Genomic DNA, 56,388 nt, shown 5'->3' with positions numbered 1-56,388 from the left:
CCACGCGCTGGTCGGCGAACCAGTTCTCCATGCGCCGCCGGTACGAGCAGGTATCGCGGAAGGCGAACACCGTCTCCCCCGCCACGTCCCGCGCATCGCGCACCGGCACGTGCGCGACCGTGCTCATCAGCACCAGCTCTTCCTGGAACACCGGGCGCCCCTCCAGTTGCGGGTGGTTAGCCGGGCCGTCGGAGAAGGCCGCGCTGAAGCGTCCGGACAGCACGCCATCGATCATCTCCCCGGACGGGCCGGTCGATAGGTCCAGCTGCACCTTGGGATAGCGCTGGTGGTACAGCGCCAGCAGCGCCGGGATGCGCACCGCCGCTGTGCTTTCCAGCGAGCCGAGGGAGAAGCTGCCGTGCGGCTCGGCGCCGCTGGCGACCTGCCGCGCCTCGTCCACCAGGGCGAGGATGCGCTCGGCGTAGTCGAGGAAGCTGCGCCCGGTGGCGGACAGGCGCAGGCGCAGTTTCTCGCGGATGAACAGCTCGGTGCCCAGTTCCGCCTCCAGCTGCTTGATGCGCGTGGTCAGGTTCGACGGCACGCGGTGCATCAGCCCGGCGGCGGCGGTGATGCTGCCGCTCTGGGCGACGGCGCGGAAGATTTCCAGTTGGGTCAGGTCCACGTTGTTTCTCCAGGAGCATTCTCTCTCAAAGAAAGAGTCTTTCTTGATTATTCATTTTACATGAACTATCGCACAGATTAATTTTTGCTCAACGACAACAACACCACCTGCGTCCCGCGAGGAACTTCATGAACCAGATCGCCGCCCTCCCCGCCGCCATCTCCCGCAGCCCCGCCACCGGCGAGGAACTGGCCCGCTACCCGTTCCAGTCGGCCGACGACCTCGAAACCGTGCTGCAGTCCACCGACAACGCCTTCCGCCAGTGGCGCGACACGCCGGTCGAGGCGCGGGTGGAAATCCTGCGCAGGATGGCGACCGTCATGCGCGCCAACGTCGAAGCCATGGCCCGCATGGAAGCCCGCGAGATGGGCATGCCGGTCAGCCAGGCGCGCGGCGAGATCAACAAGTGCGCGAACCTCTGCGAGTGGTACGCCGAGCACGGCCCGGCCATGCTGCAGGACGAGCCGACCAGCATCGAGGGCGACAAGGCGTACGTCTCCTACCTGCCGCTCGGCCCGGTGCTGGCGGTGATGCCGTGGAACTTCCCGACCTGGCAGGTGATGCGCGGCGCGGTGGCGATCATCCTCGGCGGCAACACCTACGTGCTCAAGCACGCGCCGAACGTCATGGGCTGCGCCTACCAGCTGCAGCAGGCCTGGCGTGACGCCGGTCTGCCGGAAGGCGTGTTCGAGGTGCTGAACGTCGAGCCGCCGCTGGTTTCCAGGGCCATCGCCGATGACCGCATCGCCTCCATCGCCGTCACCGGCAGCGTCGGCGCGGGCGCCGCGATCGCCTCCCAGGCCGGCGCCGCGCTGAAGAAGTGCGTGCTGGAGCTGGGCGGTTCGGACGCCTTCATCGTGCTGGCCGATGCCGACATCGACGCCGCGGTGAAAGCCGCCGTCGCCAGCCGCTTCGGCAACTGCGGCCAGGTGTGCATCGCCGCCAAGCGCATCATCCTGGAAGAATCCATCGCCGCGGCCTTCACCGAACGCTTCGTCGAGGCGGTCAAGGCGCTGCAGATCGGCGACCCGCTGGAAGACGCCACCTTCCTCGGCCCGATGGCCCGCGCCGACCTGCGCGAGGAACTGGACCAGCAGGTCCGGGCCAGCATCGCCGACGGCGCCACCCTGCTGCTGGGCGGCCACAAGCTGGAAGGCGCCGGCAACTACTACGCGCCGACCATTCTCGCTGACGTGAAGCCGGGAATGACCTCGTTCCGCCAGGAGATCTTCGGCCCGGTAGCCTCGCTGATCGTCGCCCGCGACGCCGAGCACGCCATCGAGCTGGCCAACGACAGCGAGTTCGGCCTGTCCGGCGCGCTGTGGAGCGCCGACGTCGCCAACGCCAGGCGCCTGGCCCGGCGCATCGTCAGCGGCGCGGTGTTCATCAACGGCTTCTCCGCCTCCGACCCGCGCGTACCGATCGGCGGCGTGAAGAAGAGCGGCTACGGCCGCGAGCTGTCCCACTTCGGCCTGCGCGAGTTCCTCAACCCGCAGACCGTGTGGGTTGATCGCCGCTGAGTTGCTCCTGTGTAAATGCAAAGGCCCCACCATTTGGCGGGGCCTTTTGCGTTTCATCGATGGGTATCGCTGCGCTCCACCCATCCTACAAGAGCGGCAACCGTGGGATATAGAGCGTAGGGCGGGTGAAACCCGCCACCTGGCCGCCACGAGAATTGGCGGGTTGCACCCGCCCTACGGGCTGTTTTCTGGATTCCCGCGTTCGCGGGAAAGACGGAGAGGAATGAAGCCTCGCCTCACAACCGTCGTCCTCGCGAACGCGGGGATCCAATAAACAGCATCCGGCTATTCGGGACAACCACAAACAAAAGGCCCCGCTTCGCAGCGGGGCCTTTTGGCATTCCGAAGCTACCCGATCAAACCGCCGAATCCGCATCCGCCTTCGAACGGCGCGGCTTCTTCTTGTTCGCCAGCAGGTGCGAGAACACCGCGTGCAGGTCGCCGGAAGCGCCGTCGATCTCGAGGTTGAGCTTGTCGTCGATGTGCGCCATGTGGTGCATCATCAGGGTCACGGCCTTTTCCTTGTCGCCCTTCTCGATGGCGTCGAGGATTTCATTGTGCTCGTCGAACGAGCAGTGCGAGCGGCTGCCGCTTTCGTACTGGGCGATGATCAGCGAGGTCTGCGACACCAGGCTGCGCTGGAAGCTCACCAGCGGCGCGTTCTTCGCCATCTCGGCGAGCTTCAGGTGGAATTCCCCGGACAGGCGGATACCGGCACCACGGTCGCCGCGGGCGAAGCTGGCTTCCTCTTCCTTGACCATCTCGCGCAGTTCGGCCATCGGCTCGGAACTGGCGTTTTCCACCGCCAGTTCGGTGATGGCGCGCTCCACGGTGCGGCGGGCGAAGAGGATCTGCCGCGCTTCGTCGATGCTCGGGCTGGCCACCACGGCGCCGCGGTTCGGCCGCAGCAGGACCACCTGTTCGTGGGCCAGGCGCGACAGGGCGCGGCGGATGATGGTGCGACTGACGCCGAAGATTTCCCCCAGCGCTTCCTCGCTCAGCTTGGTGCCGGGCGCCAGGCGCTGTTCGAGGATGGCGTCGAAGATGTGCGCGTAGACGATCTCATCCTGCGTGCCGCTGCGGCTCTTGCCATTGCGCGGCTGCTTCCTGATCTGTTGCAACTGGTCGGTCATCGCTTTCGAACCCTGTTCTATCCGTGGCCCCGGCATTCCGGCGGCGAAATGCTGGCACACACATGCGTTCCGGCAAGTGTACACAAAGTACCCAGCTCCGCGCAGCAGTCCCGTGCCATGCCAGGTTACGGAATTCGCCCCTGTCGCTGAACAATTTTTGAACAATCCGGCACGGGCTACCTGTGTTTTCCTTTGTAAGAAGCCAGGAAATACGTGCGAAACATTATTTGATCTTTTTGTATACAAATGCATAATCGGCGGCGTGACATCCTGACTCAAAAGTCAGAAACCACACCCTCACAGCCTCCCGACGAGCCAGGGACCAGGTGAACCAGCCGTCGATGAGGACCAACAACAAGAGCGTTGAGGAGTACCCGCTGTGGAACAAGAACAACAAGCCATCTATTCAGCTTCAGCCCGACCCGCCGCCGGCGGCCTGCTCGAACGCCTGTTCAAGCTCAGCCAGCACGGCACCACGGTGAAGACGGAACTGGCCGCCGGCCTGACCACCTTCATCACCATGGCCTACATCATCTTCGTCAACCCCAACATCATGGCCGACGCCGGCATCGACCACGGCGCCGCCTTCGTCGCCACCTGCCTGGCCGCGGCGCTGGGCTGCTTCCTCATGGGGCTGTACGCCAACTGGCCGGTGGGGCTTGCACCGGGCATGGGCCTCAACGCCTTCTTCACCTACACCGTGGTCAAGACCATGAACTACAGCTGGGAAATCGCGCTGGGCGCGGTGTTCATCTCCGGCATCGCCTTCATGATCCTGACCTTCTCGCGGGTGCGCGAATGGCTGCTCAACAGCATTCCGGTGAGCCTGCGCTTCGCCATGGGCGCCGGGGTCGGGCTGTTCCTCGGGCTGATCGGCCTGAAGACCGCCGGCATCGTGGTCGCCAGTCCCGCCACCCTGGTGCACCTGGGCGACCTCACCAGCCCCGGCCCGCTGCTCGCCGCCATCTGCTTCCTGATGATCGCGGTGCTGGAATACCGCCGCGTGTTCGGCGGCATCCTGATCAGCATCCTCACCGTCACCCTGGCCGGCGTCGCCCTGGGCATCGTCCAGTTCGGCGGGGTGTTCTCCATGCCGCCGAGCCTGGCGCCGACCTTCATGGCGATGGACATCGCCGGCGCCTTCAACGTGACCATGATCAGCGTGATCCTGGCCTTCCTCTTCGTGCACATGTTCGACACCGCCGGCACCCTGATGGGCGTGGCCCAGCGCGCGCACCTGGTGCGCGAGGACGGCCGCATCGAGAACCTGTCCAAGGCGATGAAGGCCGACAGCACCTCCAGCGCCTTCGGTGCGGTGCTCGGCGTGCCGCCGGTGACCAGCTACGTGGAAAGCGCCGCGGGCGTTGCCGCCGGCGGCCGCACCGGCCTGACCGCGGTAGTGGTCGGCCTGCTGTTCATCGCCGCGATGTTCTTCGCCCCGCTGGCCGGCATGATCCCCGCCTACGCCACCGCCGGCGCGCTGATCTACGTCGCCATGCTGATGATGGGCGGCATGGCCCACATCGACTGGAAGGAACACACCGAGACCATCCCGGCCATCGTCACGGTGATCATGATGCCGCTGACCTTCTCGGTCGCCGACGGCATCGCGATGGGCTTCGTGACCTACGTGGCGATGAAGGTGTTCACCGGCAGGCACAAGGACGTGACCGCAAGCTTGTATGCACTTTGCGCAATCTTTGTAGCCAAGTTCATCTTCCTGTAAACTGGGCTCACGCCACCTGAACGACCCCGGTGCGCTCGCGCCGGGGTTTTCACTTTCTGCGAGACGCCTTCGATGAGCCTGGAAACCTGGCTGCTCTACAGCAGCGCCGCCCTGATCGTGATCCTGATCCCAGGTCCGCTGTCGCTGCTGATGGTCAGCAACAGCCTGAACTACGGCCTGCGCCGCTCGCTGCCGGCGTTCCTCGGCGGGGTCAGCGCGTCGATCTGCCTGCTCAGCGCCTCGGCCCTCGGCCTCGGCGCCCTGCTGCTGGCCTCGGAGAAGCTGTTCAGCGTGCTCAAGGTGGTCGGTGCGCTCTACCTGTTCTATCTCGCCTGGCAGAGCTGGCAGCAGTCGTGCATCGCCAGCAAGCCGCAGGCGGCGGAGGAACAGCCGGTCAACCCGAGCTTCCGCGCCATGTTCTGGAAGGCCTTCGGCCTCGGCGCGAGCAATCCCAAGGACATCCTGTTCTTCGCCGCCTTCCTGCCGCAGTTCCTCAGCGCCGAACGGCCGCTGTGGCTGCAGCTGCTGGTGATGATCGCCACCTGGGCGGTGCTGGATTTCGCCTGCAAGCTGTTCTACGGCCTCAGCGCCCGCGGCGCCGCGCGCTTCCTGCGCTCGGGCAAGGGCAACGCCTGGTTCAACCGTGGCAGCGCCGCGCTGTTCGCCACGGCCGGCGGCGCCTCGCTGCTGAGCCGCTGAGGCTCATTCGCCAGCCAGCGGCAGCGGCAGGCGCACCAGTACCCGGGTGCCGACGCCCCGCCGGCTGGCAAGCTCGATCGAGCCGCCCATCAGCTTCACCAGCCGCTCGCACAGCGCCAGCCCCAACCCCGTGCCGCCGCGCGCCAGGCGCTGCGGGTCGGGCAACTGGCGGAATGGCTCGAACAGCTGCGCCTGTTCCTCCTCGGCGACGCCCACGCCGCTGTCCTCCACCTCCAGCACCAGCTCGGCCTGGTCCATGCCCTGAGCGGTAGTGAGTGCACGGAGCACCACTTCGCCCCGGTCGGTGAACGCCAGGGCGTTGCTCATCAGGTTGTCCAGCACCTGGCGCAGGCGCGGACCGTCGACCCACGCGCGCGTCTCGCCCATCCGCTCCATCCGCACCTTGAGCTCCAGTCCCTTCGCAGCGGCAACGGGCCGATGCGCCGACAGACAGGCGTCGAGCAGCTCGCGCAGGCCGTGGGGCCGGACATCGAGGACCAGCCTGCCGACTTCCAGCTGGATGAAATCGTCCACGTCGGAGAACAGGCGCTGCAGGTTTTCCGCGATCGCCCCGACGGCCTTCAGCGCATCGCGCTGCCCCTCGCCGATCACCGGCCCGGCCAGCACCTGCTCCAGGGTTCCCAGGATGCCGTCCAGCGCCACCCCGATCTCCCGCGTCACGGCGTCGCCGAAGGTATCCCGCACGCGCCGCATGGCCTGCGCGCGCATGTTGGAGTCGCGCAGCTGGCGCAGCAGTTCCTCCCGCTCGGTGTGGTCCTCGGAGCCGCAGAACATGCCGATCAGCGCGCCGCTGGCGTCGTGCAGCGGCTTGGCCCAGGTGGCGAGCGTGCGCCGGCCGGCGCTGGTGCTCACCACGCGGTCGAAGGCCGCTGGCTTCCGCTCGGCCACCGCCTGCAGGTAGGCGTCCTCGATGACCCGCGCATCCTCCGGATCGGTGAAGCGGGAAAGCTCGGTGAAGTGCTTGCCTTGCGCCTCCTCGCGGCTCACGCCGAGGGAGTCCAGGTAGACCTGGTTGCACAGCAGCAGCCGCCCTTCGGGGTCGCGCAGGGTCAGCGGGTTCGGCATCGCATCGATCAGCTTCTGCAGCAGGTCCAGCCTTTCCCGCTGTTCCGGCCCCATGCCGGCGGCCGGCGCCTCGGGTTCGCTCCCGCCCGCCTCGACCAGCCCGCTGCGCCGGGCGATGTCGACCAGCTCCACCAGGGACGCGGCACGCAACTTCTGCATCAGGCGCACCTTGTAGGTGCTGACGGTCTTGTCGCTGATGGCCAGCTGCTCGCTGATGGCGGTATTGCTGAAACCCTGCGCCAGCAGCTGCAGCACCGTCAGCTCGCGGACCGACAGCTCGCGCAATGCCTCGCTTTCCTGGCCGATGCCGATCAGCGCGTGGCTGGGGAAATAGCTTTGCCCGGCAAGAACCGCATGTACCGCGGCCTTCAGCTCGCCGGGCGGCTGCTGCTTGCTGACGAAACCCTGGGCGCCGGCCTGCAGGCAGCGCCCGGCGAAATACTTCGAGTCCTGGGTGGTCAGCACCAGGATCCGGCACTTCAGCTCCAGCGCCACCAGCCGCTGGATCACCTCCAGCCCACCCAGCCCGTGGATCGACAGTTCCATGACCAGCAGATCGGGGCGCAGGCTGCGCGCCAGTTGCAGCGCCTGCGATCCGTTGTCGGTCTCGCCCACCACCTCGTGACCTTCCGCCTCCATCAGCAGGCGGACCGCGTGCCGGGTCACCGGCTGCGCGTCGACGATCAGTATCCTGCCCATCTCAGCGCCCCCCGAGGCCGCTTCCGACCTCCGCCACCGGCAGCGTCAGCCGCACCCGGGCGCAGGTGCCGAGGCCCGGCTGGCTGTCCAGCCCGATGCTGCCGCCCATCAGTTCCAGCAGCATGCGGCACAATGTCAGGCCGAGGCCCGAACCGCCGCGCAGGATGCGCTGCCGGTCGGGAACCTGGCGGTAGGGTTCGAACAGCCGCTGCAGTTCTCCCCCGGCGATGCCGATGCCGCTGTCCTCCACGTCGAGCATGACCTCGACCTGCCCCCCGGCGCCCCCCAGCGCGCTCAGGCGCACCTGCACGCCGCCCTGGTCGGTGAACTTGAGTGCGTTGCTCAGCAGATTGTCCAGGACCTGGCCCAGGCGCTCGCCATCCACCCATGCATGGGTTTCCTGCAGCCTCCCGACCTGCAGTTGCAGCGCCAGCCCCCTGTCCCGCGCCTGTTCCCGGTAGCCGGCGATACGCGCCTCGACCAGCTTGCGCAGGTCATGGGGTTGCGGGTCCAGGATCAACCGTCCCGTCTGCAGGCGGTTGTAGTCCTTCAGGTCGGAGAACAGGCCGCGCAGCCCGGCCGCCATGTCATGGGCCACCTTCAAGGGTTCGCGCTGGGCATCGCCGAGCTGCGGCCGGGCCAGCGCCAGGTCGATCATCGCCGAGACGCCACGGAAACCCGCCACCACCTCCCGGCTCACCGTCTGCGCGAAACTCGTCCTGACGCGGGTCTCCGTCTCCATGCGGCGGGCGGCCTCGCGCAGTTCGCAGAGCAGTTCGTCGCGCTCGGTCTGGTTCTGCGAGCCGCACAGCATGCCGATCAGCCGGCCCTCCGCATCCTCCAGCGGCTTGGCCCATAGCGTCAGCACGCGGCGACCGTGGCGCTTGTCGGCGATGACCCGGTCGACGCTGGCCGAAGCCCGCCGCGCCACCGCCCGCAGGTAGTAGTCCTGGATCGCCCGGGTGTCCTCTTCCGAGTAGTTTTCGATATCGAGATACAGGCTGCCGATCACTTCCTCCTGGCTCATTCCGGACACATCGAGGAAGGCCTTGTTGCAGAGCATCACCCGCCCCTCGATGTCGCGCACCGCGAGAGTTCCCGGCACCGCGTCGATCATCTTCTGCAGCAGTTCGAGGCGTTCCCGCTGCCCGGGTTCGAGTTCCGCCGCAGCCACCGAATCCGCGTCGCCCGCCGATTCCAGCAGGCCGGCGCGACGGGCGATGTCGATCAGCTCCACCAGCGAGGACGCCTGCAGCTTCTGCAACAGGCGCGTCTTGTAGGTGCTCACCGTCTTGTCGCTGATCGCCAGCTGCCCGGCGATGGCGATGTTGCTGAAGCCGCGCGCCAGCAGCTGCAGCACGCTCAGCTCGCGCACCGACAGGGGTTGCAGCGTGCCGGCCGGCTGCTTCTGGCCGGGAGTGGCGCAGATATCGCCGGGAAAATGCTGGTAGCCATTGAGCAGCGTCTTCACCGCGGCCTTCAGCTCGTGGGGGTCTTCCTGCTTGCTGACGAAGCCGCTGGCGCCCGCCTCCCGGCAGCGTGCGGCGAAGTAGCGGGAGTCCTGGGTGGTCAGCACCAGGATTCGGCAAGGCAGGCCCAGGCCGGCCACGCGCTGGATGACTTCCAGTCCGCCGAGGCCGGGTATCGATAGTTCGAGGATCATCAGGTTCGGCGACAGCTCGCGCGCCAGTTGCAGGGCCCGTGGCCCGTTGTCCGCCTCACCGACCACCTCGTGGCCTTCCGACTCCATTAGCAGGCGCAGCGCATGGCGCGTCACCGGCTGTTCGTCGACCACCAGGATCCGGCCCATTCACCGCCCCCCTCGAATTCAGCCCAAACCCTTATCCTAGACCGCAATGCGCCGATGGGTGAGCAGCCGCCGGAGGGGACTGGCCTTGGACGCCAGCCTGGCCCATGCTAGATGGATTCGATTTCGGAGAGCCCCTGCCATGAGCAAGACCGTCACCCTGGACTTCGTTTCCGACGTGGTCTGCCCCTGGTGCGCCATCGGCCTGAACGGTCTGCTCGCGGCCATCCGCCGGCTCGATGACGAAGTGAACGTGGAGCTGCACATCAAGCCATTCGAGCTGAACGCCGACATGCCGGCCGAGGGCGAGGACCTGATCGAGCACCTGCAGCGCAAGTACGGCATCGACACCGACGAGATCGCCCGCAACCACGAGAACGTCCAGGCGCTCGGCGCCGAGGTGGACTTCCACTTCGACCTGCACAAGCGCACCCGCATCTACAACACCTTCGACGCCCACCGCCTGCTGCACTGGGCCGCCGAGGTCCAGCGCGACCTGGCGCTCAAGCAGACGCTGCTGCACGCCTACTTCGGCCAGGGGCGGGACATCAGCGATCCGGAGGTGCTGCTGGGACTGGCGGTGGAGGTCGGGCTGGACGCGGTGCGCGCGCGGGAGATCCTCGACAGCGATACCTATTCCCGGGAAGTGGTGGCGGACGAGGACTACTACACCAGCCACGGCATCCACGCCGTGCCGGCGGTGATCATCGACGGCCGCCAGCTGATTTCCGGCGCGCAGTCCACCGAGTATTACGAACAGGCGCTGAGGCAGATCGCCCGCAGCTGACGGAAGCGGCCGGCGTTCCCCGGCTGCAGGGAAGCACCATGAAAAAGGGCGGATGGCCGCAACGGCCATCCGCCCTTTTCGTCATCCCGCCGGGATCAGAGCGCGGACCAGCCGTCGGTCCTGCCGCCCAGCGGCTCGCTGTGTTCGGCCAGCAGGCTTTCGTAGCCGCTGATGTTCTCGTGGCTGGGCTCCATCACCGGATACGCCAGCACCTGCCAGGGCAGCTCGTCGTTGCCGTCGTACTCCGAGTAGGCCACCTTCTGCCCGTTCTGCAGCAGCATGATGGCGAAATCCAGGGCCGCCTGTTCGTCCGGGAAGATCACGGCGAACTCCACTTCGCGTTCGAACGACAGGTCCTCTCCCTCCTCCTGCAGGGTCCAGAGCGCATCGCCGATTTCGTCGGCCGGGAAAAGCTGCATGTCACGAGTCATGAGGTAGCTCCAATTACGGGGAATGGCCCCCAGTACGGGGGCCGTCCTCACAGCATACCCGTACCTGTTCCGGCGCGTGGAAAAATCCCGCGCGAGCCGCATTGCGCGCATGTTTCGAGTCATTGCCAACCCGGTTTTCGCGATATCCGGAAAACCGGCACGATTTCTGCCCCGGGTTACCTGCCAATCCCTGGGGAGGCTTCGGAGATGCTCAGCCACAAAGCTGCGACACTGGCCTACCGCATTACCTACATCACGGTGGAAGACCAGGATCTGCAGTTCGAAACGCAGATCGCCATCCACAACGATGGGCGGCTGCTCTCGCTGTGCGCGGCACCCACCTTGCCCTCGGAGCGCAAGGAGCTGCGCGAACTGATCGATGGCCTGAAGAAGGCCTGAGCGGGATGGACCGGACGAGGAACGTCAGCGCCGGCAGGAAGCAGGACGAGCCGGCACCGCGGAGCCCATGGACAGGCGCATCCGCAGTGCCGGCAGGCGCCGGCGGGGTGTCACGGAGTGGTCACGGCGGTCATCGCCGGTCCCTGCAATACCGCCACCGGCTGTTCCGGTTCCGGCGCTCCGCCACCGCCGATCTGGCGGATCCTCCTGATCTGCTCGACCCGGTTCAGGTTGTCCCACGCGGTGGCGTAGTGCCCCGGAGCCTGGTCGATGGCGCTGCGGAAGAACTGCTCGGCTTCATCCAGCCGGCCCGCCACCAGGCAGACATAGCCGACGTCGTTGCTCGCCTCCGCCCTCGGCTCGACCTGCTCGAAGGCTGAAACCGCCTCCTCGTAGCGCTCCATGCGCGCCAGCAGCAGCCCGTAGTTGCGCCACAGCGGCTTGTACGAAGGGTCGTAGCTTATGCCGCGCTGGTACATGCGCTCGGCTTCCGGCCACTGCCCGGCGAGGTAGTAGGAATAGCCCTGGCTGTTGTGCACCAGCGCCGAGCGCGGCTCGATGCGCATGGCCAGCCGGTAGTAGGCCTCCGCCTGCGCGAAGTCGTCGCCCAGATCGGCGAGGACCCCCAGCGCGTTGTAGACCTTCAGCGGCGACTGGCCATCCACTTCCAGCTGGTCGACGGCGAGCGCGTCGGCGGACCTGCCGAGGCGTTTCTGGTCGACCGCCAGGGCCCGGGAAAACATCTCCCGGGCCTTGGCGTGGTTGCGCCCGGCGAGATAGAGCAGCCCCAGCTCGGAGAGCGCTTCGGGGTTGTCCGGATCGCTGGCCAGCACATCGCCGAAGGCCATCTCCGCCAGCTGCGCATTGCCGCGCTCGCGATGGATGCGCCCGACCCAGACCATCGCCGAATGGCGCTTCGGGTCCAGCTCGACGACCCGCAGGTACTGGAACAGCGCCATGTCGAGGTTGCCGGCCTGGTAGGCCCTGGCCGCCAGTTGCATGGCCTGCAGCGGGGAGTCCGCCTGTTTCTGCACCTGATAGAGCACCGAGCTGTCGCCGGAATAGACCGAGCGAAACTCCCCGCCCTGTTCGGGAGCGTTGGACTGACATCCCGCGAGAACGGCCGATACGGCCAACAGCAGCAGCTTCCTGTTCATGTCACAGTCTCCCGAATGCCTTGAGTGCACCAATGATCGCCGGCCCGATGGCCACCAGGAAAAAGCTCGGCCACAGGCAGAGGATCAGCGGAAACACCAGCTTGGTGCCGACCTTCGCCGCCTGTTCCTCGGCCGCCTGGGTACGCCGGTCGCGGAACTCCTCGGCATAGATGCGCAAGGTATCGGCGACACTGGTACCGAAACGGATGCTCTGCGCCAGCAGGCTGACCAATCCCTGGATGTCTTCCAGGCCGGTGCGCTCGGCCAGCCCGCGCAGCGCCTGGGTGCTGGGTATGCCGGCGCGGATTTCCGCGTTGACCAGCGCCAGTTCCTCGGCCAGCTCCACCTGGCTGACCGACATTTCCTCGGCGACCCGCTCCATGGCCTGGGGCAATGCCAGCCCCGACTCGACGCAGACCACCATCAGGTCCAGCGCATCGGGGAATGCGGCCCGAAGGCGGCCGATCCGTTTCGTCCTGCGCTTGTCCACGTAGATCGCCGGCGCCAGCCAGCCGCAACCGGCCGAGCCCGCCACCAGCAGGAGCGCCATGCCCAGCGACAGCTCCGGCAGCAGCGGCAGCACCGGCAGCGCCGCGGCGGACAGCGACAGCGGCAGCACCAGGCGGATCGCCCAGTACAGCTGCACCGCCGAAGCCGAGCGGTAGCCGGCATGCACCAGCCGCATCCGGGTGGAGGACGCCAGGCTGCGATCCTCGCCGGCGAAGCGCTGGCCGACCTGCTCCAGCAGCAGCTGCAGGTTGCCCGGCGCACGCTGCCCCGGCGGCAGCTCGGCGTGGCCGCGCTTGATCAGCAGCAGCCGGCGCCGCAACGGGTCGCGCAGGCCGGTGACCAGCAGCATCACGGTCACCCCGGCCAGCGCCGTGCTCAGCCCCACGGTGCCGAGGAACAGCAGCCGCGCCACCTGTTCGTTACCCACCGCACCACTGATCAACGCCAGCAGATAGTCCATGCTCCCTCCTCCCTACACCTGGATGCGGATCACCCGGCGTATCCAGAAGATGCCCACCAGCATCGCCACGAAGGCGCCCATCACCAGCTTCTGCCCCAGCGGGTCGCCGGTCAGCATCGGCAGGTACTTCGGCGTGGTCAGCATGATCACGCCGGCCAGCACGAAGGGCACCGAGATCAGCACCCAGGCCGACATCCGTCCTTCGGCGGAGAGGGTCCTGACCTTGCGCTGGAAGCGGAAGCGCCCGCGGATGAGGCTGCTCAGGCGTTCGAGGATCTCGGTCAGGTTGCCGCCGGTGTCGCGGTGGATGAGGATCGAGGTCACCAGCATCATCACCGTCATGCTCGGCATCCGCTCCAGCAGGCCGATCATGGCCCGGCGCACGTCGTTGCCGTAGTTGATGTCGGCGAAGGTCAGGCCGAACTCCTCGGCGACCGGCCCCTTGTGCTCGTCGGCGACCAGGCGCAGCGTCTCGTTGAACGGATGGCCGGCGCGCAGGGCGCGGCACATGGCGTCCAGGGCGTCCGGCAGGCCCTCCTCGAAGAGCGCGAAGCGCCGGCTGCGGTCGCCGGCGATCTTCATGACCGGCAGCCAGAACACCACCAGCGCGACGACCAGCGCCAGCCACCAGACCGGCAGCAGCAGCCACAGCGCGCAACCGACCCACAGCGCCAGCGCCAGCCCCAGCATCACCACGCGGTAGGCGCGGTACTGGTGGCCGGACTGTTCGATCAGCACGGCCAGCCGTTCCATCAGCGGCCACTGTTCCAGCCGCGCCTCCAGCGGCGACAGGCGCGTCAGGTATTTCTGCCGCAGTACCATCTGCATGTTCGGCAGGTTGGCGGCGCGCTCCATCACGTCGAGCCGCGCGCGGATGCGCTTGTGCACCTTGCCGGCCTCGCCGAACACCGGCACCACCAGCCCCTGGCTGAGCAGGAACACGGCGACGAAGACCATGCCGAGGAAGGCCAGGATGAACTCCGGGGGCAACTGGCTCATGGCTGCAGTCCCTCCATCCATTCGGGACGGAACAGGTTCAGCGGCAGCTCGATGCCGCGCTTGGCCAGCACGTCGCGGAAACCCGGGATCATCCCGGTGGGGCGGAAGTCGCCGAGCACCTCGCCCTGCTCGCCGATGCCGCGCCGCTCGAAGGCGAAGATCTCGGTCATGGTGATGATGTCGCCTTCCATGCCGTTGATCTCCTGCACGCTGACCAGGCGCCGGCGGCCATCCTCCTGGCGCTCCAGCTGCACCACCACGTCGATGGCCGAGGCGATCTGCTGGCGCAGCGCCTTGATCGGGAAGGTCGCGCCGGTCATCGAGACCATGTTCTCGATCCGCCCCAGGGCGTCGCGCGCGGTATTGGCGTGGACGGTGGTCAGCGAGCCGTCGTGCCCGGTGTTCATCGCCGCCAGCATGTCCAGCGCCTCGCCGCCGCGCACCTCGCCGATGACGATGCGGTCGGGGCGCATGCGCAGGCTGTTGCGCACCAGCTCGCGCTGGTTCACCTCGCCGCGCCCCTCGATGTTCGACGGCCGGGTTTCCAGGCGCACCACGTGCGGCTGCTGCAGCTGCAGCTCGGCGGAATCCTCGATGGTGACGATCCGCTCGTTGTGCGGGATGAAGCTGGACAGCACGTTGAGCATGGTGGTCTTGCCGGTGCCGGTGCCGCCGGAGACCAGCACGTTCAGGCGGCCGCGGACGATGGCCTTGAGCATCAGCGCGATGGCCGGGGTCAGGGTGCCCATCTGCACCAGGCTCTCGCTGTTCAGCAGGTCCACGGCGAAGCGGCGGATCGACATGCTCGGCCCGTCTATGGCCAGCGGCGGAATGATGGCGTTGACCCGCGAACCGTCCTTCAGCCGCGCGTCCACCAGCGGCGAGGACTCGTCGATGCGCCGCCCGAGGCTGGAGACGATGCGGTCGATGATGTTCAGCAGGTGCTGGTCGTCGCGGAAGCGCACATCGGTGCGCTGCAACTTGCCGTGGCGCTCGACGTAGACCGAGGCGTGGCCGTTGACCAGGATGTCCGACACGCTGCGGTCGGCCAGCAGCGGCTCCAGCGGCCCGAGGCCGAGCACCTCGTCGGTGATCTGCTTGATGATCAGCTGGCGGCAACCGGCGCTGACCGGCGCCGAATGCTCGTCGAGCAGGCGCTGGCAGATCTCGCGGATCTGCCGCCCCGCCTCGGCAGGTTCGAGGCTGTCGAGCAGCGACAGGTCCATGACCTTGAGCAGCTGCTGGTAGATCTTCTCGCGCCACTCGGTCTCCACCGCGTTGAGCTGGGTGCGGGTTTCGTAGAGCACGTCCGGGGCGCTGGCTTCCCAGGCCATGGGCGCTAGCGCCGCTGCCGGTTCGGACGGCGCATCGGCCGGGGCGGTTCTGGCGCTCTGCTGGCGCAGACGATTGCGTAGTTCGCTGAGCATGGTCTATCCCCTGAAGAGACGTCCGAAGGTGCGTTTCAGCAGGCCCTGCCCGCCGGCCTGGACGCCGAGCAGGTCCTGGCAGAGCGTGCGCACCGCCGCCGTCAGGGGCGCGCGGGGCGCATGGATGGCCAGCGGCACGCCGGTGTTCTGGCTCTGGCTGACCGCCGCGTAGTCGTTGGGCAGCGTGCGCAGGTCGGTGCAGCGCAGGGCTTCGTCGATATCCTTGAGGCTGATCGGCGCCGACTTGTCGAAGCGGTTGACCACCACCTGCAGGTTCTGCCCGGGCACGCCGAGGTCGTCGCGCAGGATGCGCATCAGCCGGCCGGCGTCCTTCAGGTGGCTGAGGCTCTGCTGCATGACGATGCAGATGCGGTCAGCCTGCTCCAGGGTGATGCCGGTGAGATGGTCGATCTGCCGCGGCACATCCACCACCACCCAGTCGTAGCTGCTGCGGGCCAGGCGCAGCAGGGCCTCCAGCTGCTCGTGGCGCACGTCCTGGGCCAGGCAGAGTTCGCCCGGGCGGCCGCCGAGCACGTGCAGCTCGGGGCTGAAGTGCGCGCAGAAACCACGCAGCGCCACGCTGTCCAGCTCGTCGATCTGCTGCAGCACCTGCAGGTGGCTGTGGGTCGGCTGCACGTCCAGATAGTGGGCAACGCTGCCGAACTGCAGGTCCATGTCCAGCAGCAGCGTGCTGGCGCCGCTGGCGCTGATCTGCTGGGCCAGGCTGCAGGCCAGCAGGGTGGCGCCGGAGCCGCCCTTGGAATTCATCACCGCGACCAGCTTGCCGCCTTCGGCGCTGTTGCCGCGATGCTCGCTGAGCACCCGGCCGATCGCCGCCAGCAGTTCCTCGGCGCACACCGGCTCGGGCAGGAAGTCGCGGGCGCCGGCCTGCATCGCCAGGCGCATGCCCTCGCGCTCCTCCAGCGGGCCGCAGACCAGCAGCGGCGGCCGCTCCTGCGGCGGGCGCTGCAGCAGCGCGGCCAGTTCCTCGCGCCACAGATGGCTGAGACGCAGCAGCAGCAGGTCGGGCATCTGCTCCAGGCCGTAGAGCGGATCGGCATGACCGTTGCTCACCAGCCGGGCGCTCACCTGCAGGCCCGGCATGCCCTGGCTGAGACTCTGCAGGTGGCGCAGCATCGCCGCATCGCGACTGCTGATGAGCATGCGCATCCCCGGCCGGGAGGCGACCCTGGCAGTGGCTGTATCCCGATTGCTCAGCATGGCGTGATCCCCGGTATGACGCCCGCCTCGGGATGCCGGCCAAGGCTCTCGCGGGGCAGGATCGACTGGAACATGGGCAGCGTGATCGTCCCGAAGCCGGGGATCAGCAAAGTGAAGGTGAAGTTCTGCACCCGCAGGCGCACGTAGCGGATCGCGCGGAATCCGCCGGTGCCGCTGGTATCGCCGGGGCTGGCAACGAGCGCGCCGTTCTCGTCCAGGTAGTCCAGGGACAGGTCGGCGGTGTCCAGGTTGGCGATCAGGCTGCTGGCGCCGGCGTCGTCCGCCGCGTTGTAGATGGCCCGGCGCAGGATGCGCGGTTCGCTGATGTCGCACACCGCCGCCAGCCGCGCGCCCCGGCGCACCGTTTCATTGAGGGCGTTGACGGTGAAGAACAGCCGCCCCATCTCCAGCACGCCGAACAGCAGGGTGAACAGCAGCACGCCGATCACGGCGAACTCCACCACGTACACGCCACGCTGGCGGTTCATCACAGCGCCCTCATCACGGTGGTGGCGACCAGCGGGAAGTTCAGCGCCATGGCTCCGCCGATGAATGCCGGCAATCCGCTGCCGATCAGCGGGCGGAAGCTGTAGCTGATGGTCACCCGCACATGCTGCGTGCCCTCGGCGGCCACGGTCACGTCGGCCGGGCAGAACACCGGCCGCAGCGTGACGCCGGTGCTCGCGGTGCAGTTCGAGTCCGCCGCGGAAGCCACGCCGCCGGCCGCCAGGTTGCGGGTGCGGGTCTGCAGGTCCGTAGTCAGCACGACCTGTCCCAGGGTGGCGTTCATGGCCTGGCCCGAGACATAGCGCCCGGCGTCGCGGCTGGCCTGCAGCAGGCTGTTGTACTGGAACAGCATGCGCCCCAGCTCGGCGATGGCGAACAGCAGCAGGAGCAGCAGCGGCAGGACGATGGCGAATTCCACCATGGCCACTCCACCCTGGCCCCGGCGTCGCGCGAATGCGGGTCTGTCCATGGCGCCTCCTACGAATCGCTGCTCGGCGTGCGGGCGTTGTCGATATAGGTCTTGTACAGCTGGATGATCCGCGGACCGCTGTCGTTCGACGGATTCGGCCCGGCCACGTTGTCGCCTTCGCACTCCTTCACGAACTGGCCGAAGATCTGCGCCTCGTTGCCCTTGTGCTCGGCCGGCTGCAGGACGAAGAAGCAGCCGAACCCCAGCACCGGTATCGGCGTCTTGCCGCCATCGGTGCCGTTGCACTGGCCGACCACGATCTTCAGCATGCGCCGCTCGAACACCCCGCCGGACTGGCAGCCGGCGCCGGTGCCGGCGATGCACGCGGCGGTCGCCGCCGCCCAGTCGTGATAGTCGAACAGGTCGGGCGTGCCGGCGGTGGACAGGTGGCCGTCGCTGGACGTGACCGCCTCGTTGCGGTACTCGATGCGCGGCGGCGACTCCTTGTCGTCATAGGCCAGCGCCGGCGAATTGCTGGTGATCACCAGGTCCGGCGGGTAATCCGCTTTCTTCATGCCGCCCTGGTAGTCGCCGAAGCGGGTGTTCAATCCCTGGACCGACGGTCCCACGGTGTTGCCCGGCTTGGTCAGGACCTCGTCGCCGACGCTGTTGCACTGCTCGACGCCGCCGGCCAGGGAATCGCGGATCACGTTGCCGCCGTTGCCGTTCAGGTTGAGCAGCTGGAAGTTTCCGGGGCCGATCGGCGAATTGTCGTTGGCGGCGGTCTTCAGCAGCTGCAGGTCGCCGAAGCGGTAGCCCCAGAACATCCCGGCGGCCGGGTCGTACTGCGCCGGGTCGCCGCAGACCATCAACGGCGCCACATCGCAGGGGCTGCTCGGACTGGGCCCGGCGGTGGCGATGGCCGCCACCCTCTTCGCCGGGTCGGCCCCCGGGATCGCCGCCAGCACATCCCAGAAGAAGCGGCTGAGGCTGTAGTCCGGAACCGATACGCGCACGTAGCTGGGGTCGGTCACGGCCGGCGGATTGGCGAACGGGCCGTAGACGCTGTCGGAGAACTCGATCACCACGAAGCCGGCGATTCCGCCGGCCCCGGCGATGGCCGCGGCCAGCTCGCCATTGCCGTTGCCCGCGCTGGCATTCAGGGTCAGGGTGTTGCGCGCGGCGGTGATCGCCGTGAGGTAGCCGCTGGGGTCGCCGCTGACCTGGCTCAGCGTCTTCGCTCCGCTGAGCGCCGCCGCATCCACGGCGTTCTGCAGGCGGGTCTTGTTCACCAGCATGTGCCCGCCGTCCAGCGCCAGCGCCGCCATGGCCAGGATCGCCAGCAGTGCGACCACCATCAGCACTATGACCGCGCCGCGCTGGCGTCGGGGCTGCCCCTGCATTCGCGCGTTCATTGCCCGGCCCTCAGTTGCCGATGTTGATCTGGATCGGCTGGACGACCCGCTCGGCATCGCCGACCCGGCCGCGATAGCCGTCCATGATCCGCTCGGTCAGCGGGCCGTCGGTGCCGCTGGTGGGCACCTCGGTGCCGGGGTTGGCCGCGACCTCCTTGTCGGCGATCTGCTGGTACAGCGTGTGGTTGACGCTGTCGCCCAGCGGGCCGACCCGGCCCTCCTCGTAGCTCATCACGCAGCCGCACAGGCCGGCGGCCAGCAATCCCAGACAAACCATGCGTTTCATCCTGGTGTGCTCCCGATTCAGTTGAGGTCGTGGCCGAACGCGCCTTCGCTCACGCCAAGGCTTACCGGCACCCGGCGGCCGGGCTCGCGGCCCTTGGTCTTGCCGAGCAGGTAGAAGTCCAGATCGCTGGGTTCGACGAATTTCTCGGTGGGCAGGCGCACCGTGCGGGCGTCCACCGGCTTGGCGAGGTGCGGCGTGACCAGGATCACCAGCTCGGTTTCGCCATTGATGAACTGCTGGCTGCGGAACAGGTGGCCCAGCACCGGCAGGTCGCCGAGGCCGGGGAAGCGGCTGACGAAGTCGCGGGTGTTCTCGCTGATCAGGCCGGCGATGGCTATGGTCTGGCCATTGCCCAGCTCGACGGTGGACTGCGCGCTGCGCTTGGTCAGCGACGGGATCACCTGGGTCACGCCGTCGCCGAGGATGCTCTGCAGGCCGGTGTCCAGCACCAGCGAATTGGCATTGGAAAGCTCGCTGACCGAGACGTTGAGGTTGAGGTTGATGCGTCCGGAATCCAGCACCACCGGAAGGAATTTCACGCCGACGCCGAACTCCTTGAACTCCACGGTGATGCCGTCGTCCTCGGTGATCGGCACCGGGAACTCGCCGCCGGAGATGAACTCGGCCTGCTGCCCGGTCAGGGTGGTCAGGGTCGGCTCGGCGAGGACCTTGGCCGAGCCGTTGTCCTTGGCCGCTTCCAGCACCACGTTGAAGAGGAACTCATCGGAAAGGAACTGCCCGAAGAAGCCCTTGCCGCTGCCGATCAGGCTGGTCGGATTGACGTTGCCGTTGGCGTCGAAGCCCAGCCCCTGGCCGTTGTTGAAGCCGCCGGTGGACCAGCGGCTGGAGGAGCCGAAGTCCAGGGCGTTGAAGCGCACGCTGAGGGTCTTGAACAGGTTGCGCTGCATCTCCGCGACCTTCACTTCCAGCATCACCTGCTGGCTGCTGCCGACGCTGAGCAGGTTGATGACATCCAGCGCCTGGTCCGCCGCCGCTCCGCCAGCGGCGCCCTGCCCCTGCCCCTGGCCCTTGCCGCCCGACTGCGCGGCGTAGCTCTTCGCCAGCTTGACCGCGGTATCCATCGCCAGCGCGCTGCTCACGTGGCCGCGCAGCACCAGCGAGCCCTGGGCGCTGTAGACCTCGATGTCTTCCTTGGGCAACACCTGGTGCAGCTTGCTCTTCAGCCCGCCGAGGTCATGCCCCACTTCCAGCTCCAGGTTGTCGATCAGCCGGTTGCCGCCGTCCCACAGCATCACGTTGGTGCTGCCGAGCGAACGGCCCAGCAGGTACACCTGGGTCGGGCTGGTGATGAGGATGTCGGCGATTTCCGGGTTGCCCACCGAGACCCGTTTCACCGGCGCGCGGGTGGTGAACATCCGCGAGTTGTAGATGGGCACCTGGATGCGGCTGCTGTTGGCCGCCGGCAGCGCGCGCACCGCCATGGGTTCGGCGGCCTGCACCGCGGCGACCAGCAGCAGCCATGCGCCGAGGGTATGCAACGCGTATGTCCCGATTCGTTGGAGGATGTCCATGTGCGACTCCTTTGCGTGGTATGCCGGCTGCCGTCCGCCTGGGGACCGGAGCGTCGATTACAGCTGCGCCTTCGTCACATTCACCTGGATGCCGCGGATCACCGTGATGCCGCCGTAGCCATTGCGCCGCGGAGCCGGCCGCGCCACCGGCTGGACCATCGGTGCAGGCAGGACGGCGGCGACCGGAGGTGAGGCCGGCTTCTTCTGCTCGTCCAGCGGATTGCGCAGGGCCAGTTGCAGGCGCCCTTCGCTCATCGCCTTGACCAGTATCTCGGCGTCGGCCGGGGTCATTTCCAGGGTCACCGCCCGCACCACCACCGGCTGGGTCTTGTCGGTGCTGGCGGTCTGGTCCACGGCCAGCACGCGCAGGTCGTGCAGGATGGTTTCCGCCTCGGCCTTGCCGTTGCCGCTGGCCTGCCGCGTCGCCAGCACGTCGACCCGGTTGCCCGGCAGGAGGAACCCGCCGACCCCGACCACGTCGTCCACCCGCACCGACACCGCCCGCTTGCTCGGTTCGATCAGCGAGGCCAGGGTGCTGCCGCCAAGGTGCTCCGCCATCCGCGCTCCACGCAGGATGTCGCCGCGCAGCAGGGTGAAGGTGGCGATCTTGCCCACCACCTCTTCGGTGGTGGCGAAGGAATCTTCCGGCGCCGTGCCCCTGGGCATGCGCACCACGGTGACCTGCTGGGCCTGCACCATCTGCCCGAAGGGAATCTCGGTGGCGGCCACCACCACGCCCTGCAGGTTGTCTTCCGGCTTGGCGTCGAGCCGCGCCGTCAGCCAGTTGTTGGCCATCCAGGCGGCGCCGAGGCCGAGCACCAGGGAAAGGACGATGAGGGTCGGGGTACGCACGCTCATAGCGGTATCTCCTTAATCCAGGAAGTCGAGCTGGACGAAGTAGTTGCTCCAGGCCCACTTCAGGTCGGCGAAGGACAGCGGCCCATCGGTATTCAGGTAACGCCGGCGATCCAGGGCCATGCCCAGCAGGTCGCGGGGGTGGCAGGGCACCAGCGGCATGCCCTCCGCCTCGTACAGCTGCTGCAGCACGAAGCGCAGCAGCATCGGGTCGAAGGGAATCCCCAGGCGCAGACATTCCTGGCGCCAGACGCGCTCGTACAGCTCGGGATCGAGGTAGTTGAAATGCAGCTTGTAGCCGATCCGGCGGAGGAAGGCCTCGTCCGCCAGTTCCAGCGGATTGAGGTTGGTGGAGAACACCAGGATGAGGTCGAACGGCACCACGCAATGCCGGCCGCCGCCGAAGTTGAGGTAGTCGCGCTTCTCCTCCATCGGCACGATCCAGCGATTGAGCAGGGCTTCCGCCGCCACCCGCTGGCGCCCCAGGTCATCGATGACGAACAGGCCGTTGCTGGCCTTCAGCTGCAACGGCGCCTGGTACAGCCGCGTGGACGGATCGAAGCGCACTTCCAGCTGCTCCAGGCTCAGTTCGCCACCGGTGATCAGCAGTGGCCGCCGGCAGCAGACCAGACGCCGGTCGATGCCCTCGCTGAGCAGCAGGCTGCCTTGCCGGCTGTCATCCAGCCGGTGGTGAATCTGCGGATCGTAGATTTCCAGCACCGCATCGTTGATGACGATGGCGTAGGGCAGCCAGACGGCCTCGGCGAACAACCGGATCAGATGGCTGCTGACGTAGGTCTTGCCGGTGCCGGCCGGGCCGTAAATCATGATGGCGCGCCCGGAGTTCAGGGCCACGCCGAGCTGGTCGAGCAGCCCGTCGGCCAGCACGATTCCCTCGAAGGCGTTGCGCATGTCGGCCATGCCGATGCGGCCGTGATGGATCGTCTGCACCTTCAGCAGCGACCGGTAGTTGCTCACCGGGAACGGCGCGGCGCCGATGTAGCCGCTGCGCGCCAGGGCATCGCGGGCGGCGCGCCGGCCACGCTCGGTCAGCCCGTAGCGCAGCGACTGCCCCGCCGCCTGCCCGAGCACCTCGATGCGCCCGTCCTTGCGCAGGAACGCCAGCACTTCCTCCAGCACCGAACCGGTCAGCGCCAGGCGCTCGACCAGCTGCGGCAGGTCCAGCACCCCGGCGTCGTGCAGGTGCTTGCACAGCAGGTCGCCGAGGAAGGTCTCCGCCAGCCCGGTGTCGCCGATGCTGCGCGGCTGTGGCGCCAGGCGCTGCACGGTAGCTCGCTCGCTGGGGTAGGCATCGCTGTCGTTGACGACATACATGACGGGCTTCCTGGTCAGAGGCCGATGAACTGCCAGTTGGCGAAGGGGCGCCATAGCAGGCTGAGCAGCGTGCCCAGCAGGATGGCGATGGAGTATGGGAAGGGTTGGCCGGCGACTTCATCGGGGGCGGGGGCCAGGTAGGTTTGAGTCCGCAGCATCAGCCAGTAGCGCGACAGGGTCAGGCCCAGCTGACGGCGCACCAGTACCAGCGCCAGGCCACAGACCGCGCCGACCAGCAGGGTGCAACCCGCCGCCCAGAGCGCCCCGGTGGCGGTGAGGAAACTGCCGACCATGGCCATCAGCTTCACGTCGCCAGCGGCCATGCCACCCAGCATGTACAGCGGCAGAAATACGCCGAAGCCGACCAGGAGTCCCAGCAGGCCGTCACCCAGTCCGGCCGCGTCCGCGACCTGGACCTGTCCGGTCAGGCCAACGGCAAGGCCCATCAGCACCAGCCAGTTGGGAATACGGTGGCGGCGAAGATCGCTCGCCACCGCGATGCCCAGGAGACCCAACAACGCGGAACCCGCCAGGACCGATATCACCATTGCCATGGCCTCCAGCGTTACGGCGTTTCAGCCGCACGCGGCTCCGTTGATGGCAGTGCAGAGTGCCTGCATCTTGGTCTGCACGGCGGTCCCCAGGTCGGTGAAAATCGCAACCACCAATGCCGTGACCAAACCACCCGCGACCGCGTATTCCACAACGGTCAGCCCATCCTCATCCTTCGCAAACTTCACCACCGCGCTCTTGATTGCTTGCAGATCCATTTCAGCCACCTCGCTCGCTAATTGAGTTACCGCATCCGGCACGCTCCTCGCGCTGCCTGTCTGCAAGCTAGTCAGCGGCAGTTGGCTGGGGTTAGGAGTTTTTTGCGCATCGCTAGGAGTTTTTTGCCGGTTTCCCGGCGAATGTGACGGACTTCAAGGGCGGGAAGGATCCGCGGCGGGGAGGAAGATGCCGCCCGGGCGAAGCGGAACCCGCGTCCCAGACACTGTCGCGCGATGTCCACTTGTGGGCTTTAGACCCATTGATGGGTCAACCAGCCAAGCGATATCAGGAATGAGTCTTAGCGCTAATGGCACATTGACAATACTCCTAGACAGAAAAAATAAAGGCGATTCATCGGATTGCGGAATCGCTCATAAGAGTCTGATGGGCGGGGTCAAGAAAATGACGTGCAGTACCAGCAGGAGACCCGTGCTGCTCTGGATCGATCTGACCCACGACTGCTCGGCGGAGGCGTTGATCGATCAGTTCCGCTCCACCTGCGAGTGCCGTCCGGCTCGGGTCGCGAATCTGGCGGAGCAGGTGCTGGAACAGCGGCCCGACATGATCTGCATCCACTTCGACCACCCGGACGCGGCGGGCCTGCGTCTGCTGCAGGAGGTGAAGCGCGACGTTCCCTCCACCCCCATCACCATGTTCACCGTGCAGCACTCCGAGGAGCTGGCCGTCTGGGCCATGCGCGCCGGCGTATGGGAGTACATGCCGCTGCCTGTGAGCGCTGCCGAAAAGAAGCGTTATCTCGACTGTCTGACGCAGTTGCAGGGGCTGCGCCAGGAGGCGCCTCTGGACCAGCGGAAACCCCATCTGCAACGTGGCTGCGACCTGCCCGACAGCATCCGGCTGACCAGATCGCACCAGAAGCAGCGGGCGATCCAGAAGGCGCTGCTGCATATCGACCAGCACTTTCGCAAGGGCGTCGACCAGAAGGAACTTGCCCAGCACTGCGGCATGACCCCTTTCCGCTTCTGCCGGCTGTTCAAGGAACAGCTCGGCGTGGGCTTCATGGAGTACATCCTGCGCAAGCGCATGGACTATGCGAAGGAGTTGCTCGACAACAGCCAGATGCCCATCACCAGCATCGGCTACGAAGCAGGCTTCAAGGACCCTTCCTACTTCGCCCGCACGTTCAAGCAAAACATGGGCTGCACGCCCAGCGAGTACCGCAGCGCGTCCAGGCCCGAGGCGCGCAAGGAAGCCGATGGCAGTCCGGTCGATCTGCTCGCCCGGGCGCTGCAGCCGGTGTTCGGCGAGGCCAGCCTGGAGCCCTGAAGATGGCTGCCGGCAGAAAAAGGAAAACCACTCGCTGGAGTGGTTTTCGTCAGCGGACGGGAGATCAGTCGGCGACCTTCATCACCACCCGCCCGCCACCCGGGCAGGTTTCCATGTAGCGGTTCGCCTCGACGAACTCGGTGAAGTCGAAGACCCTGTCGATGCTCGGCTTGAGCAACTGATCGGCGGTCATCTGGTTGATCGCCTGCAGCGCCCGCTGCACAGCGTCGTCGTCGCGGGCCAGGCCGAGTTCCGGCTGGCCAGTGAAATCCATCACACAATGGCGGAAGAACTGCAGGTGCTTCTTGAACGCCGCACAGGCCGGGAAGGTGGCGTCGTTGCCACCGTTGATGCCGTAGAGGATCAGCTTGCCGCGCGGCGCGGCGACATCACCGAGCAGCTTCATCTGCGGGCCGGCGCACTGGTCGAGGACGATTTCCACGCCCTCCCCCCTGGTGAAGCGCTCGACTTCCAGCACCAGGTCCTGTTCCTCGGTGTAGATGATCTTGTCGGCGCCCAGCTCGCGCAGGAAGCCGCGACAGTCCTCCTCGCTGGTGGTGACGATCACCTGCGCCCCGAGCGCCTTGGCCAGCTGCACCGATTGCGGCGCCAGGCAGTGCGCGGCCTCGGTGATCAGCACGCGCTGGCCGGGCTTGAGCTTCGCCAGCTCGACCAGGGCGAACCAGGCGTACAGCAGGCCGGTGTAGTGCACCGCGGCTTCGCTGGGGCTGAGGTTGTCCGGGTAGCGGGTCAGCGCCTCGCGCGGCATCAGCACCAGGTCGCCCCAGGCCGGGTACTGGTTCGGCGTGCTCGCCGGGAAGCTGGCGACCGCGACGCCGGGCTGCAGGTCGCCGACGTCATCGCCGACCGCCTCGACGATGCCGGCCAGCTCGTAGCCGAGGCCGGCAGGCAGCTTGGCCTGGTCGGGCGCGAGGTTCTGCCGCCAGAGCACGTCGCGCCAGTTCACGCCCAGCGCCTGCACGCGCACCAGCACTTCACCCGGCCCCGGCTGCGGGGTCGGGACTTCCTCGAGCCGGAGTACCGAGGCATCACCGAACTGGTGGAAACGGATCATGCGGGACATCGGATACCTCGCCATTTCATTACCTTATAGCCCCGGACTCTATCCGGGCTTTCCGGGTAGCGCCAGCAGGCGCCATTGATAGTCGACATAAATGGTGGTGATTCGGGTTGCGCATTTTCCCCGAAGCGACACACCAATTGCCTACAAATGACGGTAACCATTCCCACAACCCTTGACGTTCCCTCCCCCACGCTTCACTTTTCCCCCATTGCCGGGGAGGCACCATGAATCGCAATGACCTGCGCAAGGTTGATCTCAACCTGCTGATCGTGTTCGAAACGCTGATGCACGAGCGCAGCGTGACGCGCGCGGCGGAAAAGCTGTTCCTCGGCCAGCCGGCCATCAGCGCTGCCCTGGCGCGCCTGCGCAACCTGTTCGACGACCCGCTGTTCGTGCGCACCGGGCGCAGCATGGAGCCCACCGCACGGGCCCAGGAAATCTTCGGCCACCTGTCGCCGGCGCTGGACTCGATTTCCACCGCCTTCAGCCGCGCCGCCGACTTCGACCCGGCCACCAGCAAGGCGGTGTTCCGCATTGGCCTGTCCGACGATGTCGAGTTCGGCCTGCTGCCGCCACTGCTGCGCCGCCTGCGTTCCGAGGCGCCAGGCATCGTGCTGGTGGTGCGCCGCGCCAACTACCTGCTGATGCCCAATCTGCTGGCCTCCGGGGAGATTTCCGTGGGCGTCAGCTACACCGACGAACTGCCGGCCAACGCCAAGCGCAAGACCCTGCGCCGCAGCATCTGGAAGGTCCTGCGCGCCGACTCGATTCCCGGCGCCCTCAGCCTCGACGACTACTGCGCGCGGCCCCACGCGCTGGTGTCCTACGCCGGCGACCTCGACGGCATGGTCGACCAGACCCTCGCCGAGATGGAGCGCAAGCGCCAGGTGGTGCTCGCCGTGCCGCAGTTCAACGGCCTCGCCGCCCTGCTCGCCGGCACCGACATCATCGCCACCGTCCCCGAATACGTCGCCCTCGCCCTCACCGCCGCCGGCGGCCTGCGCGCCGACGACCCGCCCTTCCCCACCCGCCCGGCCGAGCTCTCCATGGTCTGGCGCGGCGCCCAGGACAACGACCCGGCCGAACGCTGGCTGCGCTCGCGGATCAGCATGTTCGTCGGCGATCCGGACAGCCTCTGAACGCGAGCTGCACGCGCTTTATGTAGGAGCGAGCTTGCTCGCGATCCGGTGTTTCCCCTGATGATGGGGTGCCAATCGAAACTACGGATCGCCAGCAAGCTGGCTCCTACGAAGAGCGGCCATGGCGCACCACGAATACCTCATTCAGCAGGCTGCATGCTTTTGTAGGAGCGAGCTTGCTCGCGATCCGGGGTTTCCCCAGACGATGGGGTTCGGCCGATACCATGGATCGCCGTAGGAGCGGGCCATGCCCGCGACCAGGCGCATCACACACTCCGCAAACCATCATTGATGCGCATGGCGCAAAGGCATTTATCACCCTGCGTGATAATCAAAATCTGCCCGTTCGATTAGTCCATCCGGACGACCGCACGCAGACTCCGCCCATTAAAAACAGAAACTGGCGGAGTCTTCCTCATGGAGCGTTCAGTCAAACCCTTGCGTATCCCCCTGGCCCTCGCGGCCGTGCTGGTGTTGTCGGCCTGCGGCAGGGCCGAGGAAGCCGCGCAGTCGGCCCCGGCGCCGAAGGTCAGCGTGGCTGAGGTCATCGAGCAACCCATCAATGAATGGGACGAGTTCACTGGGCGCCTCGAAGCGCCGGAGTCGGTGGAACTGCGCCCGCGCGTGTCCGGCTACATCGACAAGGTCACCTTCCGCGAAGGCGCACTGGTGAAGAAAGGCGACCTGCTGTTCCAGATCGACCCGCGCCCCTTCCAGGCCGAGGTCAAGCGCCTGGAAGCCCAGCTCGCCCAGGCCCGCGCCAACCAGTCGCGCACCAGCAACGAAGCCGCCCGCGGCGAGCGCCTGCGCGCCACCAATGCGATCTCCGCCGAACTGGCCGACGCCCGCACCAGCGCCGCCGCCGAGGCGCGCGCCATGGTCGCGGCGACCCAGGCCGAACTGGACAACGCCCGCCTCAACCTCAGCTTCACCCAGGTCACCGCGCCCATCGACGGCCGCGTCAGCCGCGCCGAAGTCACCGCCGGCAACCTGGTCAACAGCGGCGAGACGCTGCTCACCACCCTGGTTTCCACCGACAAGGTCTACGCCTACTTCGACGCCGACGAGCGCGTCTACCTGAAGTACATGGACCTCGCCCGCCACGGCGGCCCGGATGCGCGCGGCAACAGCCCGGTGTACCTCGGCCTGACCGGCGAGGACGGCTTCCCCCATCAGGGCCGGCTGGACTTCCTCGACAACCAGGTCAACCCGAAGACCGGCACCATCCGCGGCCGCGCCGTGTTCGACAACACCGGCGGCCAGTTCACCCCCGGCCTCTATGCGCGCATCAAGCTGGTCGGCAGCGGCACCTACCCGGCCGCGCTGATCAAGGACGAAGCCGTGGGCACCGACCTCGGCAAGAAGTTCGTGCTGGTGGTCGACGCCGACAGCAAGGTCGCCTACCGCAGCATCGAGCTGGGTCCGAAACTTGAGGGCCTGCGCATCGTCCGCACCGGCCTCGCCAAGGGCGACCGCATCGTGGTCAACGGCCTGCAGCGCGTCCGTCCCGGCGCCCAGGTGGAGGCCCAGGGCGTGCCCATGGCCAGCCCGGAAACCCTCGCCACCCTCGCCCGCCAGCGGCAGTTGGTGGACAACGCGATCGACCCGCCGAAAGTCGCCGACAAGAACCCTCGCAGCAGCCCGCGCGGCTGACCCCAACACCGCCCAGCAGTACCAGACAGGCCCCGTCCCGGCGGGGTCATGGGTACCCCTTTGCCCGGGGTCTTGCCCGAGGAACCGACGATGAACTTCTCGCAATTCTTCATCCAGCGGCCGATCTTCGCCGCCGTGCTCTCGCTGATCATCCTGATCGGCGGGGCCATCTCGCTGTTCCAGCTGCCGATCAGCGAATACCCGGAAGTGGTGCCGCCCACAGTGGTGGTGCGCGCCAACTTCCCCGGCGCCAACCCCAAGGTGATCGGCGAGACCGTCGCCGCGCCGCTGGAACAGGCCATCACCGGCGTCGAGAACATGCTCTACATGTCCTCGCAGTCCACCGCCGACGGCAAGATGACCCTGACCATCACCTTCGCCCTCGGCACCGACCTGGACGACGCCCAGGTGCAGGTGCAGAACCGCGTGACCCGCACCCAGCCCAAGCTGCCGGAGGAAGTCACCCGCATCGGCATCACCGTCGACAAGGCCTCGCCCGACCTGACCATGGTCGTGCACCTGACCTCGCCGGATAACCGCTACGACATGCTCTACCTGTCCAACTACGCCATCCTCAACATCAAGGATGAGCTGGCGCGGCTGGACGGTGTGGGCGACGTGCAGCTGTTCGGCATGGGCGACTACTCCCTGCGCGTGTGGCTGGACCCGAACAAGGTCGCCTCGCGCAACCTGACCGCCAGCGACGTGGTCGCGGCGATCCGCGAGCAGAACCGCCAGGTCGCCGCCGGCGCCCTCGGTGCGCCGCCCTCGCCGAACGCCACCAGCTTCCAGCTTTCGATCAACACCCAGGGTCGCCTGGTCAACGAGGAAGAGTTCGAGAACATCATCATCCGCAGCGGCCCGGACGGCGAGATCACCCGCCTGAAGGACATCGCCCGCGTCGAACTCGGCTCCAGCCAGTACGCCCTGCGCTCGCTGCTGGACAACCAGCCGGCGGTCGCCATCCCGATCTTCCAGCGGCCCGGTTCCAACGCCATCGCCATCTCCAACCTGGTGCGCGAGAAGATGGCCGAGCTGAAGAAGGACTTCCCGCAGGGCGTCGACTACTCCATCGTCTATGACCCGACCATCTTCGTTCGCGGCTCCATCGAGGCGGTGGTGCACACCCTGTTCGAAGCCCTGGTGCTGGTGGTGCTGGTGGTCGTGTTGTTCCTGCAGACCTGGCGCGCCTCGATCATCCCGCTGGCCGCGGTGCCGGTGTCGCTGATCGGCACCTTCGCGGTGATGCACCTGTTCGGCTTCTCGCTCAACGCGCTGTCGCTGTTCGGCCTGGTGCTGGCCATCGGCATCGTGGTGGACGACGCCATCGTGGTGGTGGAGAACGTCGAACGGAACATCGGCCTCGGCCTGACGCCGGTCGAGGCGACCCGCCGCGCCATGAAGGAAGTGACCGGGCCGATCATCGCCACCGCGCTGGTGCTGTGCGCCGTGTTCGTGCCGACCGCCTTCATCTCCGGCCTCACCGGGCAGTTCTACCGGCAGTTCGCGCTGACCATCGCCATCTCCACGGTGATCTCGGCGATCAACTCGCTGACCCTGTCGCCGGCGCTGGCCGCCGTGCTGCTCAAGGGTCACCACGAGCCGAAGGACCGCTTCTCGGTGCTGCTCGACACGCTGCTGGGCAGTTGGCTGTTCCGTCCGTTCAACCGCTTCTTCGACCGCGCCAGCCACGGCTACGTCGGCACCGTCACCCGTGTCCTGCGCGGCAGCAGCATCGCCGTGCTGATCTACGGCGGGCTGATCGGTCTGACGTATCTCGGCTTCTCCAGCACGCCGACCGGCTTCGTGCCGCAGCAGGACAAGCAGTACCTGGTGGCCTTCGCCCAGCTACCCGACGCGGCGACTCTCGACCGCACCGAGGCGGTGATCAAGCGCATGTCCGACATCGCCGGCAAGCATCCGGGCATCGAGCACACCGTGGCCTTCCCCGGCCTGTCGATCAACGGTTTCACCAACAGCCCGAACAGCGGCATCGTCTTCACCCCGCTGAAGGACTTCGACCAGCGCAAGGGGCCGGGCATGTCCGCCGGCGAGATCGCCGCCGAGCTGAACCAGCAGTTCGCCGACATCCAGGACGCCTATATCGCGATCTTCCCGCCGCCGCCGGTACAGGGGCTGGGGACCATCGGCGGCTTCCGCCTGCAGCTGGAGGATCGCGGCAACCTGGGCTACGAGGAGCTCTACGCCCAGACCCAGAACATCCTCGACAAGGCCCGCGCGCTGCCCGAGCTGGACCCCATGTCGGTATTCACCAGCTACCAGGTGAACGTGCCGCAGGTGGACGCCGCCATCGACCGCGAGAAGGCCAAGACCCACGGCGTGGCGATCAGCGACATCTTCGACACCCTGCAGGTCTACCTCGGCTCGCTGTACGCCAACGACTTCAACCGTTTCGGCCGCACCTACCAGGTCAACGTGCAGGCGGAGCAGCAGTTCCGCCTGGAGCCCGAGCAGATCGGCCAGCTGAAGGTGCGCAACAACCTCGGCGAGATGGTCCCGCTGGCGACCTTCATCAGGATCAGCGACACCTCCGGCCCGGACCGGGTGATGCACTACAACGGCTTCATCACCGCCGAGATCAACGGCGCCGCCGCGCCGGGCTACAGCTCCGGCCAGGCCGAGGCGGCGATCGAGCGGCTGCTGAAGCAGGAACTGCCCAACGGCATGACCTACGAATGGACCGACCTGACCTACCAGCAGATCCTCGCCGGCAACACCGCGGTGTTCGTCTTCCCGCTCTGCGTGCTGCTCGCCTTCCTCGTGCTGGCCGCGCTGTACGAAAGCTGGGGGCTGCCGCTGGCGGTGATCCTGATCGTGCCGATGACGCTGCTGTCGGCCATCGCCGGGGTGATCATCTCCGGCGGCGACAACAACATCTTCACCCAGATCGGCCTGATCGTGCTGGTCGGCCTGGCGTGCAAGAACGCGATCCTCATCGTCGAGTTCGCCAAGGACAAGCAGCAGGAAGGCATGGACCGCCTGAGCGCGGTGCTGGAAGCCTGCCGCCTGCGCCTGCGGCCGATCCTGATGACCTCCATCGCCTTCATCATGGGCGTAGTGCCGCTGGTGCTGTCGTCCGGCGCCGGCGCGGAAATGCGCCACGCCATGGGTGTCGCGGTGTTCTCCGGGATGCTCGGCGTGACCTTCTTCGGCCTGCTGCTGACCCCGGTGTTCTACCTGCTGATCCGCCGGGTGATGGACGCCCGCGCGGAGAAGAAAGCCCAACGTCGCATCGCGCACTCGTCGCCGGAGGCCCACGCATGAGCCTGAAACACTTCGCCCCCGCCCTCCTGGCCCTGGCCCTCAGCGCCTGCGCGGTGGGCCCGGACTACCGGAAACCGGAGGAAGCGCCGGCGCGCATCGACACCGCCGGCGCCACCTACGACAAGGCGCGCTACGAGGACGCCTGGTGGCGACAGTTCGACGACCCGGTGCTGGAGCAACTGGTACAGCAGGCGCTGCGGGAAAACCGCGACCTGCGCGTGGCCTTCGCCCGGGTGCGCGCCTCGCGGGCGATCCGCGATGACGTGGCCAACGACCGCTTCCCAACGGTCACCAGCCGCGCCTCGGCGGAGATCGGCAAGGGCCAGATTCCCGGGCAGACCGAAAGCCGCGTGAATCAGGAACGCTATGACCTCGGCCTGGACATGATCTGGGAAGTCGACCTGTTCGGCCGCGTGCAGCGCGCCCTGGAGTCCAGCGACGCGCAGAGCGAGGCGGCGCTGGCCGACCTGCAGCAGCTGCAGGTCAGCCTGATCGCCGAACTGGCCGACGCCTATGGGCAGTTGCGTGGCGCCCAGCTGCGCGAACGCATCGCCCGCAGCAACCTGGAGAACCAGCGCGAATCCCGCGACCTGACCATCCAGCGCCGCGACGCCGGCATCGGCAACGAACTCGACGTGCAGCGCTCCGAAGCGCGCCTGGCCGCCACCGAAGCCAGCGTGCCGCAGTTGCAGGCCGAGGAAGTGCGCCAGCAGAACCGCATCGCCACCCTGCTCGGCCAGCGTCCGGACCAGCTCAGCGTCGACCTGTCGCCGAAGAAGCTGCCCGCTATCGCCAAGGCCCTGCCCATCGGCGACCCCGGCCAACTGCTGCGCCGCCGCCCGGACATCGCCGCCGCCGAACGCCGCCTGGCCTCCGCCACCGCCGACGTCGGCGTGGCGACCGCGGACCTGTTCCCGCGGGTGAGCCTCGGCGGTTTCCTCGGCTTCACCGCCGGCCGCGGCTCGCAGATCGGCTCCTCGGCCGCCAACGCCTGGGCCGTGGCGCCGAGCATCACCTGGGCCGCCTTCGACCTCGGCAGCGTCCGTGCCCGCCTGCGTGCCGCGAAAGCCGACGCCGATGGCGCGCTGGCGAGCTATGAGCAGCAGGTATTGCTGGCGCTGGAGGAATCGTCGAACGCCTTCAGCGACTACGGCAAACGCCAGCAGCGCCTGCTCTCGCTGATCCGCCAATCCGAAGCCAGCCGCGCCGCCGCCCAGCAGGCCGGCATCCAGTACCGCGAAGGCACCGTGGACTTCCTCGACCTGCTCGACGCCGAACGCGAACAGCTCGCAGCGGAAGATGCGCAGGCGTTGGCGGAAGTGGATGTCTATCGCGGCATCGTGGCGATCTACAAGGCACTCGGCGGAGGCTGGCAACCGAACGCCTGAACCGCTTTACCTCTCCACGGTCGATCACGACCGCTTCAAGCCCCACGTTCCGATGCTCCTGGACGTGGGGCTTTTTTTGCGATTGAAGATCCACGGGATGCGAACCCTGTAGGAGCGGGCCATGCCCGCGATGGCATGACCGGTCGCGGGCATGGCCCGCTCCTACAGTCAGAACGATGGCGCATCACAGGCGCGGCCTATGGTCTTTTGTAGGAGCGATCAATCCCGCCCCATCGCCCGCGCATACCCCTTCGGCGCGAACCTCGCCGTCACCGCCAGCATCGCCACCACCAGCACCGCCAGCAGCGCCCAGGACATCTGGAAGCTTCCGGTCGAGTCGCGCAGCCAGCCGGTCACATAGGGAATGATCCCGGTGATGATGAAGCCGATCCCCTGCACGAACGCCGCCAGCCGCCCGGCCGCGCCGGGGTCGGGCAGGTGGTCGAGGGTCAGGGTCAGGCTGAGGGCGAAGCAGGAGCCGAGGCCGTAGCCGATCAGTGCCACCCAGAGGCCGGGCAGGTGCAGCGGCGCCAGCAGCAGGCCGCAGAAGCCGGCGAGCTGGATCAGCAGGCACAGCGCCAGCCAGCCGCGGCGGTCCAGCGAGCCGCGGATCAGCAGCGGGATGCTCAGCGCGGCCAGCACCTGGAAGATGGTCATCAGCCCGACCAGTTGCCCACTGGCCTCGGCGCTCCAGCCGAGCTGGCGGTAGTACACCGGCAGCCAGGCGACCATGCTGGTGTAGCCGCCGTTGATCATTCCGAAGTAGATCGCCAGCAACCACGCCCGGCGGCTGCCGAAGTAGTGCTCGACCTTGCGCGCCGGTTCATGGGTCACGGCTTCCCGCGGTCGCGCCAGGCCCCAGAACAGCAGGCCGAGCAGCGCCAGCACGGCCCACACGCCGAGCCCGGCCTGCCAGTGGCCGAGGCGGGTCGCCACCACCGGCGCCAGCACCGCGGCGGTACCGCCGCCGGCCATCAGCGAGGCGGAATACAGCCCCATCGCGCTCGGCACGCGGCTGGGGAACCAGCGCTTGATCACCCCCGGCACCAGCGCCTGGATGATCGCCACGCCGATCCCAGCCAGCACCGCGCTGGCGATCAGCGCCATGCCGCTGTCCAGCAGCAGGCGCCACAGGCAGGCGGCGGCGATGGCCAGCAGGCCGCAGGTCATGCCGCGCGCTTCGCCGAGGCGCGGACCGATCCATGGCAGCGCAAGCGCGAAGAAGCCCATGCACAGCACCGGCAGCACGGTGAGCAGCGACGCGCCCTGGAAGCCGAGCCCGGTGGCCTCGCGGATTTCCGCCAGCAGCGGGCCGATGGAGGTGAGGATCGGCCGCAGGTTGATGCCCAGGCAGACGATCACCACCAGCCCTAGCCAGCCGACCCGCGCCCGCTCGGCCTGCAGGGAAACCGCGCGGCTCATGCCTTGCGCGCCTGCCAGAGTGCGTACAGCCCCTCCTCGCCCGCCGGCCGCAGCGGGCGCAACGGCAGCGACTGCTGCAGCGGCGGCCGCGCCATCTCGCGGTAGATCGATGCGGTCGACAGGCCGAACGCCTCGCCATCCTCGTTGGAATAGGCGAAGTACGCCGCGCTCACCCCGCACAGGTGCATCGCGGCGAGGCACATCGGGCACGGATGGCCGCTGGCGTAGATCACGCAACCGTCCAGGCGCGGACTGCCGAGCACCTGGCTGGCCAGGCGGATCGCCTGCAGTTCGGCGTGGCCGGTGGGATCGTTGTCGAGGTGGATGGTGTTGGCCGCGCGGGCGATGACCTGGCCGTCGCGGACCAGCACCGCGCCGAACGGCCGGCCGCCGAACTCGACATTGGTGCGCGCCAGGGCGACCGCCTCGCGCATGAAGGCTTCGTGCTGCATGGAACCTCCCGGAATCGAAATCTCCGGGAAATTATGAAGTCGGCGCTTTCCATGCTGAAATTAAATGACTCACTTCATTCCAGTGGGAATCATGATGCTCGATCCCATCCTCCTGCGCAGCCTGGTCAGCGTGGTGGACGCCGGCAACTTCACCCGCGCCGCCGAACAGCTGAACCTCACCCAGTCCACCGTCAGCCAGCACATCCTGCGCCTGGAACAGCAGCTCGACAGCCGCCTGCTCGACCGCAGCCAGCGGCAGATCCTGCCCACCGAGGAAGGCGAACGCCTGCTCGGCTACGCCCGGCGCATCCTCCAGCTCGGCGAGGAAGCCCGCGAGGCGCTCTCCAGCGAGCACAGCGAGGGCGTGCTGCGCCTCGGCCTGCCGGAAGACTTCGCCGGCGAGCGGATCATGCCGCTGCTGGCGACCTTCGGCGCCGAACGGCCGCGGCTGCGTCTGGAGGTGACCAGCGGACTCAGCCACGAGCTGCTGCGCCAGTACCGCAACGGCGAGCTGGACCTGCTGCTGGTCAAGCAATGGGGCGCCGACAGCGACTGCCTGGAGCGCTGGCCCGAACCGCTGGTCTGGCTGGACAGCGCCGAACGCCCCGCCGCCGGACGCGACCCGCTGCCGCTGGTGGTATTCCCGCTCGGCGCGCTGTACCGCCAGGAAATGCTCCATGCTTTGGAAAGCCTGGGCCGGCCGTGGCGCATCAGCTATTGCAGCGGCAGCCTCGCCAGCCTCTGCGCGGCAGTGGCCGCCGGCATGGGTGTGAGCCTGCTGCCGCTGCGCTGCCGGCAGCCCGGCCATTCGCTGCTGACGGAAGCTCAGGGTTTCCCCACCATCGGCGGGCTGGAACTGGCGCTCTACGCCCGCCCCGGCCTGGGCAGCGCCGGGCGTTCGCTGCGCGATCAGCTGCGGGACATGTGCGGCGGATGACGCTGGCGCGTCATCCGCCAGACTTTCCTGTAAGCGGGCCATGCCCGCGACCATCCCACGAAAACTACCCTTCCTAGGAAATTTCTGACCATAAAGACAGATTTTTATTGACTTGAAAGTCAGCTTTTCCTAGATTCGCTCCCATAGGCCCCCCGCCCAAAAACAAGAACCCGCCTGGAGGCATGCCCTGTGATCAGGTTCCTGCTCAACCGCGAGCTGCGAGTCGAAGACCGCCTCGACCCGAATCTCACCGTGCTCAACTACCTGCGCCAGAACCTCGGCAAGACCGGCACCAAGGAGGGCTGCGCCTCCGGTGACTGCGGCGCCTGCACCGTGGTGGTCGGCGAACTGGTCGGCGTGGAAGGCGCCGAGCGCATCCGCTACCGCACCCTCAATTCCTGCCTGACCTTCGTTTCCGCGCTGCACGGCAAGCAGCTCATCACCGTCGACGACCTCAAGCACCGCGGCGAACTGCACGGCGTGCAGCAGGCCATGGTGGATTGCCACGGTTCGCAGTGCGGTTTCTGCACTCCCGGCTTCGTCATGTCGATGTTCGCCCTGCAGAAGAATTCCACCGGCGAAACCGCCGAGCAGCGCAAGGTCGAAGCCTGCGAAGCCATGGCCGGCAACCTCTGCCGCTGCACCGGCTACCGGCCGATCCTCGACGCCGCCGAGCAGTCCTGCTGCCAGAAGCGCCCGGACCAGTTCGACGCCGCCGAAGCCCAGACCATCGCCCAGCTGAAGAGCATCGCCCCGCGCGAAACCGCCGAGCTGAACAGCGGCGACAAGCGCTGCCTGCTGCCGCTGACCATCGCCGACCTGGCCGACATCTACAGCGCCAACCCGCAGGCGCGCCTGCTGGCCGGCGGCACCGACCTGGCGCTGGAAGTCACCCAGTTCCACCGCGAGCTGCCGGTGATGATCTACGTCGGACATGTCGAGGAGATGAAACGCGTCGAGGTGCTGGTCGACCGCATCGAGATCGGCGCCGCCACCCCGCTCACCGACTGCTACGAAGCCCTCGCCCACGACTACCCGGATTTCGGCGAGCTGCTGCACCGCTTCGCCTCGCTGCAGATCCGCAACCAGGGCACCCTCGGCGGCAACATCGGCAACGCCTCGCCCATCGGCGACTCGCCGCCGCTCTTGATCGCCCTCGGCGCGCGCGTGGTGCTGCGCAAGGGCAGCGACAGCCGCGAACTGCCGATCGACGAATACTTCATCGACTACAAGGTCACCGCGCGCCAGGAAGGCGAGTTCATCGAGAAGGTCATCGTCCCGCGCCCGCAGGCCAACCAGGCGTTCCGCGCCTACAAGGTCTCCAAGCGCCTGGACGACGACATCTCCGCCGTCTGCGCGGCCCTCAGCCTGACCGTGGAGAACTGCCGGATCACCGCCGTGCGCACCGGCTTCGGCGGCATGGCGGCGATCCCGAAACGCGCCGCCGCCTGCGAGGCCGCGCTGCTCGGCCAGCCGTTCAGCGCCGCGACCTTCGAACGCGCCGCCGAGGCGCTGGCGGAGGACTTCACGCCGCTCAGCGACTTCCGCGCGAGCAAGGAATACCGCCTGCTCACCGCACAGAACCTGCTGCGCAAGTGCTTCTTCGAACTGGAAGCTCCGAAGGCCGTTACCCGGGTGACCGCATATGCATAAGCAACACAAGAGCCAGGAAGAACTGGCGGCGCTGTTCCGCGCCGACCTCACCACCGGCGTCGGCAAGAGCGTCAAGCACGAGAGCGCGCCCAAGCACGTGACCGGCGAGGCGATCTACATCGACGACCGCCTGGAATTCCCCAACCAGCTGCACGTCTACGCCCGCATGAGCGACCGCGCCCATGCGCGCATCACCAAACTGGACGTCACGCCCTGCTACCAGTTCCCCGGCGTCGCGATTGCGATTACCAAGGACGACGTGCCCGGCCAGCTGGACATCGGCCCGGTGGTGGCCGGCGACCCGCTGCTGGCGGACGGCAAGGTCGAGTACGTCGGCCAGGTGGTCCTGGCGGTCGCCGCCGACAGCCTGGAAACCGCGCGCAAGGCGGCGATGGCCGCCATCGTCGAATACGAGGACCTGGAGCCGGTGCTCGACGTGGTCGAGGCCTACCGCAAGAAGCATTTCGTGCTCGACAGCCACACCCACAGGATCGGCGACTCCGCCGCGCAACTGGCCACCGCGCCCAATCGCCTGCAGGGTACCCTGCACATCGGCGGGCAGGAACACTTCTACCTGGAGACGCAGATTTCCTCGGTGATGCCCAGCGAAGACGGCGGCATGATCGTCTACACCTCCACGCAGAACCCCACCGAGGTGCAGAAGCTGGTGGCCGAAGTACTGGGCATCTCCTTCAACAAGGTAGTGATCGACATGCGCCGCATGGGCGGCGGCTTCGGCGGCAAGGAAACCCAGGCCGCCGGCCCGGCCTGCCTGTGCGCGGTGATCGCCCACCTCACCGGGCGCCCGACCAAGATGCGCCTGCCGCGCGTGGAGGACATGACCGTCACCGGCAAGCGCCATCCGTTCTACGTCGAGTACGACGTCGGCTTCGACGACGACGGCCTGCTGCACGGCATCCAGCTCGACCTCGCCGGCAACTGCGGCTACTCCCCGGACCTCTCCGGCTCCATCGTCGACCGCGCCATGTTCCACTCGGACAACGCCTACTTCCTCGGCAACGCCACGGTCAACGGCCACCGCTGCAAGACCAACACCGCGTCGAACACCGCCTACCGCGGCTTCGGCGGCCCGCAGGGCATGGTCGCCATCGAGGAAGTGATGGAGGCCGTCGCCCGCCACCTCGGCAAGGACCCGCTGGACGTCCGCAAGCTCAACTACTACGGCAAGGACGAGCGCAACGTCACCCACTACCACCAGACCGTCGAGCACAACCTGCTGCAGGAAATGACCGCCGAACTGGAGGCCAGCGCCGAGTACGCCAAGCGCCGCGCCGAGATCCGCGAGTTCAACGCCAGCAGCCCGGTGCTGAAGAAGGGCCTGGCGATGACGCCGGTGAAATTCGGCATCAGCTTCACCGCCACCTTCCTCAACCAGGCCGGCGCGCTGATCCACATCTATACCGACGGCAGCATCCACCTGAACCACGGCGGCACCGAGATGGGCCAGGGCCTGAACACCAAGGTCGCGCAGGTGGTGGCGGAAGTCTTCCAGGTCGACATCGACCGCGTGCAGATCACCGCGACCAACACCGACAAGGTGCCCAACACCTCGCCGACCGCCGCCTCCTCCGGCGCCGACCTGAACGGCAAGGCCGCGCAGAACGCCGCCGAGATCATCAGGCAGCGCCTCGTCGAGTTCGCCGCCAGGCACTGGAAGGTCACCGAGGAAGACGTCGAATTCCGCAACAACCAGGTGCGCGTGCGCGACCGGATCATGCCCTTCGAGGACCTGATCCTGCAGGCCTACTACGGCCAGGTATCGCTCTCCTCCACCGGTTTCTACCGCACGCCGAAGATCTTCTACGACCGCGACAAGGCCAGCGGCCGGCCGTTCTACTACTACTCGTTCGGCGTGGCCTGCTCCGAGGTGATCGTCGATACCCTCACCGGCGAGTACCGGATGCTGCGCACCGACATCCTCCACGACGTCGGCGCCTCGCTGAACCCGGCCATCGACATCGGCCAGGTGGAAGGCGGCTTCGTCCAGGGCATGGGCTGGCTGACCATGGAAGAACTGGTGTGGAACGCCAAGGGCAAGCTGGTGACCAACGGCCCGGCGAGCTACAAGATCCCGGCCATCGCCGACATGCCGCTGGACCTGCGGGTGAAGCTGGTGGAAAACCGCAAGAACCCGGAGCAGACCGTGTTCCACTCCAAGGCCGTGGGCGAGCCGCCGTTCATGCTCGGCATCTCGGTGTGGTGCGCGATCAAGGACGCCGTCGCCAGCCTCGCCGACTACCGCGCCCATCCGCAGATCGACGCCCCGGCTACGCCGGAGCGGGTGCTGTGGGGCGTGGAGCAGATGCGCAGGTTGAAGGCGCAGCAGGCGGAGAAGACTCCCTCCGTCGCAGAGCCCGCATGACACACCCCCTGTAGGAGCGGGCCATGCCCGCGACCCGCGTTATTTCGCGGGCATGGCCCGCTCCTACAAAAGCCCAACCCCAGAGGTTGCCCCACATGAACTGGATCAACGCCCTCGCCGACCTGCAGCAACGCGGTGAACCCTGCGTGCTGGTGACCATCATCGAGGAACGCGGCTCCACCCCGCGCAATGCCGGCTCGAAGATGGTGGTGACCGCCGACGCCCTGTACGAAACCATCGGCGGCGGCCATCTGGAATTCAAGGCCATGCACATCGCCCGCGAGATGCTCGCCGAGCGCAGCCGCGATACCCGCCTGGAGCGCTTCAGCCTCGGCGCCAGCCTCGGCCAGTGCTGCGGCGGCGCCACCGTGCTGCTGTTCGAACCGATGGGCCAGCCGCAGGCGCATATCGCCGTATTCGGCGCCGGCCACGTCGGCCGAGCACTGGTGCCGCTGCTGGCGAGCCTGCCGTGCAAGGTCAGCTGGATCGATTCGCGGGAGAACGAATTCCCCGAGTCCATCCCCGCTGGCGTGAGTCGAATCATCAATGAAGACGTGGTCGACGAAGTGGAGAACATGCCCGCCGGCAGCTACTTCATCGTCATGACCCATAATCACCAACTGGACCTGGAACTGACCGCGGCGATCCTCAAGCGCGACGACTTCGCCTACTTCGGCCTGATCGGCTCGAAGACCAAGCGCGTGAAGTTCGAGCACCGCCTGCGCGAACGCGGCTTCGCCGGCGAGACCGTGCAGCGCATGCGCTGCCCGATGGGCCTCGCGGAGGTGAAGGGCAAGCTGCCGGTGGAGATCGCCATCTCCATCGCCGGCGAGGTGATCGCCGGCTACAACGCCACCTTTGGCGAGAAAGCGAATGTACCCCGACTGGTGCCCGAATCACGCCGCACCGCAGACGCATGAACGCAACTACGTAGGATGGGTGGAGCGAAGCGATACCCATCACCGAGCCGCCAATCGATGGGTATCGCCGCTCCGCGGCTCAACCCATCCTGCGAATACGGCGCGGAACCAATCTGCTTGCAACGAGAATGTCCATGACAACCAACGTCAAAGCCTATCGCTCCGCCATCCTGCACAGCATCGCCGACCCCGCCGAGGTCGGCGCCAAGCACTCCTACGAATACTTCGAAGACGGCCTGCTGGTCGTGGAAGACGGCAAGGTCGTCAATGTCGGCCATGCCAGCGACCTGCTGCCGAGCGTATGCGGCGTGGAGATCGTCGAATACCGCGACGCGCTGATCGTCCCCGGCTTCATCGACACCCACATCCACTACCCGCAGACCGGCATGATCGCCTCCTACGGCGAGCAGTTGCTGGACTGGCTGAACACCTACACCTTCCCCACCGAGCGTCAGTTCGCCGATCCGGCCCATGCCGCCGACGTCGCCGGCATCTTCCTCAAGGAACTGCTGCGCAACGGCACCACCACCGCGCTGGTGTTCGGCAGTGTGCATCCGCAGTCCGTCGATGCGTTCTTCTCCGCCGCCGGGAAGCTCGACCTGCGCATGATCGCCGGCAAGGTGATGATGGACCGCAACGCGCCGGACTACCTGACCGACACCGCCGAGACCAGCTATCGCGACAGCAAGGCGCTGATCGAACGCTGGCACGGCAAGGGCCGCCTGCTCTACGCGGTGACCCCGCGCTTCGCCCCGACCAGCACGCCCGAGCAGCTCGACGCCGCCGGCCGCCTGCTCAAGGAGCATCCGGGCGTGTACCTGCACACCCACCTCTCCGAGAACCGCAAGGAAATCGAGTGGGTGAAGGAGCTGTTCCCGGAGCGCAGCGGCTACCTGGACGTCTACGACCACCACGGCCTGCTCGGCCCGCGCTCGGTGTTCGCCCACGGCGTGCACCTGTGCGACGGCGAGTGCCAGCGCCTGTCCGAAACCGGTTCGGCGGTGGCGTTCTGCCCCACTTCCAACCTGTTCCTCGGCAGCGGTCTGTTCGACCTGGCGAAGCTGGAGAAGCACAAGGTCAAGGTCGGCCTGGGCACCGACGTCGGCGCCGGCACCAGCTTCTCCCAGCTGCAGTCGCTGAACGAGGCGTACAAGGTGATGCAGCTGCAGGGCAGCAAGCTCGATCCGTTCAAGTCGCTGTACCTGGCGACCCTCGGCGGCGCCCGCGCGCTGGAGCTGGACGACAGGATCGGCAGCTTCGCCAGCGGCAACGAGGCGGACTTCGTGGTCCTCGACCAGCACGCCACGCCGCTGCTGGAGTACCGCCTGCGTCAGGCTCGTGACCTGGAAGAGAAACTGTTCGCGCTGATCATGCTCGGCGACGACCGCACGGTGAAGGAAACCTTCGCCGCTGGCCGCTCCGTGCACCGCCGCGACTGACCCCCTTCGCCGCCCCGGCTGGCCCACGCTCAGAACCGACCGGCCGGGGCGGCCTTTTCTTCGTGCCGCGTTGTTGGCGGGTTGCACCCGCCCTACGGGGCGGCGTAATTCGGCGGAATCGATGGGTATCGCTGCGCTCAACGCCATCCTACGGAGCACGCGCTTTTCGTAGGATGGGTTGAGCTTGCGATACCCATCGATCAAGGCTATGCGCCAGCGTTATCCAGCGGCGCATTGGCATGCCTCAGAACAACTTCCAGGTGTAATTGAACACCAGCCGGTTCTCGTCGATGTCGGTGCGGTAGTTCGACCGCGCCATGACGTTGCGCACGCGCACGTTGAGCCCGGCCAGGGGACCGCTCTGCAGGGTGTAGCCGATGTCGAGGTCGCGTTCGCGGTCCTTGCCCTCGAAGCCCTGCCCGGTGTCGACGTTGTCGCCGGTGATGTAGCGCAGGGTGCTGGTCAGGCCGGGAATGCCGAGGGCGGTGAAGTCGTAGTCGTAGCGCACCTGCCAGGAGCGCTCGTCGGCGAAGGCGAACTCGTAGGTCGGCACCTCGTTGCCCAGCGGGCTGATGTTGGCGAACACGCGCGGGAACGAGCTGTCGCCGTAGATGCCCTGGTAGCCGAGGTAGAAGGTGTGCCCGCCGCGTTTGGCGGAGAACATCGAGTAGAGCGCCTGGTTGTCGATGCGGCCTAGCAGCTTCTTGCCATCCTCGTCGGCGTCGAAGTAGCCGAGGTTGGCGCCCAGCACCCAGTTGCCCACCGGCTGCGCATGCTTCAGGCCGAGGAAGCGCTGCGCGTAGATGTCCTCCAGCCGGCCGTAATGGGCGCTGACGCTGGTGCGCTTCTCGTTGAACGCATAGTCCGCGCCGGCGTAGTCGAAGGAATCGGCGCTGGCCTGGCGTTGCGGCACGTGGCCGAGCATCGCCTGCATCTTCTCGTCGCCGCCTTCGTTGCGCAGGTGGGTCGAGGTCAGGTGGCCGCCCTGCAGGGTCAGCCCGGCGATCTCGCCGGAAACGATGCTCGCGCCCTGGTAGCTCGGCGGCAGCAGGCGGATGTCGCTGAACACCAGTACCGGCACGTTGGGCTGCAGCTCGCCGACCTTCAGCTCGGTCTTCGAGAAACGCGCCTTGGCGGCGACGCCGAGGCGGCTGTAGTCGTCGGCGGCGCGGCCGTCGTCCCTGACCGGCAGCAGGCCGGTGTTGACCCGGTCCGGGCTGCTGTCGAGCTTGATGCCGAGCAGGCCGATGGCATCAAGGCCGAAGCCGACCGGGCCCGGCGTATAGCCCGACTGGAAGTTGAGGATGAAGCCCTGCGCCCACTCCTCCGCCTTCGACTGCTGGTTGGCGCCGACGATGTCGGAGTAGTCGCGGCTGAAGTAGTAGTTGCGCAGCTGGAGGGTCGCGCTGGAGCCCTCGATCAGGCCATCGGCGGCTGCCGCGGACTGGACGAGGCCGGCGCAGGCGCCGGCGGTCACCATGACACAGGTGATGCACGCATTGGTTTTCATATCGTCGCTCTTGTTTTTATTAGGACAAACGATTCCCTGCCGAGCGACCGAAGGCCGCGGCATCCGCAGAGCTGGGAGTGATCCGTTTTCAAGCCGGCGGCGGGACGCACCTCGTTGTGCTCCGGCGTCCCGCCGGCGGTCTATGGCTTCGGCGACCGGTCCGGCCTGGCCGGTCGCCTGCTTCGCTACGGTGCGCTGGTCGCGCCCCGTTCCACCTCAATGACCTGCCGCCAGGGCGGCGGCAGGTTCCTGCTCGCCGGCCTCAGGCGCCTTGCACCTGCAGGGCGCGCGGGCGATGGCTGCGCTGTTCGGCTTCGGCGTCGGCGGCCTTCTGCAGCTGGAAGTCGAACTGCAGCTCGGCGTAACGGCCGGCCACGCCACGCGCGCCGTCCTCGCGGAACTCGACCTCGCCGACCAGCCCGTCGCGGGTGGCGTAGGCGAAGTCGTCCCACAGGTACTGGTCGCCGGACAGGTTGATCTGGGTGGTCAGGTGGCGATAGCCCGGCGCCGAGATGAAGAAGTGGATGTGCGCCGGACGCTGGCCGTGGCGGCCGAGCTGGTCGAGGCATTCCTGGGTCGGGCCCTGCGGGTTGCAGCCGTAGCCGGACGGCACGATGCTGCGCGCGCGGTAGCGGCCTTCGGCGTCGGTGACGATGCGGCGGCGCAGGTTGTACTCGGACTGGCTCTGGTCGAAGTAGGAGTAGTTGCCCTTGGTGTTGGCATGCCACAGGTCGACGATGGCGCCGGCGACGGGGTTGCCGTCGAGGTCGAGCACCTGGCCTTCGAGGAACATCGGGGTGGCGACGCCCTCCTCGCTGCCGTCGTCCATGCGGGTTTCACCCTCGGCGAGCGGCGCGCCGGCCACGTACAGCGGGCCTTCGATGGTGCGCGGGGTGCCGCCGGTAAGGCCGGCCTGCTCGTCCTTGGCGTCCTGCAGCAGGTCGAGGAAGTGCTCGATGCCCAGGCCGGCCACCAGCAGGCCCGCCTCGTTCCTGCCGCCCAGGCGGTTCAGGTAGTCCACCGCGGTCCAGAACTCGTCGTCGCTGACCTCCAGGTCCTCGATGATCTTCGCGGTGTCCTGCAGGATGCGCAGGACGATGCGCTTCAGACGCGGGCTGCCCTGGTCGTTGCCGAAACCGGCGGCTTCCTCGAAGAACTTCTGGATGTCGGCAGTGTGGGAAATCTTCACGGTCATGATGGCTTGCCTCTTGTTTTTGTCCGGGTGTCTTTATCTGGTGAGAATCAGCGGTCGTCGGAGTGGATCGAGGACGGATGGCGGCAGAGCCCGTCGACCTCGATCTCCATGTAGGGGAACAGCGGCAGCTGCATCAGCGTGTCGTGTAGTTCCTCGACGCTGGCGAGGTCGAACACGCTGTAGTTGGCGTAGTGACCGGCGATGCGCCACAGGTGGCGCCACTTGCCCTCGCGCTGCAGGCGCTGGGCCAGTTCCTTCTCGTCGGCCTTGAGCTGGGCGGCCTTGGCCGGGTCCATGTCGACCGGCAGCTTCACGGTCATCTTCACGTGGAACAGCATCGGTTTTCTCCTCTATCGGGCATGCAGGGAAACAAGAGCGATCAGGGGCGACGGAAGCGCGCCAGGCGCTCTTCGTCGAGACTCAGGCCAAGGCCGGGGGTGCGCGGCACGTGCAGCTGGAAGTCGCGGTAGACCGGCGCCTCGGTAACGATCTCCTCGGTCAGCAGCAGCGGGCCGAACAGTTCGGTGGCCCAGGTCAGCTTGTTCAGGGTGAGGAAGGCATGCGCCGAGGCCAGGGTGCCGATGGCACCTTCCAGCATGGTCCCGCCGTACAGGGCGATGCCGGCCGCCTCGGCGATCTGCGCGGTGCGCAGCACGGCGCGGGGGCCGCCGTTCTTGGCGATCTTCAGGGCGAACACGCTGGCCGCGCCGTCGGCGGCGAGGCTGAAGGCGTCCTCGACGCTCTCGATGGATTCGTCGGCCATGATCGGCGCCGGGCTGCGCTGGTTCAGGCGGATCTGCCCACCACGGTTGATGCGAGAAATGGGCTGTTCGATCAGGTCGATGCCGTTCTCGCCGAGCACCTGGCAACCACGGATGGCCTGGGATTCGTCCCAGTACTGGTTGACGTCGACGCGCACGCTGGCGTGATCGCCGAGGGCCTTCTTGATCGCGACGACGTGCCTGAGGTCCTGCTCCAGCGGATTGGCGCCGATCTTCAGCTTGAAGATGCGATGGCGGCGGATCTCCAGCATGTGCTCGGCTTCGGCGATGTCGCGGGCGGTATCGCCGGAGGCCAGCGTCCAGGCCACTTCCAGGCTGTCGCGCACGCGGCCGCCGAGCAGTTCGCTGACCGGCAGGCCGAGGCGCTTGCCCTGGGCGTCGAGCAGCGCGCTCTCGATGCCGGACTTGGCGAAGGTGTTGCCCTTGGCGATCTTGTCCAGCTTCTGCATGGCCGCGTTGATGTTGCCCGCGTCCATGCCGAGCAGCGCCGGCGCCAGGTGGCTGTCGATGTTCCGCTTGATGCTTTCCGGGCTTTCGTTGCCGTAGGACAGGCCGCCGATGGTGGTCGACTCGCCGATGCCCTCGATGCCATCCGAGCAGCGCAGGCGGATGATCACCAGGGTCTGGTTCTGCATGGTGTGCATCGCCAGCTTGTGCGGGCGGATGGTTGGCAGGTCGACGATGATCGACTCGAGGCTTTCGATGACGGCGCTAGGCATGTTTCTTGTTCCGAAGTTGTGGTCCAGGCAATCGGGCCAGGCCCGGGTTGCGATACCTTTTGGGTTCTTTTCCTTCTGACCCAAGGATTGCGCTACAAGGACTCTGGAGTCCAATATCACCTCAGTCTGATTCCATACCCTGGAGGTATCATGGAGCTGAGACACCTGCGCTACTTCAAGGAAGTCGCGGAAACCCTCAACTTCACCCGCGCGGCGGAGCGCCTGCACATCGCCCAGCCGCCCCTCAGCCGGCAGATCCAGCAGCTCGAGGACCTGCTCGGCGTGGAACTGCTGGAGCGCGGCCGGCCGCTGCGCCTGACCGAGGCCGGGCGCTTCTTCTACGAGCAGAGCGGCACCCTGCTGCAACAGCTCGACAGCATCTGCGACAGCACCCGCCGCATCGGCCGCGGCCAGCGCCAGTGGCTGGGCATCGGCTTCGCCCCGTCGACCCTGTACGACGTGCTGCCGGAACTGATCCGCCAGCTGCGCGCCGACAGCGACCTGGAGCTCGGCCTGCAGGAAATGACCACCCTGCAGCAGGTCGAGGCGCTGAAGAGCGGGCGCATCGACATCGGCTTCGGCCGCATCCGCATCGACGACCCCATGATCCTCCAGCAGGTGCTCAGTGAAGACCCGCTGGTCGCCGCGCTGCCCACCGGCCATCCGCTGCTCGGCCAGCCGGTCAGCCTGGAGCGGCTGTCGCGGGAAGCCTTCGTGCTCTACCCGGCCAATCCGCGGCCGAGCTATGCCGACCACGTGCTGGCGCTGTTCGCCAACCATGGCCTGAGCATCCGCGTGGCGCAGTGGGCCAACGAGCTGCAGACCGCCATCGGCCTGGTCGCCGCCGGCCTCGGCGTGGCGCTGGTGCCGGGCTCGGTGCAGCAGCAGCACCGTCCGGACATCGGCTATGTGCCGCTGCTGGAAGCGGAAGCGGTATCGCCGATCATCCTCAGCCGCCGCGCCGGCGACGTCAGCACCCTGGTGCAGCGCTGCCTGGAGCTGATCGAGCGGGCGCGGGGCTGACAGGACATTCATTCGCCCGCGCCGTCCTTCGCCGCCGGCCATTCCCGCGCTGCCGGCTGCGGCAGGCGCGCCCGCGCCAGCACATGGGCGCCCAGGCCGAACGCCAGCCCCCAGAACGCCGACGACAGGCCGAGGAAGGACACCCCCGAGGCGGTGACCAGGAAGGTGAACAGCCCGGCGTCGCGTTCGGCGGGCACCATCGCGCTGCGGCTCAACGCCTCGCTGATGGCGCCGAACAGCGCCAGGCCGGCCAGTGCCGCGATCAGTTCGGCCGGGAAGGCGGCGAACAGCGACACCAGGGTCGCGCCGCCGATGCCGAACGCCAGGTACAGGACACTGCCGGACAGCGCCGCCACGTAGCGGCGCCGCGGGTCTTCGTGGGCCTCGGCGCTGGTGCAGAGGCTGGCGGTGACCGCCGCCAGGTTCAGGCCGTGGCAGCCGAACGGCGCCAGCAGCGCCCCGCCCACCGCGCTGGCGCTGACCAGTGGACTGGCCGGCGTCTGGTAGCCGGCGTTGCGCAGCACCGCCATGCCCGGCATGAACTGTCCGGTGAGCGCCACCAGCACCAGCGGCAGCGCCAGGTTGAGGGTGGCGTTCAGGCTGAATTCGGGGGCGATCCATTGTGGCGTGGCGAGGCCGAACACCAGCGCCTCGCTGCGGAAACCGCCGCCGAGCACGGTGATCGATAGGCCGACCAGCAGCACCGCCATCACCGCGTAGCGCGGCATCAGGCGGCGCATCAGCACGTAGACGGCGAACATCGCCAGCACCAGCAGCGGCTGCGCCGGCAGCGAGCGGAACACCTGGGCGCCGAAGCTGAACAGGATGCCGGCCTGCATGCCGGCGGCGATGGAGCCCGGCAGGCGGGCGATGATGCGGTCGAAGGCGCCGCTGAGGCCGATCGCCAGCAGGATCAGGTTGGCCACCAGGTAGGCGCCGATGGCCTGGTTCAGGCCGATCTCCGGCAGCATGGAAACCAGCAGCGCCGAGCCCGGGATCGACCAGGCGATCACCACCGGCACCCGGTAGCGCAGGCTGAGCAGGATGCCGAGCGCCGCGCTGCCGATGGAGATCGCCCAGACCCAGGACGACAGCAGTTCGTGGGACAGCTTCGCGCTGTCCGCCGCCTGGAAGATGATCACCAGCGGCCCGGCATAGGAAATCAGCGTGGCGATCATCCCCGCGATCAGGGCGGACAAGGAGAAATCACGCAGCAGGGCTTTCATGGAACCTCGCAGGACGCTTCGGCCTCGGTTGTGAAACGGGAGCGAATCCGGCGGACCCGCTCCCGGGTGGATGCCGGTCAGGCCTTGGCCGCCACCAGCGCCGCGGGCAGCGCGCTGCGGCGCTCGCTGGCGAGGTAGACGAGCATGGCCAGGGCAGCGACGGCGCCGGGGATGGCGAACGCCATGAAGTTCATCTGCAGCGGCAGGTTGATGCCCATCAGCGCGCCACCCAGCAGCGGGCCGACGATGGCGCCGTTGCGGCCGACGCCGGAGGCCCAGCCGAGGCCGGTGGAGCGGATGGTCAGGCCGTAGAGTTGCGCGGCGCCGGCATAGAGCAGGATCTGCGTGCCGATGGTGGTGGCGCCGGCAACGAAGATCAGCAGGTAGAGCACCGGGGTCGGGCTGTTGTAGCCGAGCAGGCTGATCGACGCGGCGGCCAGGGCGAAGAAGCCGACCATCACCTTGACCAGGTTGAAGCGGTCGCCCAGCCAGCCACCGAAGATGGCGCCGAACATTCCGCCGAAGTTCAGCGCGAGCAGGAACGACAGGCTCGAACCCAGGCTGTAGCCGGCGCTGGCCATCAGCTTCGGCAGCCAGGAGCTGAGCGCGTAGACCATCAGCAGGCAGCAGAAGAACGCCACCCAGATCGACAGGGTGCGCACGGCGCGACCCTCGCGGAACAGTTCGAGGACGGCGACGCCCTTGCCCTTGGTGTCGGCCATTTCCAGCACGTCGTCAGCCTGCAGCGCGCGGCTTTCGTCGACCCGGCCGAGGATGGCGCGAGCCTTGTCCTTGCGGCCCTGGCGCAGCAGGAAGCCGACGGATTCAGGCAGGAAATACAGGATCACCGGCAGCAGGAGCAGCGGCAGCGCGGCGGCGAAGAACATCGCCTGCCAGCCGAAGCGCGGCAGCATGTAGATGCCGATGCCGGCCGAGAGCATGCCGCCCAGCGAGTAGCCGCTGAACATGATGGCGACCAGGGTGCTGCGCAGTTTCTTCGGCGCGTACTCATTCATCAGCGCCACCGCGTTGGGCATCAGCCCGCCGCAGCCGAGGCCGGCGACGAAGCGGCAGATGCCGAACTCGGTCGGGCCGCTGGCGAAGCCGTTGAGGATGGTCGCGCCGCTGAACAGCGCGAAGCAGATGGCAATGCCCTTCCTGCGGCCGATCCTGTCGGCCAGGCTGCCGAACGCCAGCGCGCCGAACATCATGCCGAACAGCGCATAGCTGCCGAGGGCGCCGGCCTGCAGCGGGGTCAGGCCCCATTCCTTCATCAGCACCGGCAGGACCACGCCGTAGATGAACAGGTCGTAGCCGTCGAAGATGAGCAGCAACGCGCACAGGCACATCACCATCCAGTGGAAGCGGTTGAAGCGCGCGTTGTCGATGATCTGGTTCACGTCGATTTTTCGCATGGCATCTGTCTCTTGTTTTTGTTGTGTAGAAACCGTTTGGCCGAGCCGTAGCCCATGCCACCCGTAGGATGGGTTGAGCGCAGCGATACCCATCGATCCGGGGCGTGATGGGTATCGCCTACGGCTCAACCCATCCCACGAATCACGAATGGCGTGTTACCCGAGGTCCCCGCCACCCACCGGCAGCGTGACGCCGGTGATGTAGGAGGCCTCGTCGGAGGCCAGGAAGAGGATCGCCCCGGCCTGCTCGTCGATGGTCCCGTAGCGTTTCATCAGGCTGCTGTCGACGGTTTGGTCGACGATCTGCTGGTACCAGACCTTCTCCTCCGCGCTCTGCTCGGCGGCGTTGCGCGGAATACGCCGCGGCGGCGCCTCGGTGCCGCCCGGTGCGGTGGCGTTGACGCGGATGCCGCGCTCGGCGGTCTCGAAGGCCAGGCAGGCGGTCAGCGCGTTCACCCCGCCCTTGGCCGCGCCGTAGGGCACGCGGTTCACGCCGCGGGTGGCGATGGAGGAAACGTTGACGATGGCGCCGCTGCCCTGCTCCAGCATCGGCACCAGCGCCGCGCGGCAGCACCATAGGGTGGGGAACAGCGAGCGGCGCACTTCGGCCTCGATCTCGTGTTCCTGGTAGTGCTCGAACGGCTTGGCCCAGATGGTCCCGCCGACGTTGTTGACCAGGATGTCCAGCCGTCCGAAGCGCTGCACGGCCTCGTCGACCACGCGCTGGCACTCGGCGAAGCGTTCCAGGTCGGCGGTCAGGGTCAGCACCCTGCCGTCCTGGCCCAGCTGGTCGAGCAGCTCATGGACCAGCTCGGAGCGGTCCACCGCCACCAGCCGCGCGCCCTCTTCCAGCAGCCGCTCGGCGACCCGCCGGCCGATGCCCTGGGCGGCGCCGGTGACCAGGGCGATCTTGTTTTCGAATCTCTTGCTCATGGCAACCTCATTGATTGGTGCGGCGATGATTGCTGTAGGAGCGGGCCATGCCCGCGACCAACATCGGCGTGGTGTCATTCGCGGGCATGGCCCGCTCCTACAAGAGCCCGTCATCCCCGCCCATGCGGGGATCCAATAAACCGCCCCGTAGGATGGGTTGAGCGAAGCGATACCCATGCCGCATGGCGCGGGAATCGATGGGTTTCGCAAGCTCAACCCATCCTGCGGAGACCCCGCAGAACTCCTGTCAGGCCGCGCTCGCCGCGAACTTCTCGTAATAGAAATTCGCCGGCTGGACGCCCTGCTCGCGGATGTACTGGCTGACCGCTTCCACCATCGGCGGCGGGCCGCAGAGGTAGACGTCGACGTCGCCGCCGTTGAGGTGCGCAGGCGTGATGTGCTGGGTCACGTAGCCCTTCTGCGGGTAGCTGCTTTCCGGGTTGGCGACGCAGGCGCTCCAGGTGAAGTTGGGGATGCGTGCGGCGAAGTCGGCCAGGCGGTCCATTTCCACCAGGTCGAAGTCGTTGGTCACGCCGTAGATCAGGTGCAGCGGGTACTCGCTGCCCTGCGCGGCGATCTTCTCCAGCATCGCGGTGAACGGCGCCAGACCCGTGCCGCCGGCCAGCAGCAGCAGAGGACGCTTGATCTCGCGCAGGTAGAAGCTGCCCAGCGGGCCGGCCAGGGTCATTGAATCGCCGGCTTTCGCAAGACCGGTGAGGAAGCTGCTCATCAGGCCGCCCGGCACGTTGCGGATCAGGAAGCTGACCTCGCCGTCCTTCTGCAGCGAGCTGAAGGAATAGGCGCGGGTTTCGGCGCTGCCCGGGACCTGCAGGTTGACGTACTGCCCCGGCAGGAAGGCCAGCCTGCTCAGCGACTCGCCCTTGATCGACAGCGCGATGGTGCTCTCGGACAGCTGGCGAACCGCGCTGATGCTTGCTTCGAAGCTGGACTTCTGGGTCTTGCAGACGTCGGACGAGGCCGGCACGCGCACCACGCAGTCGCTCTCGGCGCGCATCTGGCAGGTCAGCACGTAGCCCTGGGCGGCTTCGTCCTCGGTCAGGGCGTCCTCGATGAAGTTGTCGCCCATGTCGTAGCGCCCCGCCTCGGCGAAGCACTTGCAGGTGCCGCAGGCGCCGTCGCGGCAGTCCAGCGGGATGTTCACGCCCTGGCGGTAGGCCGCATCGGCCACGGTCTCGCCGGCGTTGGCGTCGATGAAGCGGGTGACGCCGTCTTCGAAGTTCAGTGCGATCTGGAAGCTCATGTTCGTCACCTCAGATGTGGTAGATGTCGATGACCTGGCGGACGTAGTCGTTCTTCAGAACGACCTTCTTCGCCTTGATCAGCGGCTGCTCGCCGCGCACGTCGAGGGTGTAGAAGCTGGTGCCGAAGTAGCTGTCCGTGGTCTTGTAGCGGAAGCTCAGGGTGTGCCAGTTGAAACGCAGCTGGCACAGGCCGTCGGCGACTTCGAGGATTTCCAGGTTGCTGATGTTGTGCGAGGTGCGGGTGTCCGGCATGGTCGCGCTGGAGCGATCGGTCTTGATGCGGAACACCCGGTCTTCCAGGCCGCCACGGTTGCCGTACCAGATCAGCGAGATTTCGGTCTGCGGGTCTTCGGTCAGCTCGTCGCGGTCGTCCCAGGACGGCATCCAGAAGGTGGCGTCCGGGGCGTACAGCTCCAGCCACTCGTCCCACTGCTTGTCGTCCAGGTAGCGCGCTTCGCGGTAGAGGAAGTCGCGCACGGCTTCGTAGGAAATGCTCATCACACGGCCTCCTCTTGAACCGGCTGGAGGGGAATCTGCTTCGCCTGTTCGGCCTGCAGGGCGGCGATCATCGCCTCCTGCCAGTACTTGTGCTGCAGCACGAACAGGCCTTCGTCCTCGGTGCGCACGCCGGACATCAGCGGATGCAGGTCGATTTCCCTGGCCGCTTCGTCGGCGCCATGGATCCAGTGGGCGGCACCGCGGGACATGTCGTTCCAGGCGGTGACGCTGCCCTGGTAGCCCTGCTGGCAGGAGCGGAACTCTTCCAGGTCGTCCGGAGTGGCCATGCCGCTGACGTTGAAGAAGTCCTCGTACTGGCGGATGCGGCGGGCGCGAGCCTCGGTGCTCTCGCCCCTGGGCGCGATGCAGTAGATGGTGATTTCGGTGCGGTTCACCGAGATCGGCCGGGCGATGCGGATCTGCGAGCTGAACTGGTCCATCAGGTACACGTTCGGGTACAGGCAGAGGTTGCGCGAGTTCTGGATCATCCAGTCGGCGCGGGCCTGGCCGAACTGGCTGGCCAGCTCATCGCGGCGCTCGAAGGCCGGACGGTCTTCCGGGTTGGCCCAGCGGGTCCAGAGCAGCAGGTGGCCCTTGTCGAAGGAGTAGAAGCCGCCGCCGTTCTTGGCCCAGCCGCCGGCGCTCATGGTCTTCACTTCTTCGCCGGCGTCGCGCACCTTGCGCTGGTTCTGGGTGGCCGCGTAGTTCCAGTGCACGGAGCTTACGTGGTAGCCGTCGGCGCCGTTCTCGGCGGTCAGCTTCCAGTTGCCTTCGTAGATGTAGCTGGAGGAGCCGCGCAGGACTTCCAGGCCTTCCGGCGACTGGTCGACGATCATGTCGATGATCTTCGCCGACTCGCCCAGGTGCTCGACCAGCGGCGGCACGTCCGGGTTCAGGCTGCCGAACAGGAAGCCGCGATAGGACTCGAAGCGCGCGACCCTGGTCAGGTCATGGGAGCCGTCGCAGTTGAAGCTTTCCGGATAGCCGGCGTTGGCCGGGTCCTTCACCTTCAGCAGCTTGCCGGAGTTGTTGAAGGTCCAGCCGTGGAACGGGCAGGTGTAGCTGGAACGGTTGCCGCTCTTGTGCCGGCAGAGCATGGCGCCCTTGTGGCTGCAGGCATTGATGAAGGCGTTGAGCTCGCCGTCCTTGTTGCGCGCGATGAAGACCGACTGGCGGCCCATCATGGTGGTCAGGAAGTCGTTCTTCTCGGGGATCTGGCTTTCGTGGGCGAGATACAGCCAGTTGCCCTCGAAGATGTGCTTCATCTCCAGTTCGAACAGGCGGGGGTCGGTGAACATCTCGCGCTTGCAGCGGAAGACCCCTTTTTCGGCGTCATCTTCAAGCAGGGAATGCAGGTAGTCGATACCCAGGGACATGGCCGGGGCCTCCGTTGTTTTTGTGTTCAGGCAGGGCCAGATTAGGGAGGCTTGGGGCGCGGCAATATCCGCTTTCTGCAGAGTGCTATCCGTTTTTTGCAGGGGGTGTAACGGGGGATGGATAAAGTGGAGATTGCGTGGGAATGGCGCGTGCGGACGCGGGAGCGTCCGGGGATGCATTCCCACGCGGGAGCGTGGGAACGATGGTGAACGTGGTCGCGGGCATGGCCCGCTCCTACAGGATTCGCGAGCTTGCTCGCGGAATTTTTTGCCAGGAAGCGCTGAGGCGTTTTTTGTAGGAGCGGGCCATGCCCGCGACAAGGCTCAACCGCGGCGCTTGAACGTCTCGGAAGGCAGCTCGCCGAACTGCTGCCGATACGCCTCGGAGAACCGCCCGAGGTGCAGGAAGCCGTAGTCCAGCGCCAGTTCGGTGACGTTGCGCACGTTGCAGCTGGCGTCCCCGAGGCAGGCGTGGATGCGTTCCAGCTTGCGGGTGCGGATGTACTGCTTCGGCGTCACCCGCACGTGCCGCTCGAACAGCCCGTACAGCGAACGCAGGCTCACCTGCGCCTGGCGCGCCAGCTCCTCGACGTCGATGTCCTGCTTGAGGTTGCGCTCGATGTAGTCGTCGATGCGCTCGAACGAGGCCATGGGGCTCGCCAGGCATTCGCGGCTGACGTTGGTCTTCATCAGGGTGAGCAGCTTGCTGGCGACGATCTGCTGGTAGTGCTCCTCGATGCGCGGCAGGCGCTCGCTGGATTCGGCTTCCAGGCAGACCATCGACAGCAGGTTGACGAAGCCTTCCAGCTCGCCGAGCTGGTAGCGGTTCTCCATGAAGCGCACGCCCTGGCGCGGGTGCTGCCAGCGCTGTTCGGAGCAGATCGATTCGATCACCGCGGTGGGAATCTTCAGGATGAATTTCTCGCAGTCCGCCGAATAGGTCAGGTCGACCGGGTCGTCCGGGTTGATCAGCAGCAGCTCGCCGGGCACCAGGTAGTGCTCCTGGCGATGGCCGCGCCACAGGCAGTTGCCGCGCAGGAGGATCTGCAGGTGGTAGATGGTCTCCAGCGCCTCAGAGGTGACGTGCACGGCGGCGCCGTAGCTGATCCGGCACAGGTCGAGGCTGGCGAACTTGCGGTGGTTGAGGCTGGCGTCGGGGCTGCCGTGGGCCGGCAGGCGGATGCAGTGGGTGCCCACGTGCTGGTTCACATAACCGGACACCGCATAGGGGTCGGCATGCTCGAACACTTGGCTACGCTCGCTCAGCAGGCGGCTATCCATAGGGCAGGCACTCACGCTCTCTTGTTGTAGTCCCCGCGTTCTGCGACGCGGCTCTGATGCAGGACAGTCTAACCGTCGTCCCCGCACTGCAAACGGGGCAAGGACCAGCGGTACCGCCCCGAATCCGGCGAAGCCTACGGAGACGCCCACTCCAGAGCAATTCGACTTCTTTACAAGATGTGCGATCAGCGAACGCTTTGCGCAGCCCGCAGCAATCGCGGGCTCAGAAATCGCGCTTGAAGAACAGGTCCAGCGAGCTCGCCAGTCCGCTGGCCGCCTCGAGATAGAGGCGCTTGGTGAGGATGTAGCGCAGGGCGATGGTGTTGGCCGGTT

50 protein-coding genes (2 of these 50 running past the window's edge) are annotated in these 56,388 nt (G+C 67.1%); 16 read left to right on the top strand and 34 right to left on the bottom strand.

Annotated elements, in window-relative coordinates:
• A protein-coding gene (gene ptrR, locus BLR75_RS02290; RefSeq protein ID WP_084313197.1) for a putrescine utilization regulator PtrR crosses the window boundary here: on the bottom strand, positions 1-622 show its 5' portion. The gene continues 251 nt to the left of window position 1, outside the view; only the first 622 of its 873 coding nucleotides appear in the window; it begins with the start codon at positions 620-622; the stop codon falls past the left edge of the window.
• A gap of 128 nt (positions 623-750) precedes the next feature.
• Here ptrR and BLR75_RS02285 point away from each other — a divergent pair, with 128 nt between their 5' ends.
• A complete protein-coding gene (locus tag BLR75_RS02285; protein ID WP_084313196.1) occupies positions 751-2,142 on the top strand; it encodes an NAD-dependent succinate-semialdehyde dehydrogenase in 1,392 nt (463 codons plus the stop codon).
• A 356-nt stretch (positions 2,143-2,498) separates the two neighbouring features.
• On the opposite strand, the gene BLR75_RS02280 is transcribed toward BLR75_RS02285, so the two are convergent.
• Positions 2,499-3,275, bottom strand: a complete 777-nt coding sequence (locus tag BLR75_RS02280; RefSeq protein WP_084313195.1) for a GntR family transcriptional regulator — start codon at positions 3,273-3,275, stop codon at positions 2,499-2,501.
• A 379-nt stretch (positions 3,276-3,654) separates the two neighbouring features.
• Between BLR75_RS02280 and BLR75_RS02275 the strand changes: the two genes are divergently transcribed.
• Together BLR75_RS02275 and BLR75_RS02270 are read left to right on the top strand one after the other, a co-directional pair.
• Complete coding sequence (locus tag BLR75_RS02275) at positions 3,655-5,001, top strand: NCS2 family permease (RefSeq protein ID WP_084313194.1); 1,347 nt, start codon at positions 3,655-3,657, stop codon at positions 4,999-5,001.
• Positions 5,002-5,073: 72 nt separating this feature from the next.
• Positions 5,074-5,700: a LysE family translocator gene (locus BLR75_RS02270; protein WP_084313193.1), complete on the top strand. Its 627-nt coding sequence runs from the start codon at positions 5,074-5,076 to the stop codon at positions 5,698-5,700.
• A 3-nt stretch (positions 5,701-5,703) separates the two neighbouring features.
• On the opposite strand, the gene BLR75_RS02265 is transcribed toward BLR75_RS02270, so the two are convergent.
• Together BLR75_RS02265 and BLR75_RS02260 are read right to left on the bottom strand one after the other, a co-directional pair.
• Positions 5,704-7,485 (bottom strand): ATP-binding protein, encoded by a 1,782-nt coding sequence (locus tag BLR75_RS02265; protein WP_084313192.1) that lies wholly within the window; start codon positions 7,483-7,485, stop codon positions 5,704-5,706.
• Position 7,486: 1 nt separating this feature from the next.
• Entirely contained in the window at positions 7,487-9,295 is a 1,809-nt protein-coding gene (locus BLR75_RS02260) for an ATP-binding protein (RefSeq protein WP_084313191.1), read from the bottom strand.
• A 139-nt stretch (positions 9,296-9,434) separates the two neighbouring features.
• Between BLR75_RS02260 and BLR75_RS02255 the strand changes: the two genes are divergently transcribed.
• On the top strand, positions 9,435-10,079 hold the full coding sequence (locus BLR75_RS02255; RefSeq protein WP_084313190.1) for a DsbA family oxidoreductase: 645 nt from the start codon (positions 9,435-9,437) through the stop codon (positions 10,077-10,079).
• 95 nt (positions 10,080-10,174) lie between these two features.
• Here the strand turns inward: BLR75_RS02255 and BLR75_RS02250 are convergent, their stop codons facing one another.
• Positions 10,175-10,510, bottom strand: a complete 336-nt coding sequence (locus BLR75_RS02250) for a ribonuclease E inhibitor RraB (RefSeq protein ID WP_084313189.1) — start codon at positions 10,508-10,510, stop codon at positions 10,175-10,177.
• A gap of 207 nt (positions 10,511-10,717) precedes the next feature.
• Between BLR75_RS02250 and ptrC the strand changes: the two genes are divergently transcribed.
• The gene (gene ptrC / locus BLR75_RS02245) at positions 10,718-10,909 is read left to right on the top strand and encodes a type III secretion system co-regulatory protein PtrC (RefSeq protein ID WP_084313188.1); all 192 of its coding nucleotides are present in this window, start codon (positions 10,718-10,720) and stop codon (positions 10,907-10,909) included.
• A 110-nt stretch (positions 10,910-11,019) separates the two neighbouring features.
• Here the strand turns inward: ptrC and BLR75_RS02240 are convergent, their stop codons facing one another.
• The 14 genes from BLR75_RS02240 to BLR75_RS02175 are packed head-to-tail and all read right to left on the bottom strand — an operon-like array spanning position 11,020 to position 23,792.
• A complete protein-coding gene (locus BLR75_RS02240; RefSeq protein WP_084313187.1) occupies positions 11,020-12,066 on the bottom strand; it encodes a tetratricopeptide repeat protein in 1,047 nt (348 codons plus the stop codon).
• 1 nt (position 12,067) lies between these two features.
• Positions 12,068-13,036 (bottom strand): type II secretion system F family protein, encoded by a 969-nt coding sequence (locus BLR75_RS02235; protein ID WP_084313186.1) that lies wholly within the window; start codon positions 13,034-13,036, stop codon positions 12,068-12,070.
• 12 nt (positions 13,037-13,048) lie between these two features.
• On the bottom strand, positions 13,049-14,035 hold the full coding sequence (locus BLR75_RS02230; RefSeq protein ID WP_084313185.1) for a type II secretion system F family protein: 987 nt from the start codon (positions 14,033-14,035) through the stop codon (positions 13,049-13,051).
• Positions 14,032-15,462 (bottom strand): TadA family conjugal transfer-associated ATPase, encoded by a 1,431-nt coding sequence (locus tag BLR75_RS02225; RefSeq protein WP_084313184.1) that lies wholly within the window; start codon positions 15,460-15,462, stop codon positions 14,032-14,034. Before BLR75_RS02225 ends, BLR75_RS02230 begins: the two co-directional genes overlap by 4 nt.
• 3 nt (positions 15,463-15,465) lie before the next feature.
• Complete coding sequence (locus BLR75_RS02220; RefSeq protein ID WP_084313183.1) at positions 15,466-16,683, bottom strand: AAA family ATPase; 1,218 nt, start codon at positions 16,681-16,683, stop codon at positions 15,466-15,468.
• Entirely contained in the window at positions 16,677-17,171 is a 495-nt protein-coding gene (locus BLR75_RS02215; RefSeq protein ID WP_084313182.1) for a TadE/TadG family type IV pilus assembly protein, read from the bottom strand. Before BLR75_RS02215 ends, BLR75_RS02220 begins: the two co-directional genes overlap by 7 nt.
• Complete coding sequence (locus BLR75_RS02210; RefSeq protein WP_084313181.1) at positions 17,171-17,659, bottom strand: TadE/TadG family type IV pilus assembly protein; 489 nt, start codon at positions 17,657-17,659, stop codon at positions 17,171-17,173. Before BLR75_RS02210 ends, BLR75_RS02215 begins: the two co-directional genes overlap by 1 nt.
• Before the next feature lie 8 nt (positions 17,660-17,667).
• Entirely contained in the window at positions 17,668-19,014 is a 1,347-nt protein-coding gene (locus tag BLR75_RS02205; protein ID WP_084313180.1) for a pilus assembly protein TadG-related protein, read from the bottom strand.
• Positions 19,015-19,024: 10 nt separating this feature from the next.
• The gene (locus BLR75_RS02200; RefSeq protein ID WP_084313179.1) at positions 19,025-19,300 is read right to left on the bottom strand and encodes a hypothetical protein; all 276 of its coding nucleotides are present in this window, start codon (positions 19,298-19,300) and stop codon (positions 19,025-19,027) included.
• Between the two features lie 17 nt (positions 19,301-19,317).
• On the bottom strand, positions 19,318-20,832 hold the full coding sequence (locus BLR75_RS02195; protein ID WP_084313178.1) for a type II and III secretion system protein family protein: 1,515 nt from the start codon (positions 20,830-20,832) through the stop codon (positions 19,318-19,320).
• Between the two features lie 57 nt (positions 20,833-20,889).
• On the bottom strand, positions 20,890-21,690 hold the full coding sequence (gene cpaB, locus BLR75_RS02190; protein ID WP_084313177.1) for a Flp pilus assembly protein CpaB: 801 nt from the start codon (positions 21,688-21,690) through the stop codon (positions 20,890-20,892).
• A 12-nt stretch (positions 21,691-21,702) separates the two neighbouring features.
• Positions 21,703-23,022, bottom strand: coding sequence for an AAA family ATPase (locus BLR75_RS02185; protein ID WP_084313176.1), 1,320 nt, complete (start codon positions 23,020-23,022; stop codon positions 21,703-21,705).
• Between the two features lie 14 nt (positions 23,023-23,036).
• Positions 23,037-23,576, bottom strand: a complete 540-nt coding sequence (locus BLR75_RS02180; RefSeq protein WP_084313175.1) for an A24 family peptidase — start codon at positions 23,574-23,576, stop codon at positions 23,037-23,039.
• Between the two features lie 21 nt (positions 23,577-23,597).
• Positions 23,598-23,792, bottom strand: coding sequence for a Flp family type IVb pilin (locus BLR75_RS02175; RefSeq protein ID WP_084313174.1), 195 nt, complete (start codon positions 23,790-23,792; stop codon positions 23,598-23,600).
• A 403-nt stretch (positions 23,793-24,195) separates the two neighbouring features.
• Here BLR75_RS02175 and BLR75_RS02170 point away from each other — a divergent pair, with 403 nt between their 5' ends.
• On the top strand, positions 24,196-25,080 hold the full coding sequence (locus tag BLR75_RS02170) for a response regulator transcription factor (RefSeq protein ID WP_084313278.1): 885 nt from the start codon (positions 24,196-24,198) through the stop codon (positions 25,078-25,080).
• 64 nt (positions 25,081-25,144) lie between these two features.
• Here the strand turns inward: BLR75_RS02170 and BLR75_RS02165 are convergent, their stop codons facing one another.
• Positions 25,145-26,164 (bottom strand): zinc-dependent alcohol dehydrogenase family protein, encoded by a 1,020-nt coding sequence (locus BLR75_RS02165; protein WP_084313173.1) that lies wholly within the window; start codon positions 26,162-26,164, stop codon positions 25,145-25,147.
• A 224-nt stretch (positions 26,165-26,388) separates the two neighbouring features.
• Here BLR75_RS02165 and BLR75_RS02160 point away from each other — a divergent pair, with 224 nt between their 5' ends.
• From BLR75_RS02160 to BLR75_RS02145, 4 genes are all read left to right on the top strand, one after another.
• On the top strand, positions 26,389-27,303 hold the full coding sequence (locus BLR75_RS02160) for a LysR family transcriptional regulator (protein ID WP_084313172.1): 915 nt from the start codon (positions 26,389-26,391) through the stop codon (positions 27,301-27,303).
• 417 nt (positions 27,304-27,720) lie between these two features.
• Positions 27,721-28,956, top strand: coding sequence for a multidrug efflux RND transporter periplasmic adaptor subunit MexE (mexE, locus tag BLR75_RS02155; RefSeq protein WP_084313171.1), 1,236 nt, complete (start codon positions 27,721-27,723; stop codon positions 28,954-28,956).
• Positions 28,957-29,046: 90 nt separating this feature from the next.
• Positions 29,047-32,241: an efflux RND transporter permease subunit gene (locus tag BLR75_RS02150; RefSeq protein ID WP_084313170.1), complete on the top strand. Its 3,195-nt coding sequence runs from the start codon at positions 29,047-29,049 to the stop codon at positions 32,239-32,241.
• Complete coding sequence (locus BLR75_RS02145) at positions 32,238-33,629, top strand: efflux transporter outer membrane subunit (protein ID WP_084313169.1); 1,392 nt, start codon at positions 32,238-32,240, stop codon at positions 33,627-33,629. The genes BLR75_RS02150 and BLR75_RS02145 overlap by 4 nt, the downstream gene beginning before the upstream one ends.
• A gap of 219 nt (positions 33,630-33,848) precedes the next feature.
• On the opposite strand, the gene BLR75_RS02140 is transcribed toward BLR75_RS02145, so the two are convergent.
• On the bottom strand, positions 33,849-35,051 hold the full coding sequence (locus BLR75_RS02140) for a CynX/NimT family MFS transporter (RefSeq protein WP_084310178.1): 1,203 nt from the start codon (positions 35,049-35,051) through the stop codon (positions 33,849-33,851).
• Complete coding sequence (locus BLR75_RS02135) at positions 35,048-35,503, bottom strand: nucleoside deaminase (RefSeq protein WP_084310180.1); 456 nt, start codon at positions 35,501-35,503, stop codon at positions 35,048-35,050. Before BLR75_RS02135 ends, BLR75_RS02140 begins: the two co-directional genes overlap by 4 nt.
• A 94-nt stretch (positions 35,504-35,597) precedes the next feature.
• On the opposite strand from BLR75_RS02135, the gene BLR75_RS02130 reads away from it, so the two are divergent.
• The 5 genes from BLR75_RS02130 (at position 35,598) to guaD (ending at position 42,835) form a co-directional block, all read left to right on the top strand.
• Positions 35,598-36,440, top strand: coding sequence for a LysR family transcriptional regulator (locus BLR75_RS02130; protein ID WP_084310492.1), 843 nt, complete (start codon positions 35,598-35,600; stop codon positions 36,438-36,440).
• A gap of 189 nt (positions 36,441-36,629) precedes the next feature.
• Complete coding sequence (gene xdhA, locus BLR75_RS02125; RefSeq protein ID WP_084310182.1) at positions 36,630-38,093, top strand: xanthine dehydrogenase small subunit; 1,464 nt, start codon at positions 36,630-36,632, stop codon at positions 38,091-38,093.
• Positions 38,086-40,476: a xanthine dehydrogenase molybdopterin binding subunit gene (xdhB, locus tag BLR75_RS02120; protein ID WP_084310184.1), complete on the top strand. Its 2,391-nt coding sequence runs from the start codon at positions 38,086-38,088 to the stop codon at positions 40,474-40,476. Before xdhA ends, xdhB begins: the two co-directional genes overlap by 8 nt.
• A gap of 95 nt (positions 40,477-40,571) precedes the next feature.
• Positions 40,572-41,396 carry a xanthine dehydrogenase accessory protein XdhC gene (xdhC, locus tag BLR75_RS02115; protein ID WP_084310186.1) on the top strand — a complete coding sequence of 275 codons (825 nt, stop codon included), beginning with the start codon at positions 40,572-40,574 and terminating at the stop codon, positions 41,394-41,396.
• Between the two features lie 134 nt (positions 41,397-41,530).
• Positions 41,531-42,835 carry a guanine deaminase gene (gene guaD / locus BLR75_RS02110; RefSeq protein ID WP_084310188.1) on the top strand — a complete coding sequence of 435 codons (1,305 nt, stop codon included), beginning with the start codon at positions 41,531-41,533 and terminating at the stop codon, positions 42,833-42,835.
• Positions 42,836-43,079: 244 nt separating this feature from the next.
• Here the strand turns inward: guaD and BLR75_RS02105 are convergent, their stop codons facing one another.
• The 4 genes from BLR75_RS02105 to BLR75_RS02090 all read right to left on the bottom strand — a co-directional run bounded on the left by BLR75_RS02105 (position 43,080) and on the right by BLR75_RS02090 (position 47,041).
• Positions 43,080-44,315: an OprD family porin gene (locus BLR75_RS02105; RefSeq protein ID WP_245726092.1), complete on the bottom strand. Its 1,236-nt coding sequence runs from the start codon at positions 44,313-44,315 to the stop codon at positions 43,080-43,082.
• A gap of 292 nt (positions 44,316-44,607) precedes the next feature.
• Positions 44,608-45,540 carry a catechol 1,2-dioxygenase gene (catA, locus tag BLR75_RS02100; protein WP_084310191.1) on the bottom strand — a complete coding sequence of 311 codons (933 nt, stop codon included), beginning with the start codon at positions 45,538-45,540 and terminating at the stop codon, positions 44,608-44,610.
• Between the two features lie 47 nt (positions 45,541-45,587).
• Entirely contained in the window at positions 45,588-45,878 is a 291-nt protein-coding gene (catC, locus tag BLR75_RS02095) for a muconolactone Delta-isomerase (protein WP_084310193.1), read from the bottom strand.
• 41 nt (positions 45,879-45,919) lie between these two features.
• Positions 45,920-47,041 (bottom strand): muconate cycloisomerase family protein, encoded by a 1,122-nt coding sequence (locus tag BLR75_RS02090; RefSeq protein WP_084310194.1) that lies wholly within the window; start codon positions 47,039-47,041, stop codon positions 45,920-45,922.
• 150 nt (positions 47,042-47,191) lie between these two features.
• Here BLR75_RS02090 and BLR75_RS02085 point away from each other — a divergent pair, with 150 nt between their 5' ends.
• Positions 47,192-48,064, top strand: a complete 873-nt coding sequence (locus BLR75_RS02085; protein ID WP_084310195.1) for a LysR family transcriptional regulator — start codon at positions 47,192-47,194, stop codon at positions 48,062-48,064.
• Between the two features lie 8 nt (positions 48,065-48,072).
• Here the strand turns inward: BLR75_RS02085 and BLR75_RS02080 are convergent, their stop codons facing one another.
• The 8 genes from BLR75_RS02080 to BLR75_RS02045 form a co-directional block, all read right to left on the bottom strand.
• On the bottom strand, positions 48,073-49,290 hold the full coding sequence (locus tag BLR75_RS02080) for a benzoate/H(+) symporter BenE family transporter (protein ID WP_084310197.1): 1,218 nt from the start codon (positions 49,288-49,290) through the stop codon (positions 48,073-48,075).
• A 77-nt stretch (positions 49,291-49,367) separates the two neighbouring features.
• A complete protein-coding gene (locus tag BLR75_RS02075) occupies positions 49,368-50,705 on the bottom strand; it encodes an MFS transporter (RefSeq protein ID WP_084310199.1) in 1,338 nt (445 codons plus the stop codon).
• Between the two features lie 156 nt (positions 50,706-50,861).
• Positions 50,862-51,638 carry a 1,6-dihydroxycyclohexa-2,4-diene-1-carboxylate dehydrogenase gene (locus BLR75_RS02070; RefSeq protein WP_084310201.1) on the bottom strand — a complete coding sequence of 259 codons (777 nt, stop codon included), beginning with the start codon at positions 51,636-51,638 and terminating at the stop codon, positions 50,862-50,864.
• Between the two features lie 247 nt (positions 51,639-51,885).
• Positions 51,886-52,899, bottom strand: coding sequence for a benzoate 1,2-dioxygenase electron transfer component BenC (gene benC / locus BLR75_RS02065; protein WP_084310203.1), 1,014 nt, complete (start codon positions 52,897-52,899; stop codon positions 51,886-51,888).
• A gap of 10 nt (positions 52,900-52,909) precedes the next feature.
• Positions 52,910-53,398, bottom strand: a complete 489-nt coding sequence (gene benB, locus BLR75_RS02060; protein WP_084310205.1) for a benzoate 1,2-dioxygenase small subunit — start codon at positions 53,396-53,398, stop codon at positions 52,910-52,912.
• Complete coding sequence (benA, locus tag BLR75_RS02055) at positions 53,398-54,774, bottom strand: benzoate 1,2-dioxygenase large subunit (RefSeq protein ID WP_084310207.1); 1,377 nt, start codon at positions 54,772-54,774, stop codon at positions 53,398-53,400. The genes benB and benA overlap by 1 nt, the downstream gene beginning before the upstream one ends.
• Positions 54,775-55,098: 324 nt before the next feature.
• Positions 55,099-56,055, bottom strand: coding sequence for an AraC family transcriptional regulator (locus tag BLR75_RS02050; RefSeq protein WP_084310209.1), 957 nt, complete (start codon positions 56,053-56,055; stop codon positions 55,099-55,101).
• Positions 56,056-56,278: 223 nt separating this feature from the next.
• Positions 56,279-56,388, bottom strand: partial view of a translocation/assembly module TamB domain-containing protein gene (locus tag BLR75_RS02045; RefSeq protein ID WP_084310211.1) — the end only. Its footprint extends 3,556 nt past the window's final position; 110 of the gene's 3,666 nt are visible here — the last part of the coding sequence; its start codon lies beyond the right edge, outside the window; it ends in the stop codon at positions 56,279-56,281.

It is taken from the genome of Pseudomonas jinjuensis, from assembly GCF_900103845.1.
In the GTDB taxonomy this organism is placed as follows: Bacteria; Pseudomonadota; Gammaproteobacteria; order Pseudomonadales; family Pseudomonadaceae; genus Pseudomonas; species Pseudomonas jinjuensis.
Note: the sequence above shows the minus strand (reverse complement) of the source record. Positions and strands in the feature narration are given on the sequence as shown.

Bases quoted from the DNA above. Each gene is read 5' to 3' on its own strand.
- BLR75_RS02285 (WP_084313196.1), top strand. From the start codon at position 751: ATGAACCAGATCGCCGCCCTCCCCGCCGCCATCTCCCGCAGCCCCGCC.
- BLR75_RS02280 (WP_084313195.1), bottom strand. From the start codon at position 3,275: ATGACCGACCAGTTGCAACAGATCAGGAAGCAGCCGCGCAATGGCAAG.
- BLR75_RS02270 (WP_084313193.1), top strand. From the start codon at position 5,074: ATGAGCCTGGAAACCTGGCTGCTCTACAGCAGCGCCGCCCTGATCGTG.
- BLR75_RS02265 (WP_084313192.1), bottom strand. From the start codon at position 7,485: ATGGGCAGGATACTGATCGTCGACGCGCAGCCGGTGACCCGGCACGCG.
- BLR75_RS02260 (WP_084313191.1), bottom strand. From the start codon at position 9,295: ATGGGCCGGATCCTGGTGGTCGACGAACAGCCGGTGACGCGCCATGCG.
- BLR75_RS02255 (WP_084313190.1), top strand. From the start codon at position 9,435: ATGAGCAAGACCGTCACCCTGGACTTCGTTTCCGACGTGGTCTGCCCC.
- BLR75_RS02250 (WP_084313189.1), bottom strand. From the start codon at position 10,510: ATGACTCGTGACATGCAGCTTTTCCCGGCCGACGAAATCGGCGATGCG.
- ptrC (WP_084313188.1), top strand. From the start codon at position 10,718: ATGCTCAGCCACAAAGCTGCGACACTGGCCTACCGCATTACCTACATC.
- BLR75_RS02240 (WP_084313187.1), bottom strand. From the start codon at position 12,066: ATGAACAGGAAGCTGCTGCTGTTGGCCGTATCGGCCGTTCTCGCGGGA.
- BLR75_RS02235 (WP_084313186.1), bottom strand. From the start codon at position 13,036: ATGGACTATCTGCTGGCGTTGATCAGTGGTGCGGTGGGTAACGAACAG.
- BLR75_RS02230 (WP_084313185.1), bottom strand. From the start codon at position 14,035: ATGAGCCAGTTGCCCCCGGAGTTCATCCTGGCCTTCCTCGGCATGGTC.
- BLR75_RS02225 (WP_084313184.1), bottom strand. From the start codon at position 15,462: ATGCTCAGCGAACTACGCAATCGTCTGCGCCAGCAGAGCGCCAGAACC.
- BLR75_RS02220 (WP_084313183.1), bottom strand. From the start codon at position 16,683: ATGCTGAGCAATCGGGATACAGCCACTGCCAGGGTCGCCTCCCGGCCG.
- BLR75_RS02215 (WP_084313182.1), bottom strand. From the start codon at position 17,171: ATGAACCGCCAGCGTGGCGTGTACGTGGTGGAGTTCGCCGTGATCGGC.
- BLR75_RS02210 (WP_084313181.1), bottom strand. From the start codon at position 17,659: ATGGACAGACCCGCATTCGCGCGACGCCGGGGCCAGGGTGGAGTGGCC.
- BLR75_RS02205 (WP_084313180.1), bottom strand. From the start codon at position 19,014: ATGAACGCGCGAATGCAGGGGCAGCCCCGACGCCAGCGCGGCGCGGTC.
- BLR75_RS02200 (WP_084313179.1), bottom strand. From the start codon at position 19,300: ATGAAACGCATGGTTTGTCTGGGATTGCTGGCCGCCGGCCTGTGCGGC.
- BLR75_RS02195 (WP_084313178.1), bottom strand. From the start codon at position 20,832: ATGGACATCCTCCAACGAATCGGGACATACGCGTTGCATACCCTCGGC.
- cpaB (WP_084313177.1), bottom strand. From the start codon at position 21,690: ATGAGCGTGCGTACCCCGACCCTCATCGTCCTTTCCCTGGTGCTCGGC.
- BLR75_RS02185 (WP_084313176.1), bottom strand. From the start codon at position 23,022: ATGTATGTCGTCAACGACAGCGATGCCTACCCCAGCGAGCGAGCTACC.
- BLR75_RS02180 (WP_084313175.1), bottom strand. From the start codon at position 23,576: ATGGCAATGGTGATATCGGTCCTGGCGGGTTCCGCGTTGTTGGGTCTC.
- BLR75_RS02175 (WP_084313174.1), bottom strand. From the start codon at position 23,792: ATGGATCTGCAAGCAATCAAGAGCGCGGTGGTGAAGTTTGCGAAGGAT.
- BLR75_RS02170 (WP_084313278.1), top strand. From the start codon at position 24,196: ATGACGTGCAGTACCAGCAGGAGACCCGTGCTGCTCTGGATCGATCTG.
- BLR75_RS02165 (WP_084313173.1), bottom strand. From the start codon at position 26,164: ATGTCCCGCATGATCCGTTTCCACCAGTTCGGTGATGCCTCGGTACTC.
- BLR75_RS02160 (WP_084313172.1), top strand. From the start codon at position 26,389: ATGAATCGCAATGACCTGCGCAAGGTTGATCTCAACCTGCTGATCGTG.
- mexE (WP_084313171.1), top strand. From the start codon at position 27,721: ATGGAGCGTTCAGTCAAACCCTTGCGTATCCCCCTGGCCCTCGCGGCC.
- BLR75_RS02150 (WP_084313170.1), top strand. From the start codon at position 29,047: ATGAACTTCTCGCAATTCTTCATCCAGCGGCCGATCTTCGCCGCCGTG.
- BLR75_RS02145 (WP_084313169.1), top strand. From the start codon at position 32,238: ATGAGCCTGAAACACTTCGCCCCCGCCCTCCTGGCCCTGGCCCTCAGC.
- BLR75_RS02140 (WP_084310178.1), bottom strand. From the start codon at position 35,051: ATGAGCCGCGCGGTTTCCCTGCAGGCCGAGCGGGCGCGGGTCGGCTGG.
- BLR75_RS02135 (WP_084310180.1), bottom strand. From the start codon at position 35,503: ATGCAGCACGAAGCCTTCATGCGCGAGGCGGTCGCCCTGGCGCGCACC.
- BLR75_RS02130 (WP_084310492.1), top strand. From the start codon at position 35,598: ATGCTCGATCCCATCCTCCTGCGCAGCCTGGTCAGCGTGGTGGACGCC.
- xdhB (WP_084310184.1), top strand. From the start codon at position 38,086: ATGCATAAGCAACACAAGAGCCAGGAAGAACTGGCGGCGCTGTTCCGC.
- xdhC (WP_084310186.1), top strand. From the start codon at position 40,572: ATGAACTGGATCAACGCCCTCGCCGACCTGCAGCAACGCGGTGAACCC.
- guaD (WP_084310188.1), top strand. From the start codon at position 41,531: ATGACAACCAACGTCAAAGCCTATCGCTCCGCCATCCTGCACAGCATC.
- BLR75_RS02105 (WP_245726092.1), bottom strand. From the start codon at position 44,315: ATGGTGACCGCCGGCGCCTGCGCCGGCCTCGTCCAGTCCGCGGCAGCC.
- catA (WP_084310191.1), bottom strand. From the start codon at position 45,540: ATGACCGTGAAGATTTCCCACACTGCCGACATCCAGAAGTTCTTCGAG.
- catC (WP_084310193.1), bottom strand. From the start codon at position 45,878: ATGCTGTTCCACGTGAAGATGACCGTGAAGCTGCCGGTCGACATGGAC.
- BLR75_RS02090 (WP_084310194.1), bottom strand. From the start codon at position 47,041: ATGCCTAGCGCCGTCATCGAAAGCCTCGAGTCGATCATCGTCGACCTG.
- BLR75_RS02085 (WP_084310195.1), top strand. From the start codon at position 47,192: ATGGAGCTGAGACACCTGCGCTACTTCAAGGAAGTCGCGGAAACCCTC.
- BLR75_RS02080 (WP_084310197.1), bottom strand. From the start codon at position 49,290: ATGAAAGCCCTGCTGCGTGATTTCTCCTTGTCCGCCCTGATCGCGGGG.
- BLR75_RS02075 (WP_084310199.1), bottom strand. From the start codon at position 50,705: ATGCGAAAAATCGACGTGAACCAGATCATCGACAACGCGCGCTTCAAC.
- BLR75_RS02070 (WP_084310201.1), bottom strand. From the start codon at position 51,638: ATGAGCAAGAGATTCGAAAACAAGATCGCCCTGGTCACCGGCGCCGCC.
- benC (WP_084310203.1), bottom strand. From the start codon at position 52,899: ATGAGCTTCCAGATCGCACTGAACTTCGAAGACGGCGTCACCCGCTTC.
- benB (WP_084310205.1), bottom strand. From the start codon at position 53,398: ATGAGCATTTCCTACGAAGCCGTGCGCGACTTCCTCTACCGCGAAGCG.
- benA (WP_084310207.1), bottom strand. From the start codon at position 54,774: ATGTCCCTGGGTATCGACTACCTGCATTCCCTGCTTGAAGATGACGCC.
- BLR75_RS02050 (WP_084310209.1), bottom strand. From the start codon at position 56,055: ATGGATAGCCGCCTGCTGAGCGAGCGTAGCCAAGTGTTCGAGCATGCC.